We start from the raw sequence: 57671 nt of genomic DNA, 5'->3' as shown, positions 1-57671 counted from the left end.
CGGGCAGCACGGCCCGCACGTGCCCCAGCACGTAGTCGGCGGGCGGGCGCAGCAGCGACCAGCGCTGGGCGGCGGGCGCGCTCATGCCCGTCATGCCGCGGCTCCCAGCACCTCGGCGGGGGTGCCCTGCGCCGCAACCCGGCCGTCGCGCAGCTCCACCACACGGGTGGCGAGGGCGTGCATCGCGTCGGCGTCGTGGAAGACCGCGAGCACCGCGACGCCCGCACCGGACAGCGACGCGATCAGGTCGAGGGCCCGCTCCCGGTTGGCCGGGTCGAGCGCCGACACCGGCTCGTCGAGCAGCAGCAGCCGCGGCGGGCGCACCGTGGCGGCCGCGAGGTTCACCCGCTGGCGCTCGCCGCCGGAGAGCACCCCGCAGTCGACGTCCCACAGCGCCTCGTCGAGGGCGAGCCCGCGCAGCGCTGCCGCGGCGGCCTCGGCCGCGGCGTCCCGGTCGAGGCCCCGGCGCCGGGCGGCAGCGGCCACCAGCTCGAGCGGGCCGGTGCGCGGGGGCGCGGCGAGGAACTGCGACACGTAGCCGAGCTCGCGCGCCCGCAGCCGGGCGAGCGTGCGGTCGGGCAGCGCGGTGAGCTCGACCGGCCCCTCCGGGCGGTGCAGCGTGACCGTGCCCGCGTCGGGCAGGTAGGTGCGGTGCACGCAGCGCAGGAGGCTCGACTTGCCCGCTCCGCTCGGCCCGGCCAGCGCCACGTGCTCGCCCGCGTCGACGTCGAGGTCCACCCCGCTCAGCGAGACGACGGTGCGGCCGTCGACCGTGTGCAGCGTGAACGTCTTCTCGAGGTCGCGTACCTCAAGGACTCTCATGACTACCTCCGGGCCGCGGCCACGAGCCGCTGGGTGTAGGGGTGGTGCGGGTCGCGGAAGAGCTGGTCGGTGAGCCCCCGCTCGACCACCCGGCCGAGCTGCATCACCAGCGACCGGTCGGTCAGGGCCTCGATCACCGCGAAGTCGTGGCTCACCACCACCGCGGCGACGTCGCGCTCGGCGAGCAGGCCGCGCAGCAGGTCGAGCACACCCGCGGCCACCGACGCGTCGAGGCCGGTGGTCGGCTCGTCGAGCAGCAGGACCTCCGGGTCGGTGGCGAGCGCCTTGGCGATCTGCACGCGCTGGCGCATCCCCCCGGAGAAGGTGCGCACCGGGTCGTCCATGCGCGAGAGCGGCACCTCCACGCGGTCGAGCAGCTCCGCGGCGCGGGCCCGGATCGCCCGGTAGCCGCGCCAGCCCGCCGCGGTCAGGCGCTCGGCGATGTTGCCGCCCGCTGTGACGTCCAGCGCGAGCCCCTCCGAGGGGTCCTGGTGCACGATCCCGAGCGTCGCGATGCGCAGCCGCCGCCGCGCCGGGGCGTCGAGGGTCAGCACGTCGGTGCGGCCCCCGTCCACGGCGGAGAGGAACAGGTGCCCCGCCGTGGCCCGCTCGTCGCCGACGATGCAGCGCAGCACCGTCGACTTCCCCGAGCCCGACTCGCCGATCAGCCCGACCGCCTCGCCCGGGGCCACGTCGAACCCGACGTCCCACGCCGCCACGATCGCCCCGGTGGCCGGGCTGACCGCGGTGCCGTGCCCGGGCCCGGTGCCCGCGACGGCCCCGGCGCCCCCGGGCCCGTGGACCTTCCCGATGCCTTCGACGAGGAGGGCCCACTCGGGCTGGTCGTCCGCTCCCGGCTCCCGCCCAGGTTCAGGAAAGCCACATTCAGGGCCTCTCCGGCCTTGAATGTGGCTTTCCTGAACTTCGGGGGCGCGCCTCCCCGCATCCGGGAGGAGACCGAGCGGGGCCGCGGCGCGGTGGGCCTCCGCGTCGACGTCGCCGTCCACCACCCGCGCGCACCACTCCGTGTCGCTGCACGCGAAGCGGCCCGGCCCGGCCTCCACCAGGAACGTGTCGTCGGAGCCGCAGCGGACGCAGACGCCGTCGGCGCCCTCCACCTCGAAGGGGACGTCGTCGAAGGTCAGGGGCTCGACGTCGGTGTGCGGCGGCACCGCGAAGATCCGCTTCTCCCGCCCGGCGCCGAAGAGGCTGAGGTGCTCGCTGCGGTGCAGCCGCGGCACGTCCCACCGGGGGATCGGGGTGGTGGCCATGACGTAGCGGCCGCCGACGAGCACCGGGTAGCCGGTGGACCTGGTGATCACGCCGTTGCGGACGAGGTCCTCGTAGAGGCTCACCCACATCGCCGAGTAGTCGGCCTCGGCGTGCATGCGCGCGCACTCGGCCACCGAGCGCTGCACGCCGCGCAGCGGCTCGGGCACCGGCACCTGCAGCACGAGCACGTGCCCGTCGTGCAGGGGCTGCTCGGGCACGCGGTGGCGGGTCTGGATGACGGTGGCCTCGCGGGAGTCGGCCGACTCGGCGCAGCCGGTGCTGCCCGCGATGAGCCGGCGCAGGTTGGTGGCGTTGACGCCGGCGTCGTCGCCCTGGTCGATCACCTTCACGGTGTCGCCGGCGCCGATCACGGCGAGGGTGACCTGCAGGCCACCCGAGCCCCACCCGCGGGCCACGGGCATCTCGCGGGAGCCGAAGGGCACCTGGTAGCCGGGCACGCAGACGGCGGTGAGCGCGGCGCGGCGGATCTCACGTTTCGCGCCCTCGTCGAGGATCCCGGCCGGGGCGGCCGTGTCGTCGATGCCGGCGAGGATCTCGTCCACGCCGGTGACGGCGGCGAGCGTCATCTGCAGTCCCTCCCAGGGGGCTCGGTCGCCACGCCGGTGGCGCGCACGGCCTGCTTGCGCTCGACCATCGACCGGAACGTGACGTAGTGGGGCAGCTTGAGGTGCTCCAGGAACCCGGCGGAGTCGAGGCCGTCGGTGGTGAGGAGCAGGAGCTGTTCGAGCGGGCCGGTACGGCCGAATCGGCGGCAGGCGATGTCGAGGTTGGCCATCGCGATGGCCTTGCGCTCGTTGTGGCCGAAGCACAGCCCGTAGCCGACGTCGAAGCGGGTGCGGTCCTCGTCGGCGCCGTCGAGGTCCTCGATGGCCTCGGTCTCGGTGGCGCGGAACCGGCCGATCCGCACCGGGTTGCCGGTGTGCGGGTGCCGCACGGACAGGGGCAGGTGGCCGTGGCGGACCTCGCCGAGCGTGACCTCGTGGATGTCGCCGTCGGGGCCGAGGATCGAGCGGTACCAGAGCCCGACGAGCGCCCCGGTCTCCGCGCGCGCCATCGAGGCGAGCACGGCCGAACGGGGTGCGGGCGGTCGCGCCGGGCGGCGCGTGACGTCGAACGGGGCGGTGTCGGCGGGGGTGTGCTCCACGAGCAGGTCCTGGGAGCGCAGGAACGCGGAGAACCGCCCGGGCTGCCGCTGCGCGGCACCGGACGAACGGCCCGTCGGTACCGCTCTATCGGACGAGGGTGCCGTTCGTCCGGTGGGGGAGGGTTCGCGCTCCAGCATCCGGCCCGTGTAGTCCGTGGTGCGGCCCAGCAGCTGGGGGCCGTCGGGGGTGCGGTGGGCGGGCACGATCCGGCGCAGCACCACCATCTCGTCGGGGTCCACCGGCTCGGACACGGCCAGGCGGGGCAGCGTGGAGCGGTGGGCGCGCACGAGGTGCGCGGCCTCGAGGGTGTCGCCCTCGGCCTGCCGGAAGGCGTCGGCGGCGGTGGGCTCGTGGTAGAGCCCGGCCTCGCCCTGCACGCGGTCCACGGCGAGGCGGAACCGGGCGGTGATCTGCTCGGTCGACGCCCACGGTGCCGGGGCGTGGTCGCGGGCGTCGCGCACGAGCCGCTCGGCCGCGAGGATCGCCTCCAGCCCGCCGCGGGCTCCGGAGTAGCCCATGTCAGTCCTCCTCGATCCGGGTGCTGCGGGGCAGCCCCAGCACCGCGCCGCCCGGGGTGACGAGCAGCAGGTCGGGGCCCGCGGGGAACGCCGTGGCGGCACGGGCCGGCACGAGGTCGGCGGGCAGGCCGCGGGGCGTGATCACCCGGGTGCCGGCGACGCCGGGCCCGGACAGCGTCAGCGCCGGTCCACCCTCGAGCGCAGGCACGGCGAGCGCGACGAGCGCCGCCTCCTCCGGTGCCGTGGGGCTGCCTGCGCGGACCGCGGCGAGCTCGCCGGGCTCGAGCGGGCGCAGCGCCGCCACCAGCCGGGCCGCGGCGAGGGGCACCACCGGCGCCGACGTCACCGTGGCCAGCGCGTCCGCCCACACCCCGCCGGGGACGTCGCCGAGCACGCAGACCGGGGTGTCCAGGTCGGCGAGCGCGAGCACCGGCAGCAGCGCGGCGGGCATGTCGCCCGCAGGGGGCAGCGCCGCGGGCGTGCCGGGACGCGACAGCGCGTCGAGCGCGGCGCGGAACGCGCGCTGTGCGGTGTCCCCGTCCAGCACGGGGACCACGGTCGCGGTCACGTCAGCTCCTCGAACTCGACGACCGTCGGCGCGAGCTGCGCCCACTCCTCGGCCTCCGCGGCGGCCTCCCGGGCGGCGACGCGCTCGCAGAGCGCGAGCACCTCGTCGGCGCGGGCCCGCCCGGCCTCCACCTCGGCGTCGCAGATCGCGGCTGCCAGGGCGGCGACCCTGTCGTCGCCCAGCCGCATCGACCACCCGCGCGACCCGCCCAGCTCCACCTCCGCCTGCACGGCGAGCACGTCGCCCAGCAGGAAGCGATCGCCGGCGATCGGCTCGCGCACCTGCGTGGCCACGCAGCCCACCTCGGGTGCCCGCAGCACGCGGGGCACCGCGCCGTCGGCGAGGCACGCGTCGGCGAGCCCCACCAGCTCCTCGGCGCGCGCGAGGGCCAGGAGCCCCGCGCGTTCCTCTCGTGTGACGTTCATCGATCTCCCACCGTCGTCGTCTCGGTCGCCGAGCCCAGCTCGACGACCACCCGGACCGCGTCGGAGCGCATCCAGGACCTGCTGCACATGACCGGGAGCCCGCTCGCGGCGTCCCGGCTGACGCTCTCCACCAGCCACACCGGCCGGCTCGGTTCGATCTCCAGCCCGGCGCACACGGCGGGCGGGGGCACGTCGAGGCTCACCCGGCACCACGCGCGGACCGGGTCGACCCGCGCCACCTGCCGCAGCACCAGGTCCAGCGACTCGGCGGCCTGCACCGCGAGGTCGAGGTCGGCGACGAGCTCCACCGGCACCCACTCCTCCACGCGCGCCGCGAGCAGGTCGTCGACGTAGGACTGCCGGGTGAGCCGGTGGCACGGCGTGCTGGCGGGCAGCCCCAGCGCCGGGGCCTGCTGCGCGGGGAGCGGCAGCACCTCGATGCCGCGCACCACGGTGCGCGGCTGCGCGCCCGCCGCCGCGACCGTCTCGTGCCACGACGGGCGCCGGTCGTGCGAGATCGTGTAGTCGATGCGCCGGTTCACGAACGTGCCCGCGCCCTGCACGCGCCGCACCACGAGCCGGCGCTCCAGTTCCTGCAGCGCGGCGCGCGCGGCCGCGCGCCCCACGCCGAACCGCCTGCCGATCCCGTGCTCGCCCTCGACGCGCGAGCCCGCGGGTGCGCCGGCCAGCTCGGAGGCGAGCTCGTCGGCGATCTCCAGGTACCGGGTGGCCGTCACGCGAGCAACGGTGCCGGGCCGGCTTGTCCGGACAACGGCTCCGCCGGTAACGCGGCGGGAAACGACCGTGAACGCCCGGCGCACTTGTCCCGCGCGCCCGCCGAGGCCCTCCCCGAATGCCAGCATGGTGGCTTTACTGGCCGAATACGCCAGTAAAGCCACCATGCTGGCTTACGGGGCCGGCTCCGGGGCCTAGCGGACCGCGCGGCGCAACCACAGCGCGAGCAGTTCGAGTGCCATCACCGTGGCGAACACCAGCAGCATCACCGTGGTGACCACGTCGAACCGCATCACCCGGGAGGCGTTGAGCAGGTAGAACCCGATCCCGCCCGCACCGACGATGCCCAGGAGCGTGGCCGAGCGGATCGCGACGTCGAGCTGGTAGAGCAGGTGCGCCACGATCGCGGGCGCGGCCTGCGGGAGCGTGACGGCCGTGAACACCTGCAGGCGCGACGCGCCGGTGGCCCGCACGGCCTCCTGCACGCGGACGTCGGTCTCCTCGAGGGAGTCGGCCACGAGCTTGCCCAGGAGGCCGACGGCCCCGATCGCGAGGGCCAGCGCGCCTGCCACCGGGCCGAGCCCGGTGATCACGACGAACACGATCGCGATGATGAGCTCGGGGACCCCGCGGACCAGCACGACGACGGCCCGGAACGCCGCGGCGACCCCGGGCGTCGGGGCGACGTTGCGAGCGGCGAGCGCGCCCACCGGGAGCGCGAGGAGGGCTCCGAGCAGCGTGGCGGCGAGCGCGATCTGCACGGTGACGGCGAGTTCCGCGAGCAGGTCGGGCAGGATCCCGCTGCTGCCGGGCGGCCAGAACAGGCCGAGCGTCTCCGGGAGCCTGCCGAGCCCGCTGGCGAGCAGGCCGGGGGACAGGCCCGCCGCGGGCGCGGACAGGGCGATCACGGCCACGGTGGCGGCCGCGTAACCGGCCGCGCGCGCCCGCCGCGCCGTCCACGGCGGGGTGAGCCGCCCGTCGGCCGGCGGGGTGGGCGCGCGGCCCGTCGTGCTCGGCAGCAGGGCCCGGCGCACCGCGCCGGACACCAGCTCGACCGCAACGCACAGGCCGAGCACCACGAGCGCGAGCGCGATCCCGCGCTGGTAGTCGAGCCTGCGCAGGGCGTTCGCGATCTCGAAGCCGAGCCCGCCGACGCCCACGAACCCGAGGACCACCGAGATGCGCAGGTTGATGTCGAAGCGGTGCAGCGCGGTGGCCACGAACGCGGGCAGCACCGCCGGGAGCACCGCGGTGACGAGCTCCTGCAGCCGGCCGGCGCCCGCGGCGCGGACGGCGGTGCGCGGGCCCTCGTCGATCTGCTCGATCGCGTCGGCGTAGAGCTTGCCGATCATGCCGACGGAGTGCAGGCCCATCGCGAGCACGCCCGCGGCGGCGCCGAGGCCGAAGAGCCGGAAGAACACGATGGCGAGCACGACGTCGGGCACGGCGCGCGCCACGACCACCAGCGCGCGGGCGCCGACGCGAGCGGTGGGCCCCGGGCTCGTGTTGCCCGCGGCGAGCACCGCGACCGGCACGCTGAGCAGCACCGCGAGCACCGTGGCGCAGACGACGACGGCGAGGGTCTGCCCGCACAGCGCGAGCACCTCGGCGACCGGCGGGAAGTCCAGCGGCAGCGTGCGGGACAGGAAGCCTGCCGCGTTCCCGGTGCTGTCGGCGAGGGTGGCGACGTTGATCCGCAGCTCGCCCACCGACCACAGGGCCGCCGCGAGCAGTGCGAGCAGCACCAGAGCGGCGCCCGTGCCCCGGCGTGAGGGGCGGGCGAGAGTAGCGGCGCGGGTCACGGCGTGAGCACCGGCACCGACGGGGGCGTCCGCGCCCCGTACACCCCCATCGCCGTGTCGCGGTCCAACCCGGCCACCGGGCGGTCCAGCACCACCCGGCCCGCGTGCAGGCCGATCACCCGCTCGCCGAGGGCGAGGGCGAGGTCGACCTGGTGGAGGCTGCAGAGCACGGTGAGGCGGTCCTCGCGGGCGAGTGCCGCGATCAGCTGCAGCACCTGCGCGGCCGACTCGGGGTCGAGCGAGGCCACCGGCTCGTCGGCGAGCAGGATCTGCGGCCGCTGCAGCAGCGCCCTGGCCACGGCCACCCGCTGCTGCTGGCCCCCGGAGAGGGTGTCGGCACGTTGGAAGCGCTGGTCGGCGAGGCCGACGCGGTCGAGCTGCTCCAGCGCCGCCGCCCGTACCCGCCGCGGGTAGGTGGGCAGGCCGAGCCGCGGGCCGCGCAGCGTGGCCAGCGCGCCGGTGCAGACGTTCTCCAGCACGGTGAGGCCGCCGACGAGGTGGAACTGCTGGAACACCATCCCGACGCGGCGCCGCAGCGCGCGCAGGGCGGCCCCTCCCGCCCGGCCGATATCGGTGCCCAGCACGCGCACGCTGCCCGCCGACGGGCGGTGCAGCCCGTTGACGTGGCGCAACAGCGTCGATTTGCCGGAGCCCGAGGCGCCCAGGAGCACGACGACCTCGCCCGCGTGCACGGTGAGGGACACGTCGTCGAGGGCCCGCACGCCCGGGCCGAAGCTCTTTCCGAGCCCGGCCAGCTCGACGACGGTGTCGGGTGCGCCCGTCACCGCGATCAGCTCAGGCTCGTGCACGACTCGGCCTGCGTGACCGCGCAGACCCGGCGCACACCGTCGTAGAGCGCGTCGTCCACCGCGACGTAGCCCCAGCCGCCGTCCTCGCCGACCTCGCACTCCGCGGCGGAGGTGCAGAACCCGTTGGCGGACAGGTAGTCGACGTTGGCCTTCTGCGCGAGCGCGTCGGTGATCACCTGGCGCCGCTGCGGGTCGACGTGGCTCCCCACGGCGATCGGGGACCCCGCGATCGTCTCCGAGCGCCACACCACCTGCAGCTGCCCGGGCTGCAGCTGCCCGGAGTCGACGAGCTGCCGGTCGACGATCGTGTCGTGGGCGAAGCCGGCGTCGCACTGCCCGTTCGCCACAGCGAGCGCCGACGCGTCGTGGCCGCCCGCGAACACGGGGGTGACCCCGGCGGTCGGGTCGACACCCGCCTCGATCAGGCCCGCGGTGGGGTAGAGGTAGCCGGAGGTGGAGTTCGGGTCGACGAAGCAGACGGTGCGCCCGGCGAACCCGGCGAGGTCGGTGATGCCCGACCCGGCGGCCGTGATGCCGTAGGACCGGTAGCCCGGCTCGTCGCCGGGGGCGTCGACCACGGCCGCGACCGGCGTGATGCCGGAGTCCTGGCCCTTGGCGAGGACGTAGGAGAACGGGCCGAACACGGCGATGTCGATCTGCCCGGCGCGCATGCCCTCGATCACGGCGGCGTAGTCGGTGGCGTTCTGGAACTCGATCGTCGTGCCGGTCTCGCGTTCGAGCATCGCGATCACGGGCGCGTAGCTCTGCTGCAGCGACGTCGACTCCTCCGTGGGGATGGAGGCGAACACGAGGCCGTCCCCGCCACCGGAGGTGCCGGTGGGGGAGTCGACGGCGCTCTCGCCGCACGCGGCGAGGGCAAGCACGGCCGCGCACGCGACAGCGGCACGGCGAAGGGGCAAGATCATGTGCGGGAAGCTCCTCGGGGAGGATGGCGTGTCGCGGGGCGGACGGCAGCGAGGGTGGGGGCCGCGGGTGCCCGCTCCGGCACGGTCGGGTGACGCGGGGGCGAACGGGACCGGACGGTTGGGGGGACCGGTCCGGACAGCAGGGGGAGTGCGACATCACGCGGGCGCTCGGGGCCAAGCCTTGTCGTCCCGGCGCCGGACGTCCATCATGCAGCGAGCCATAGTGAAATTGCGTTCCATTACGTAAAACGTCGCCGGTGCCGTGCGGACCCCCGTTTCCGGCGCCCGAGAAGGGGGGACCACCGCCCGTGACCGAAACCAGCGCTCCGGACGTGCCACGCGTCCCAGTGGGACCCGGCCTCGCCGCCACCCGCGTCGTCGCGATCCTGCGGGCCGAGAACGCCGACCGCGCCGAGGCCGTCGTGGACGTGCTCGTCGAGGCGGGCGTGCGCAGCCTCGAGCTGACGCTCACCACCAAGGGGGCCCTCGACGTGGTCGAGCGCCTCGCCGCCCGCGTCCCGGCCGATGTCGAGGTCGGGGTCGGCACCGTCCTGACCGGCGCCGACGTCGACCGCTCGGTGGACGCGGGCGCGCGGTTCGTCGTGTCGCCCTCCGTGGAGCCGGAGGTGATCGCCGCGGCGCTGCGCCACCGCATCGCGAGCTACCCCGGCGCGTTCACCCCCACCGAGATCACCGCGGCGTGGCGGGCGGGCGCGAGCGCGGTGAAGCTCTTCCCGGCGGGCCGGCTCGGGCCCGGGTACCTGAAGGACGTGCGCGCCCCGCTGCCCGACATCCCGGTGGTGCCCACCGGCGGCATCGACGTGCCCGCGGTGGGCGACTGGCTCGCCGCGGGCGCGATCGCCGTGGGGATGGGCGGGCCGCTGGTCGGCGACGCGCTCTCCCCGGACGGCGACCTCACCGCGCTCGCGCAGCGGGCCGCGGCGGCGCTCGAGGCGGCGCGCTCGTGAGCGGGGGGCTGGTCACGCTCGGCGAGACGCTCGGGCTGCTCGTGGCCGACGACGTCGGCCCGATGTCGCTGACGCGCGGGATGCGGCTGTCCATGGGCGGCGCGGAGTCCAACGTCGCGATCGGGGTGGCGCGGCTGGGCACGCCCGCCACCTGGATCGGGCGGCTGGGCCGCGACCCGGTCGGCGACCTCGTGGAGCGCAACCTGCTCGCCGAGCGGGTGCGCGCGGTGGTGCACCGCGACGACGCGCCCACCGCGCTCATGCTGCGGGAGCGGCGCACCGGCACGGTGCAGAACGTCACCTACTACCGCCACGGCAGCGCGGGCTCGCACCTGTGCCCCGAGGACGTGCCGCCCGGCGTCGTCGAGGAGGCCGGGGTCCTGCACCTCACCGGGATCACGCCCGCGCTGGGCGAGGGTCCCGCCGCCGCCGTGCGGGCGGCGCTGGCCCGGGCGCGCGATGCGGGCGTGCCGGTGTCGGTGGACCTCAACTACCGCTCCCGCCTGTGGGACGCGGCCACGGCCGCCCCGGTGTTCCGGGAGCTCGTGGCGGGCGCGGACATGGTCTTCGCCGGCGACGACGAGGCGCGCATCGCGCTCGAGGTCGACGAGTCGACCGGGCCGGAGAAGCTGGCCTCCGGGCTGGCCGAGCTGGGCCCGCGCGAGGTCGTGATCAAGCGCGGCCGCCACGGGGCCACGGCGCTCGTGGACGGCCGCTCGATCGACGTGCCCGCGGTGCCCGTGACCGTGGTCGACAGCGTCGGCGCCGGCGACGCCTTCGTGGCCGGCTACCTCGCGTGCCGGCTCGCCGGGCGCGACCCGGACGAGGGCCTGCGCACGGCGGCCGTCACGGGTGCGCTCGCCGTGACCGTGCCGGGCGACTGGGAGGCATCCCCCCGGCCACACGAGCTCAGCCTCCTCGGCGCGGAGGAGGACGTGCGCCGCTGACGCCGCACGGACGTATCAACCCTGACCCCCCGAAAGGCCCACTACCGATGTCCGCCCCTCACGACGAGCCGGTCGCCACCGACCCGTCGACGCTCTTCCCCACCAAGTACCTGCCATCACCGCAGGTGCGCGACCTGCCCGCACCGCCGCTCAACCAGTGGCGGTTCGTCGGCCCCGGCATCATCGCCGCCGGGGTCGGCCTCGCGAGCGGGGAGTTCATCCTCTTCCCCTACATCGCCTCCCAGATCGGCCTCGGCTTCGTGTGGGCGGCGCTGCTGGGGCTCATCACCCAGTACTTCCTGAACATGGAGATCGAGCGCTACACGCTCGCCACGGGCGAGACCGCGATCACCGGGTTCAGCAGGCTGTGGCGGCACTGGGGGCTGGTGTTCGCGATCCTCGCGTACTTCGCGAACCTGTGGCCCGCCTGGGTCACCAGCTCCGGCACGCTGTTCAGCTACCTCTTCGGCGGCAGCCCGTCGATCATCGCGATCGTGCTCCTGGTGCTGGTCGGGGCGATCCTCACCCTCGCGCCGGTGGTCTACAACGCCCTGGAGCGGGCGCAGATGCTGAAGGTCGCCGCCGTGGTGCTCCTGCTCGTCGTCGGGGCGCTCTTCGCCGTGGGCGGGGCGTGGGCCGACGTGCCGCGCATCGCCACCGAGGCGCAGTTCCCCGCCGCCGAGCTCGGGTTCGCCACGCTCATGGGTGCGCTCGCGTTCGCCGGTGCCGGCGGTGGGCAGAACCTCGTGCAGAGCAACTGGATCCGCGACAAGGGCTTCGGCATGGGCTCGTACGTGCCGAAGATCGTGTCCCCGCTGACCGGCGAGCCCGAGGCCCGCGGCCGCGTCGGCTTCGTCTTCGCGCCCACCGCGAGCAACCTCGAGCACTGGCGCGGCTGGTGGCGCTTCGCCAACCGCGAGCAGCTGTGGACGTTCGTGCTGATCTCGTTCCTGTCGATCGTGTTCATGTCGCTGCTGGCCTACGCCACGGTGTTCGGCAACCCCGACGTCACGAACGACATCTCGTTCCTCAAGGTCGAGGGGAACGTGCTGATGGAGCGGGTCGGCACCTGGTTCGGCTACTTCTTCTGGGTCGTCGGCGCGGTGTCGCTCTTCGCCGCGGCGCTGGGCATCGTCGACTACACGAGCCGGCTGGCGGCCGACGTGCTGAAGACGATGTACGTGCCGGACGCCTCGGAGAGCAAGCTCTACGCCGGGCTGGTGTGGGGCCTCGCCCTGATCGGCATCATCGTGATCTCGGCCGGGTTCTCGCAGCCGATCGTCCTCGCGGTGATCTCGGCCTGCGTGGGCGGGGTGATGATGTTCATCTACTCCGGCCTGCTGATCGTGATCAACAAGAAGATGCTGCCGGCGGCCATCCGGATCCGCGGGTTCCGGGTCGGCGCGCTGGTGTGGTCGGTGCTGCTGTTCGGCGTGCTCGCGGTGCTGACGGTCATCCAGCAGGCCGGGAAGCTGTTCGGCGGCTGATCGGCGTGCGCGCGGTCGCCCGGGTCGAGCAGGCCCTCCACGCCGGCCCGGACGCCGAGGTCGACGACCGGTGGCTGCACGTGCGGCCCGGCGACCCGCGCACGGCGCCGTTCCTGGTGCTGTCCGAGGACCGGATCACGAGCCCGGGCTTCGAGTGGCACCCGCACCACGGCATCGAGACCGTCACGGTGGTGCTGGACGGCGCGCTCGAGCACGAGGACGACGCCGGGGGCGCCGGGGTGCTGCGGGCGGGCGACGCGCAGTGGATGACCGCCGGGCGCGGCATCGTGCACCGCGAGGTCGCCGGCCCCGGCGGGCACGCACACGTGCTGCAGCTGTGGGTGGACCTGCCCGCCGGGGCACGCTCGGCGGAGCCGGGCCACCAGCAGCTGCGGTCCGCGGACCGGCCGCGCCTCGCCCGCGCCGGCGTGGAGGTCGACGTGCTGGCGGGCGAGGTCGGCGGTGTCGTCGGCCCCGCCCGGCCGGCCGCGCCCGCGCAGGTCGTGCTCGTCACGCTGGCCGCGGACGCGGAGCTCGGCCTGCCGGTGCCCGCCCACCACCGCGCGTTCGCGCTCGTGGTGGACGGGGAGGCCGTCGTGGCGGGCGTGGTCGTGCCCGCGCGGAACACGGCCTGGTCGGAGCCGGGCGGCACGGAGCTGCCCCTGCGGGGCGGTGCGGCCGGGGCGCGCCTGCTGGTGGCGAGCGCCTGACGGCCGGAGCTCAGCCGGCCGCGCAGGGGTGGTCGAACCCGACGCCCGGCGGCAGCAGCGCGCGCTCCTCCTCGGTGAACGGCTGGTCGGCGATCCCGCACAGCCGATCCGCCCACTGCTGCGCCGAGAGCGGCAGGCTGAACGGCACCCCGCCGCTCTCGGTGGAGATGCGCAACTCGCGGCCGTCCTCGGTCACCTCGCTGAAGCGGTACATCGCCGGTAGCGCGAAGGCGCCGCTCTCCGCGCCGCGCTGCGGATCCCAGAACACGACCTGTTCGACACCCTGGTGGCGGATGGTGACGACGTGGCCGTCCTGGGAGACGCCCAGCAGCACGACCGTTCCGGGTGCGGGGAAGGCGGGCCGGACCGGCTGCATGTCGTCGGCGGACCTGATCTCCAGGTTCGAGCCGAGGGTCAACGCGACGACCCGGTCGCCGGACGGGAAGAACGCCCACGTGATCGGCTGCAGCGTGCCCGTGGCCGCGACGTCGGCGATCCGCCTGCCCTGCTGGAGGTTCCAGACCGCCGACCCGAGGTTCTTCACCACGAGGAGCTCGTCCGGGCGGCCCGGCCGGACCGCGATCTCCGGGCTGCTCCGGAACTCGGACTCGGGCAGCCGCAGGTCGTGCAGCAGCCCGCCCGTCGCGCGGTCCCAGACCCTCACCAGGTGCTGGGCGGCCACCACGATCCGGTCGTCGGTGACCAGGACCCGGGGGTTGCGCGCGGGGTCGCCGGTGCGGATCGGGTGCTCGGAGAGCGGGTCGAGCGTGGGGAGGGCGAGATCCATGACCGTCCACCCCCGCGGGGGCGGCACCACCGTGACCAGCCCCCTGCCGACACGGCTGAATCCGCCGGCGTCGAAGCCGTCGTCGGCGGCGGTCAGCTCACCGAGGGGGCGCAGCTCCTGGTCGAGGACGGCCAGCCGGCCCACCTCGAAGGCCACCGTGTAGCGCTCGTCGTCCACGGGCCACAGGGTCGTGCCCTGGTCCGCGGGGACCGGCCGGGCCCGCAGCCGCAGGAGGGAACTCCCGTGTGCGAGCAGGACCGCGGGGGAGGCGTCGTCCCCGACGACCGCGAGCGGGACGGTGGCGCGCGCGTTGAGAGCCTGGCGCGTGTCCGGCGGGAGCGCCAGCCCGTACGTCCGGCCGTCGGCGAGCCGGGTGAGACGCGCCGCCCGGCTGCTGGTGCCCGCGTTGAAGCCGGTGATCTCGAGGAGGTGCTCCCCGTCGCCGGTGACCATCAGCGGGATCTCGCCCGAGCAGCCGCCGCCGAGGGGGAACCGGCGGATCTCGGCGCCGTCGGCCAGCCCCCGCAGGACCGCGGTCGTCCCGTTCTCCTCGCAGCTCAGGACCCGCGCGTCGGCGGCGGCGGTGGTCACGCTGCCCGGCGGGTACTGGGCGACCTCGGCGCCGTCGGCCAGCGACCGGACGAGCAGCGGGCCCACCTCGGCCGCGTCGGCGCCCGCCTGGAGCACCACCAGGCCCGGGTCGCGCGGCAGCTCCACGCGGACGCCGCCCGGGTCCGCGATGGGCGCCACCTCGTGGGGGATCGCCGCCCCGGTGCGGGTGTCGCGCAGCTCCAGCGAGAACACGCCGGGCTCGGTCGGCTGCATCCACCCCGCCCGCGCCGCGTCCACGTCCATCTCGACGAGGGCGCCGGAGGGCGCGACGATCCCCGCCGGCGTCCGGACCGGGCCGCTGCGGGTCGGGACGTCCCAGCGCAGGAGATCGCCGTTCCCTGCGAGTCCGACCAGCGTGGCGCCGCCGTCGATGAACCCCGCGGTGCGGAAGTCGGCCGGGAGCGGCACCACCCAGCGGGAGGGAGCGCCTACGGCCAGTCCGTCCAGCACCGCCAGTCCCGGACCGCTGCGCACCAGCGCTCGATCCGCCCCGGGAGCCACGACGACCGTGTCCAGGTAGCTGCCCCGGACGTTCGGGAACGCCGTCTCCACCGACCGCATGGCGAGGTACTGGTTGACCAGCGCGGTGCGGGCCGAGCCGTTGGCCGGGTCGAGGTGCCATGCGGTGAGGGCGAGCCGGGTGGCGAGGAGCGGGTCGACGCCTGCCTGCGCGAGCGCTGCCTGGGCCACCAGCTCGGCGTTGGCGAGGCGCAGCTGCTGGTCGACCCGGTTTCCCCGGGCGACGGCGACGACGGCGAGGGAACCCGCGGCCAGCACGAGCACGGCCAGCAGCGCGGTGACCAGCCGCCAGCGGCGGACCTCGCGCCGCTGTCGGGCCCGGCTGCGCCGGATGTACTCGCGACCGGCCTCGGAGATGTCGGCCGACCGCGTGGGGACCCAGTCCAGCGCGCTCGACAGCGGGGTGCCGCGCAGCAGCGCGCCGTCGTCGCGCCCGGCGTCGTCCCAGCGCTCCCGCTGCGCGTCGAGCTGGGCGCGCCAGGCGAGGAAGTCGCGGTCCTCGGTGAGCCAGTCGCGCAGCCGCGGCCAGTGGGCGATCAGCGCCTGGTGGGCGAGCTGCACGTGCTCGGTGCCGGTGGCCGAGTGGGCGATCACCACGAGCCGGCCCGCCGCGAGGCGGTGCACCACCGGGCGCAGGTCGGCGGGGACGTCGGCCCACGGCAGCGACGCGCGGGTGAACCGCCCGTCCCGGTCGGGGGTGGCGAGCGAGGTGAGCAGGCGACGCAGCCGCGCGGCGTCGTCGGGGTCGGTGAACCCGGCCAGCACGGACTCGGCGTGCGTGGCGATCACCCCGGCCACCCCGCCCGCCTCCTCGTAGGCGCGGATCGTGAGGTAGCCGCCCTCGCGGCGCGACCACAGCTCGGTGAGCAGCGACTCCAGCAGCGGGAGGCCGCCCGGCTCGGCCGCGGCGTCGTCGAGGATCCGGTCGACCAGCCCGGGCTCGAACGACAGGCCGGGGGCCCGCTCGGCGGGCGCCACGACGGCGTCGCGCAGCTGGCCGCGCTGCATCGGCGGCACCAGCACCGTGCCCGTGCCGAGCAGGCCGGCGAGCTCCGGCACGACCACCTCGTCGAGGGTGGCCGAGCGCAGCGTCAGCACGGCGCGGACGCGCGGGGCGGCCGGTGCGTCCCCGGTCACCAGCTCGCCCACCCGCTCGAGCAACGCGCGGGCAGCGGCGGGCTGGCCGGCGGCGAGCTCCTCGAACTGGTCGACGACGAGGACGACGTCGCTCCCGTCCGCCCCTTCTCTTGCGCCGTCGGGTGCGAGCGCGGCGGCCAGCGCGGGCTCCACCGGCTGCCCGGGGATCGGGGTGAGCCGGGCGATCCGGGTGCCCGACGCCCGCAGCCGCGGCACGAGACCTGCTCCCACCAGGGAGGACTTCCCGACCCCCGAGGGGCCGACCACGGCCACCAGCGGGTGCGCCGCCACCGCGGCGGCAAGGACGTCCACGTCGGCGTCGCGGCCGAAGAAGAACTCCGCGTGCTCCTCGGTGAACGGCTCCAGCCCGCGGTAGGGGCACGGGAGCAGCTCCGGGTCGGCGCCCAGCACCTGGTCGACGGGCACGAGGTAGGCGGTGGTGGTCGTCCCGCTGCGGTCGGCCGCCACCGTCATGCCGACGACCGCGCCGGTCTCCTCGTGCCACACCGGCGCCCCGCTGAACCCCTCGACGATGGGCTGGTCGCCCACCGCCGACTGCAGCTGGAACCAGCGCGTGCCCTGCGCGCCGCGGATCCGGCCGGTGGTCCAGACCCCGTCGACCATGCCCTCGGGGAACCCGAGCACCCGGAACGGGTGGTCCCACAGCTGGTCGACGCGGCGCAGCGGGGGCACCCGGGCCTCGTGGGGCAGCGGGTCCACGGGCCGCAGCACGGCGATGTCGCCGGTGCCGTCCTCGGCGATCGGCAGCCACCGGTGCACCAGCGCCCGCACCGGCTCGCCCGGCAGCATCGGGAAGTCCAGCCGGACGTGGCCCGGCGGGGGCTCCGGTGCGTACGGGTCGGAGCCCACCGCGCTCGCCACCACGTGGGCGCAGGTGGCCACCAGGTCCGTGCCCACGAGGAAGCCGGCGCCGACCACCTCGCCGCCGCCGGTCAGCACCCGAACCGCCACCCTCGCTGCGAGCGTGTGGTCCTGGCTGGTCGACGGCACCGTCATGAGCCCCCCACCATGATCCCCCCGGCTGATCACCGCACAGCCTAGGCGGCACCCCGCTCAGGCGGGCATGGGCGGTGCGGGGTCGCGCGGGGCGAAGCGGTGGTGCACCAGCAGGGTCAGGCCGAGCCAGAACATCGGCACCACCGGCCAGAAGAACGGCGCCGGGTCCATCGCCCAGCGCGTCACGAGGAAGACCGCGAGGAACCCGACGATCGTCGCGTGCACGGCGAGCCGCCTGCGCCCGCGATCGCTGAGCGGGCCGCGGCGCCGGCCGCGCGCGGGCTCCGGCGGGGGCGGCGTCTCGGCGGGCAGGTCGGCCGTGAGCGGCACGAGCTCGTCACGGGTGACGGCGGCGTAGGCGGCGGCCTGCCGCTCGTCGGCCTCGGCGATCGTGAGGAGCCCGTCGGCCGCGGCCGCGCGCAGGCGGCCGGCCACGGCCTCGCGTTCGGCGTCGGAGGCGCGCACACCGGGGCTGCCGGGCTGGTTCCCGGGGTGGTTCTGCTGTGTCGTCATGCCCTCGATGCTGGCCCGGGGGAGCGGCGACGGCGTCGGCCCCGCGGAGGCATCGCGGGTACGCCCGGGGCGGTAGGAGATCAGCCGGTGCCGGGTGCCGGGGGCGGTGGCGGCACCCGGCCGGTGCTGATCAGCAGTGACACGGTCTCCTCCGGCAGGGCGGTGCCGCGGGGCGATTGGCCGACCACGATGCCTGCGGGCGCCGCGTTGTCGACCGTGCCGACGGTGACCGGGAAGCCCGCGCGTTCCAGCACGGCGCGGGCGTCGGCCTCGGGCCGCCCGATGACGTCGGGGATCCGCGTGGCGGCGCCGCCCTCCACGTAGCGGGGGTCGGTGGGCGGCAGCGGCAGCACCGGGTCGTCGGCGAGCAGCGGCTGCATCGTGCCGAACCAGGTCTGGGCAGGGGTGCGGCCGCCGAAGATCGTGCCGCTGCGGCACGCGAACGGGGCGCCGGGGCCGTCGCAGAGCGGGCGGGGGTGCGCCGAGTTGTCGAACGTGATCACGGCGCCGGACATCTGCGGCACCACCCCGAAGAACGCGGCCGACTGGTGGACCTGTGTGGTGCCGGTCTTGCCCGCCATCGGCCGGTTCCAGCCCACCTGGCTCGCGGCGCCCGCCGCGGTGCCACCGGGCTTGTCGTCCCTGGACAGGCCGGTGAGCAGGGTGTTGGCCAGCCCGGGCTCCACCACCTGCTCGCACGGCGCCTCGGTCACGGGCACCGGGTTGCCCGCGGGGTCGGTGATCGACTCGACGGGGTCGGGCGGGCACCAGGTGCCGGAGCTCGCGAGGGTGGCGCCGACGTTCGCGAGTTCCAGCACGCTCGTGGGGGTGACGCCGAGGGTGAACGAGGCCTGCCGCTGGGCCTTGGTGACCTCGGCGATCGAGCGGTCGGTGGCGCGTCCGGTGGCCGGGTCGACGAAGGGGGTGGTGGCGAGCGAGCGCATGCCCAGCCGCACCGCCATGTCGACCACGGGCGGCACGCCGGTGAACTCCTCGAGCCGGATGAACGCGGTGTTGGGCGACTGCGCGAGCGCGTCGGTGAGCGAGAGCCGCGGGGGGTAGCTGCCCGCGTTCTGCACGGGGATCGGGCGGCCGCTGCCGTCGCGGTAGATCGGCGAGGCGTACCCTCCTGGCGGCACCTCGATCTGGGTGTCGATGCCCAGGCCCTTCTCCATCGCCGTGGCCGCGGTGAAGATTTTGTACACCGAGCCCGCGCCGAGGTTCACCGGCTCGTAGGGCAGGCCGTAGCTGGTCTCGCGCGCGGCGGCGTCGAGCCCGTAGACGCGGCTTGAGCCCATCGCGAGCACCCGGTGCTGCCCGGTGCCGGGCTCGACGATCGCCATGACGTTCGCGGCGTCCGGGGAGTCGGGCGGCACCTGGGCCTTGAGCGACGCGGTCATCGCGGCCATCGTGTCCGGGTCGAGGGTGGTGCGGATCGTGTAGCCGCCCCGGTCGAGTTGGCTGCGCGGGATCCCGGCCTCCTCCAGGTACTCGATCACGTAGCTGCAGAAGAAGCCGTTGTCGCCCGCGCCGAGGCAGCCGTTGGGCCGGGTGTGCAGCGGGGTGTCGACGCCGAGGGGGCTCGCGAGCGACGCCTGCGCCTGCTCCTCGTCGATCATTCCCTGCTCGTGCATGAGCCGGATGACGAGGTCGCGCCGCTCGTGGGCGGCGTCCGGGTGGCGCACCGGGTCGAACCCGCTGGTGCTGCGCACCATGCCCGCGAGGAGCGCGGCCTGCGGGATCGTGAGCTGGTCGGGGGTGACGCCGAAGTACGTGCGGGCCGCGGCGGCGATGCCGTACGCGCCGTTGCCCCAGTACACGGTGTTCAGGTAGCGGATGAGGATCTCCTGCTTGGACAGCTGCTGCTCGAGCTGCAGCGCGATCTGCACCTCGCGCAGCTTGCGCGCCGGGGTCTGCTCCACCGCCTGGAGCCGCTCGGCCTCGGTGTTGGCGAGCACGTAGAGCGTGTAGTTCTTGACGTACTGCTGGGTGAGGGTGGACGCGCCCTGCTCGATGTCGCCGGCCGCGGTGTTGGCCAGCACGGCGCGCATGGTGCCGGGCCAGTCCACCCCGCCGTGTTCGAAGAAGCGGCGGTCCTCCACCGCGATGAGGGCAGCGATCATGGCGGGCGCCACGTCGTCGGTGCCGACGATCTCGCGGTCCTGGGCGAACAGGTGCGCGATCGGGGTGCCGCGGTTGTCGGTGATCGTGGTGGTCTGCGGCAGCGAGCCCGCGATGAGCTCGGCCGACACGCCGCTGAGGCTGTCGCTGGCCTGGGTGGCGGCCACGCCCGCACCGGCCGCCACCGGGTACGAGACGCCGGCCACGACCACCCCTGCGATCAGGCACAGGCCGAGCAAGAGCCCGACCGACCGAAGGATCAGACGCCCCCGCACGTCATCAACGCTAGCGGCGAATGCGCCACCGCGCAGTGAGAACGATGGCGTGAGAAACGATCAGAACAGCGGCTCACCCCAGCACGGGGAGCCGCGCGGCGAGCGGACCCGCCTCGCGGGCCTGTTCCTCGTCGGGCGCGAGCCGCCCGGTGCCGATCAGCACCGTGGTCTCGTCGGGCCAGGGGAGCGGGCCGCCGGCGAGCTCCTCGACGGTGCCGCGGGCGAGGGTGAGCGCCGCGGGCGCGGGCGGCGGCATCGTGAGCTCGGCCCCGAGGTCGAGGTGGTGCACCGCGAGCTCGAGTGCCCACGCGGCGAGGAAGTCACCGCTGCGCATGACGTGGCCCTGGGTCGCGACGGCCCCCTCGGGCAGGTCGGCCACGCGGTGCGCCACGGCGTCGGCGGTGGGGTGCAGGTTCGCCACGATGCCCGTGGGGCACCGGTAGGCGGCGCCCATGGACCGGACGAACCGCACGTGCCCGAGGGGGCTCGCCGCGGGCTGGGGACCCACCGGGAACCGCCAGTAGCTCGCCGCGTCGACGTCGGGGGCGCGGTCGGTGGGGCTGACCGCGCCGAGCAGCATCTCCTGCAGGCCGAGGTGGACGTGGACGAGCACGTCGCCGACGGTCCAGCCCCGGCAGCGGCTGGTGGCGAGCAGCTGGTCGGCGTCGAGGGCGTCCGCGACGGCCCGCAGGGCCGCCAGCCCGTCGAGGAACCCGGCTCGCCCGGCGTCGTGGTCGACGTGCACCGGGGAAGGCTAGGCCGTCCGGCGGTGACTACGGGGCGGGGGCCGGGCCGGTGGAGCTGCGCACCACCAGCTCCGGGCGCAGCAGCAGCGACCCGCCGGGGGCGCCGCCGTTGCCGGCGCGCTCGATGCCGGCCCGCAGGTGGGCGAACGCGGCGTCGGCCATCGCGGGCACCGGCTGGCGCACGGTGGTGAGCGGCGGCGTGGCGAGGTCGGCGAGCACGATGTCGTCGAAGCCGACGACCGACAGGTCCGTGCCCACCTGCAGGCCGGCGTCGCGGGCGCCTGCGATGATGCCGAGGGCGCACATGTCGTTGATCGCGACGATCGCGGTGGGCGGGCGGCCGGTGGCGAGCAGCTCGCGGGCGGCGGAGCGCCCGAGGTCGGGGAAGTCGAGGTCGCCGTAACCGTGCGCCGCCGGGTCGTGGTCGGCGGTGCCGGACCAGACCACGGCGTCGGCGGCGGTGAGGCCGAACTCCTCCAGCGCGGCCTCGAACCCGCGGAGGCGGGCGCGGCGGTTGACGCTGTGCAGCGAGCCCGAGACCAGGGCGAGCCTGCGGTGGCCCAGCTGCAGCAGGTGCCGGGTGGCGAGCTCGGTGCCCACGGCGTTGTCCACGGAGATGTTCACCAGCGAGGGCGGGTCGCCCGCCTGAGCCGTGCGGTCGAAGGCGATGAGGGTGAGGCCGCGCTCCACCAGCGGCAGCACGTGCTCCAGCGACGGCAGCGACGAGCAGAGCACGACGCCGCGGATGCCGTCGGCCCACAGCTCCTCGAGGTAGTCGCGCTCCCGGGCGGGGTCGCGCTCGCTGTTGCACAGCAGCACCCGGTAGCCGGCCTGCAGCGCCGCGGCCTCCAGATGGCGGGCGAAGGTGCCCCAGAACGGGTTGGCCACCGACGGCACCACCAGCCCGAGCGCCTGGGAACGGCCGGTGCGCAGCTGCCGGGCCGGGCCGTTGGGGCGGTAGCCGAGCCGGGCGATCGCCTCCTCGACCCGCTCGCGGGTCTGGGGCAGCATCCGCTCGGAGCGGCCGTTGAGCACGTTCGACACCGTGCTCGGCGACACCCCGGCCTCCGCGGCGACCTGGTGGATCGTCACACTCACGGAGCCTCCTCGGGACCACACCTCGCGGCGATGTCGATCGTTGACAGGTCATGCGGGCACACCTAGTTTGGTGCATCGTTGCAATGGTGCAACGTTGCAGTGGTGAGCGCCACCCGACCGGCCGATCCACACCGCAGTGGAGGGGAGCTCGACGATGACCATCCGACACCGGTCCGTCCTGCGGGCCGTGGCGGCCGCAGCGGCCGGCCTCGTGGCCCTCGCCGCGTGCGGGGGGCCGGCTCCCGGTGGTGGCACCGGCGACGGCACCGTCAGCGGTGAGATCACCCTCCTCACCCCGATCTTCGAGGGCGCCGACGGCGCCGCGGTGCTCGAGGAGCAGATCGCGGCGTTCCAGCAGCAGTACCCTGGCGTCACGGTGAAGCCGGACTACACCGACTACGGCACCCTCAACGAGAAGCTCACCGCCTCGATCGCGGGCGGCCAGCCCTACGACGTGATGCTCATGGGCATCGGGTGGGTCCCGCCGTTCGCGGCCAAAGGCGTGCTCGCCGACCTGGGGAAGGACCCGGCGGAGCTGGCGTCGCGCTACTACGAACGCACCGTGGAGGCGGGTGTCCACGACGGCAAGGTCTACGCGCTGCCGATCATGCTCGACACCCGCATCGGCATCTACCGCAAGGACTTCTTCGCCGAGGCCGGCATCACCGAGCCGCCGAAGAGCTTCGCCGAGATGCGCGAGTACGGGCGCATGCTCACCCAGCGCGCCCCCGACGGCACCCTCACGCGCGCCGGGCTCGACGTGCTCGGCATCGACCCGCGGCAGGCCTACGAGACCCTGCTCTGGGCCGCGGGTGGCGAGCTGTTCACACCCGACGGCAAGCCCGCGTTCAACTCGCCGGAGGGCGTGGCGGCGCTGCAGATGATGACCGACGTCATCCGGGTCGACCGCAGCGAGGACATCGGCTTCACCATGCCCAACTCGCCGACCGGCAACGTGATGGCGCAGGGCAGGGCGGCGATGATGGTCGGCCACCACCACTTCTGGACCGAGATCGAGAAGGCGGCCCCCGAGCTGATCGCGGAGGACAAGCTCGGCTTCTTCGTGATCACCGACCAGCGCCCGGCCGTGTTCCAGGGCGGCACCCTCGCCACGGTGGCGGCGCAGAGCCGCAACCCGGCCGCGGCGACGGCGTTCGCCGAGTTCCTGGCCTCCGAGGGCCCCTCGCTCGCGGCCAACGAGCAGCGCGGCAACATCCCGGCGCTCAAGTCGCTGGAGTCCTCCGAGTTCGTGCAGAAGAACAAGGCGATCCAGTTCGCCATGGCGAACCTCGACCACGCCTACTCCGAGGGCGGGGTGCCGGCCTGGCTGGAGATCCGGGGCAAGTTCAAGGGGGCGGTCGAGAGCGCCCTGCTGGGCGAGAAGAGCCCGCAGCAGGCGCTCGACGACCTGGCGGCCGAGGCCACGGCCGCCACCGGGTGACGGGCGTGACCGCGGCGACGGCCACGAGGACCGCCACCCGCCCGGCCGGGCCCCGGCCGGGTGGGCGGCGGCGCCGCTTCGGCTACGAACGGCGGCGTGCCGCCTACCTGATGCTGGCCCCCGCGCTCGTGCACCTGGTGTGGTGGATCGGCATCCCGACCGTCGCCACGTTCGTGCTGGCGCTCACCCACTACGACATCCTCGCCGGCACGATGACGTGGGCGGGCCTGGACAACTTCGTCGCGGTCCTGTCCACCCCCGGCTGGTGGGCGGCCACCTGGAACACCCTCGTCTACACCTTCTTCACCGTGCCGGTCGCGATGGCGATCGCCGTGGTGATCGCGGTGCTGCTCAACACCAGGCTGCGGGCGCGGGCCTGGTACCGCACCGCCGTGTTCATGCCCCACATCACCGCCACCGTCGCGATCGCGCTGGTGTGGATGTGGATGTACGAGCCGAACCTCGGGCTGCTGAACTGGGTGCTGTCGTGGTTCGGCATCCGGGGCCCCGCCTGGGTGGCCGACCCGGCGTGGGCGATGACCGCGGTGATCGTGATGAGCATCTGGAAGGGCATCGGCCTGAAGATGGTCATCTACCTGGCCGCGCTGCAGAGCATCCCGCACGAGCTGTACGAGGCCGCCGAGATCGACGGGGCGAGCGCCGTGCGCCGGTTCCTCTCCGTGACGCTGCCCATGCTGGGGCCGGCCACCTTCTTCGTCTTCATCGTGTCGCTGATCGACTCGTTCCAGGTGTTCGAGCAGTTCTACGTGCTCACGCCGCAGGGCGGGCCGGCGAACTCCACCACGGTGATGACCTACGAGATCTACCAGTCGGCCTTCGAGCGGTTCGACATGAGCACGGCGAGCGCGCAGAGCGTGGTCCTGTTCGTGTTCCTGCTCGCGTTGACCGTCATCGGCCGGCGGCTGTCCGGGAGGGACGATGTCGCCTGAGTCGGTACCGGCGCCACCGGCGCCGGTGTCGGGGGCGCCCGGGACGGGGCGGATGGGGGGTGCGCCCCGTCCCGGGCGGATCGTTCTGCACGCGGTTCTGATCGTGCTGTCACTGCTGATGGTCACGCCGTTCGTGTGGATGCTGCTCTCGTCGCTCAAGACGCACGAGGAGGTGCTGGCCTACCCGCCCACCTTCCTGCCGACGGTGTGGGACTGGGCCAACTACCCCGAGGCGCTGGAGTGGGCGCCGTTCGGCACGTACTTCCGCAACAGCCTGGTGATCGCGGTCAGCCACACCGTGATCAACGTGGTGATCGCCGCGATGGCCGGGTACGCGCTGGCCCGCGTCGAGTTCCGCGGCCGGTCGCTGGTGCTGCTGTTCGTGCTCGCGGCGATGATGATCCCGACGTTCTCGAAGCTGGTGCCCCAGTACCTGCTGGCGAAGACCATGCCGTTCTTCGGCGGCAACGACTTCCTCGGCCGCGGCGGCAGCGGCTGGCTGGACACGTGGTGGGGCCTCATAGTGCCCGGTGCCGTCACGCCGCTGGCGATCTTCCTGTTCCGACAGTTCTACCTGTCGCTGCCCCGCGAGCTGGAAGAGGCGGCGCGGATGGACGGCCTCGGTGAGTTCGGCATCTTCGCCCGCATCATGACGCCGCTGATGAAGCCGGCGATCGCGACGGTCGCCCTCATCACGTTCGAGAACGGGTGGAACAACTTCGTCTGGCCGTTGATCGTCACCCGCAGCGTCGACCTGCGGGTGATCCAGGTCGGGCTGGCCACGTTCCGGCAGGCCGACCAGGTCCAGTGGGAGTACCTGATGGCGGGCACCGTGCTCGCCACCCTTCCGATGATCGTGTTGTTCCTGTTCACCCAGCGGTACTTCGTGCAAGGCTTCGCCACCGCAGGAATCAAGTAGGTAGGGAGATCGTGTGAGCTTCGATCTGACGGGCCGCCGCGCCCTGGTCACCGGTGCCGGCCACGGCATCGGTGCGGGCATCGCCGAGGCGCTGGCCGCCGCGGGTGCCGACGTCGTCGTGCACTACGGGCACTCGGCCGGGCCTGCGGCCGAGGTCGTCGAGCGGATCGGCGCGCTCGGGCGCAAGGCCACCGCGGTCGGCGCGGACGTCACCGTCAGCGCCGAGGTCGACCGGCTCGTCGACGAGGCCGTCGGTTTCCTGGGCGGCCTGGAGATCGTGGTCACGAACGCGGGGCACCTCGTCGGGCGATCGCCGGTGGCGGAGATGAGCGACGAGCACTTCTCGAAGGTGGTCGAGGTGAACCTCGGGTCCACCTTCCGCACCGTCCGCGCGGCGATCCCGCACCTGCGCACGGCCGGCACGAAGGGCCGCGTCGTCACGATGGCCTCGCTCGCCGCCCACAACGGCGGCGGCGCGGGCGCTGCGGTCTACGCCGCCTCGAAGGCCGGGGTCGTCGGCCTGACCAAGGGCCTCGCCAAGGAGCTCGGCCCCGCCGGGATCACCGTCAACGCCCTCGCCCCCGGCTTCATCGGCGGCACCGCGTTCCACGACACCTTCACCCCGCCCGAGGCGCAGAAGGCGATGGTCGGGGGCATCGGCGTGGGCCGCGGCGGCACCGTCGAGGACGTCGCGGGCGCCGTGGTGTGGCTCTGCTCCGACGCCGCGTCGTTCATCAACGGCACCACCGTCGACATCGACGGGGGCGTCGGGTACCGGTGAGCCGGGGGGCGCCCGCGGTGCTGCCGGCCGAGCGGGGCGGGTGGTGGCACCACTACGTCTGCCCGGCGCACGGGGTCGAGCTGGAGCACGTCGGGCTGCTCACCGGCGAGTTCCCCGACGGCGGTGCGCCTTGCCCGCACGGGTGCCGGATCGACACCGCCGACGTGCGCGGCGCCTGGACCGTGCTCGCCCACCAGGCCTGCGCGCGGACGATCCTCGACGCGGCGTCGGGCCCGGCGGGCAGGCGGGCGGGTGCGGTGGCGCTGCTGCGCGAGTACGCGGGCCGCTACGCCGCGCTCGGCACCGCCGGGCACAACGGCGCCGCCGGCTGGATGCTGCGGGGCCGCCTGTTCCACCAGGCCCTCACCGAGGCGATCTGGGCGGTGACGATCGGGCGGGCGGCCCGGCTGCTCGGGGACCCGGTGCCCGAGCTCACCGCGGGGCTCGCCGACGCGGCCCGCACGGCCCGCGACTCGCTCGTGGCCGAGGGCCGGTTCCGCTCCAACTACACCGCCTGGCTGAACGCCGCGGGCGCCGCGTGCACGGGCAAACCCGAGTGGCTCGACGGGCCGCACGGGATCTTCGCGCACGTCCTCGCCGCCACCCACGCCGACGGCTGGGAGTGGGAGGCGAGCACCTACTACCACTCGTTCGTGCTGCGGGCCTACCGGCACGCGATCGCGGCCGTGCCCGGCGTGAAGGTGCCGGCCACCGTGCGGGCGCGCCTCGACGCGATGATCGACGTCCTGCGCGTGCTCGTCACGCCGGGCGGGCTGCTGCCCTCGTTGCACGACGGGCCCTACCGGCGCGCCGACTGGGACCGCGAGCTCGCCGAGCTGGACCTCACCCCCGCGGCGCGCCGCCCCGTCACCGTCCACCCGGACGCCGGGTACGCGCTCCTGAAGGGCGGCGGCGTCCACGCGGTGCTCGACTACGGGCCGCACGGCGGGTCCCACGGCCACCTCGACACGCTCTCGCTCTACCTCTACGGCGACGACGCCCCCTGGCAGCCCGACCCCGGGCAGGTCCCCTACGGGCACGCGTACTGGCGCCGCTACTACGCATCGACCGCGGCCCACCCCACGTTCTCGGTGGACGGGCTCGACCAGACCGAGTGCGCGGGGGAGCTGGTCAGCGCCGGTGCCGCCGAGGTCACCGTGGCGTGCGGCACCGCTTATGAGGGCGTGAGCGCCGTCCGGCGGGTGGCGCTCGCCCCGGACGGCACGCTGCGCGACGAGCTGTCCGTCTCCACCGACCGGCCGCGGCGCATCGCCGCGCACCTGCGCCCGGACGTGCCGCTCGCGGTCCGCACCGACCCCGACGGCACCGTCCACACCCGCTGGGAGGGCCGCCTGCACGGCACCCACACGGCCTCCGGCGCTGCGGCCCGCGTCGTCGCCCGGCCCGGTCCCGGCCCCGCCGATGACCCGCAGCGCACCCGCACCCACGTCGACTGGGTGGCCGAGGACGCCACCGCGGTCACGTTCCGATCGATCTACCGCGTAGGGAAGTAAGTGGAACCCCTGCTGATCGCCGGTCGCCTCGACGACCTGCGCGCCTCGCTCACGACCACGCACACCGCCCAGTGGCGCCGCCTCGCCGAGCAGTGCGAGTGGTACCGCGGGCAGACCCCGCCGCCCGAGCACCCCACGGCGAGCATCACCTACTTCGGCCCCGCCGCGGCCAACCTCGCGCTGGCCTTCCGGCTCACCGGGCAGCGCGGCTACCTGGACGAGGCGTGGCGCTGGATCGCCACGGCCATCTCCTACCCGCACTGGGGCAAGGCCAAGATGCCCGACCACGACCTCGACGCGGGCTGGCTGCTGCACGGGCTCTCGCTGGCCTACTCCTGGCTGCGCGACGACCTGCCCGCCGACCGCGCCGCCGCCCTGCGCGCCAAGCTGGAGCTGCAGGGGGAGCGGCTGTACGAGTTCGCGGTGCAGACCGAGGGCACGTGGTGGTCGTCCAGCTTCTGGCAGAACCACAACTGGATCTGCTACGCGGGCCTGGCCACCGCCGGCTACGCGCTGGACCGCCCCGAGTGGACCGCGCGGGCGCGCGACAACTTCGCCCAGGTCCTCGACCTGATGCCGACCGACGGGTCCGACTCGGAGGGCGTCGTCTACTGGCGCTACGGCGTGCCGTGGCTCGCGATCTACGTCGACCTGCTCGAACGCACCGAGGGCGTCGACTGGTGGCGGCGCGGGGAGTTCCTGGAGAACACGTTCACCTGGCGGCTGCACCAGTGCGCGCCCGGGTTCGAGGAGAACGTCGACCACGGCGACTGCCACGACCGCCGCAGCGGCCACAGCGTGGCGCTGTACTACCGGCTCGCCTCCGCCTACCGCGACGGGCGCGCCCGGTGGCTCGCCGACCGGGTGGCCCAGCGGTTCTTCTGGCGCGAGGCCTACGCGTCCGGTGTGAAGCCCGGCGTGATGGCCGAGGCGTTCTACGAGCTGCTCTGGTACGACCCCTCCGTCGAGCCGCTCGACCCGGCGGGCGAGCCGACGGCCGCGTACTTCCCGGACCTCGGCCAGGTCACCGCCCGCACATCCTGGGCAGACGACGCCGCTTTCGTCAGCTTCAAGGCCGCGCCGGGCGGCGGCCACACCGCGTGGGACACCTCCGAGCGGTTCCGCCGCGAGCGCGGCTGGGAGACCCTCTCGGCCGGGCACCACCACCCCGACGCCGGCGGGTTCGTGCTCGCCGCGCACGGCGCGTTCCTCGCCGTCGATTGCGGCTACTCCAACGCCAAGCGCGCCGCCGAGCACAACCTCGTGCTCGTCGACGGGCAGGGCTGGGCGGGGGAGGGGCGCTACCACGTCTACAAGGACCTGCCGTACGAGTCGCAGCCCCGGCTGCGAGACGCCGCGATCGTCGACGGGTGGGTGCACGCGGTGGCCGAGTCGGCCGCCATGTTCGACCCCACCCTCGGCGTGCGCCGCGTCGACCGCACGTTGGTCGTCACCCCGCGCGGGCGGCTCGTGCTGCGCGACGAGCTGGCGGCCGACGAGCCGCGCGAGTGGACGTTCCTCCTGCACAGCGACTGGCCCGCCGAGCCGGTCGAGGGTCGGTGGGCGGTCCGCTCGGGCTCGGGCATGGCGTGGCTGACCCCGCTCACGCCCGGCGTGCGCGTCGAGCAGACCGACACCGCGATCGAGGCCAACCCCACCGGCAGCACCCCCAGCCTGAAGATCACCAAGACGCTGCGCACCCTGCGGATCAGCACCCCGCGCGTCGCGGAGGCGGTGCTCCTCACGGCGCTCGAACCCACGGGCGCGCTCGACCCCGAGCCCGCCTTCGCCCGGGCGATCCCCGACGGTGTCGACTTCGGCGACGAGCAGGTCGTGCTCCCCGGGACGGGCGCCGTGCTGACCGCCGGGGACCGGGTGACGCGCTTGTGACCCCCACCCCGCAGCTGGACGAACGGCACCTTCGTACGCAAGACGCGTACGGGAGTGCCGTTCGTACCGCGGGATGGGAGCGCGCGGCCACGGGGTGGGCCGGGAGCGCCCTGCGGGGGCTCGAGTTCGTCGCCTACCCCGCGCTCGCGGGAGCGGCGTTCTGCCTGCTCGCGCTCGGCGTCGTCACCTGGCTGCCCGCACTCGCCGCGCTCGCGTCCGCCCTGCAGCGGTGGCGCCGCGACGGCGACAACCGCTGCTTCACCGGCGTGCTCGCCGCCTTCCCCGGGTACTGGCGCGCGCTCTGGCGCCACGCGCTCGTCGCCACCGCGGTGCTCCCTGCCGTGCTCGTCGCGATCCTGTTCCTCGCCGGCCGCCCCGAGCCGGTCGCGATCCCGCTGCTCGCCGTGCAGGTCGGCGGGCTGGCCGCCTTCGCCGTCTACCACCTCGCGCTCGCCGTGGTGGCCGGCGCCGACCCGCACGGGCGGCCGGCGTGGCGGGCCCGCGCCCTCGTGTTCGCGTTCGGCTCACCCCGGCGCGGCCTCGTGCTTCTCGCCGCGCTGCTGCTCGCCCCGGTCCTCGGCCTGCCCCTCGTCCTCGGGCCGCTGCTGTTCGGACCGAGCCTGCCGGTGCTGTGCGGCCTGGCGCTCCTCTCGCGGGGTGCGGCGGCGGCGCGGCGCTGACGCGGCCCCGGGCGCTCGCACACCGGGTGTCGCGCTCGCACATCGGTTGCAGTTGGTGTGCGGGTGGCCGGGGTGGTGTGTGAGCGCCCCGGGGGAGGGGCTGCCGGCGTCGGCAGGTGCTGGCACACCGGCTGTGGTGCCGGCACATCCGTTGCAGTCGGTGTGCGAGTCCGAGTGGTGGTGTGCGAGCACGTTGTCGATGTGTGGGCGCCCTGGGGTGGCGGTCGTCGGCCTGCCGGGGCCTCGCACACCGGTTGTGGTGCCGGCACATCGGTTGCAGTCGGTGTGTGGGCACTCGGGGTGGTGTGCGAGCGCGGTCAGTCCGTGCGGGCGCTGCGGAGGCGGTCGTAGGCGCCCACCAGGTGCTTGTCGATCACTGCGGTGGCGGCGCGGACGTCGCCCGCGGCCACGGTGTCGCGGACGGCGCGGTGCTCGGGGTGGGCGATCTCGTGGAAGTCGCGGCGGGCGCGGTGGCGGTCGTGCAGGAACATCGCGATCTGCCCGCGGATCTGCAGCCAGGAGCGCTCGAGGCGGGAGTGCCCCGCGGCCCGGACGAGGACGTCGTGGAAGGCGAGGTCGAGTTCGACGGCCTCCGCGGGGGCGTAGCCGGCGTCGAGCTTCCGCATCCGGTCGAGGACGGCGTCGAGTTCCGCGAGGTGGGCCGGGGTGAGACGGCCGCAGGCGCGCTCGACGGCGAGGCGCTCCAGCGCCCGCCGCAGCGTGTAGACCTCCTCGGCGTCCTCGGTGGTGAGGGCGATCACCTGGGCGCCCCGGTGGCGGCGCAGCACCACCAGGCCTTCGCGGGCGAGCTCGACGAGCGCCTCGCGCACCGGCCCGCGGCTCATGCCGAGCGCGGTGGCGAGCTCGGCCTCCCGCAGGTGCGCGCCCTGGGGGAGCAGCCCGGTGGTGATCATCTCGCGGATCGCGGGCACCACGGTGGCCGACAGCGCGGGGCTGGGCTGGGTCGCGATGGTGAGCTGGTCGAGCGGCCCGGGCACGGCGCCTCCCTCGCGACGGACGGTCGATTGTCAACAATTGACTTCCAGCAATTGCGAAGCAAGGCTACCGGCGGATCGCAACCACCGGACGACGGAGGAACGCCGTGCCAGTCGAGAAGCTCGCCCCGGGTGTGTGGGGTGTCCTCGCCACGCCGCTGACCGAGGACGGTTCGGCGGTCGACACCGCGTCGCTGACGCGCCAGGTGGAGCACTACGGGCGGATCGGGGCCACGGGCCTCACGGCGCTCGGCGTGTTCGGCGAGGCGGCGCGGCTGACGCCGGAGGAGCGGAGCACGGTCGTGTCCACGGTCGCGGCGGCGGCCGGGGACCTGCCGATGGTGATCGGGCTGTCCTCGCTGGACGCCGAGGGCGCCTGCGCGGAGGCCGAGAACGTGCTCGGGGTGCTCGACCGCTCGCCCGCCGGGTTGATGGTGCAGGTGGGCTCGCCCGACCCGGACGCGGTCGTCGCCCAGGCGAACACGGTGGCCGAGCGCACCGGGCAGGGGATCGTGGTGCAGGACTACCCGGTGGTGAGCGGGGTGTCGATCGCCACCGACGACCTGGTCGCCGCGGTGCGGCGGATCCCGTCGGCGGTGGCGGTGAAGTCGGAGTCCTCGCCGAGCCCGCCCGCCGTCGCCACGCTCGCGGCCGGGCTGGACGTGCCCGTGTTCGGCGGGCTGGGCGGCACCGGTCTGCTCGACGAGCTCGCCGTCGGCTCGGCGGGTGCGATGACGGGCTTCTCGGTGCCCGAGGGGCTCATCGCGTGCGTGACCGCGTTCCGGGACGGCGGGTACGCCGCGGCGCGCGAGGTGTGGCGCGACTACCTGCCGCTGGTGAACTTCGAGTTCCAGGCCGGCATCGCGTTGTCGCTGCGCAAGCACAGCTTCGTGCACCGCGGGCTGCTCGCCACGCCCGCGGTTCGCCCGCCGTCCAAGCTCGCCCCGGAGTCGATGCTCGGTCTGCTGCGCGAGCACCTGCGGCACACGCCGCACGCGCTGCAGGTCCCCTCGTGAGCGGTCTCGACCAGGGCTTCGCCCAGTACGGCGACGTCGCGTTCTCCCGGTTCCTGCGCCGCAGCTTCCTGCACGCGAGCGGGCGGTCCCCGGAGTCGTTCGAGCGGCCGGTGATCGGGATCGCCACGTCACCGAGCGACTTCAACCCCTGCCACCGGGCGCAGCCGGAGCTGGTGGGCGCCGTCGAGCGGGGGATCCTCGCCGCGGGCGGGCTGCCGATGGCCTTCCCGACGATCTCGCTGGGCGAGAGCTTCCTGACGCCCACCTCGATGGTGTTCCGCAACCTCATGGCGATGGACGTCGAGGAGATGGTGCGGGCGCAGCCGATGGACGCGGTCGTGCTCGTCGGCGGCTGCGACAAGACCGTGCCCGCGCAGCTCATGGGCGCGTTCTCCGCGGGCCGCCCGGCGATCCAGCTCGTCACCGGCCCGATGTCGACCGGCCGTCACCACGGCGAACGCCTCGGGGCGTGCACCGACTGCCGCAGGTTCTGGGCGCGGTACCGGGCGGGTGAGGTCGACGACGCCGAGATCGCCGACGTCGAGCGCAACCTCGCCACCACCGCGGGCACCTGCGCGGTGATGGGCACCGCGAGCACGATGGCCTGCATCGTGGAGGCGCTCGGGATGGCGCTGCCCGGCAGTGCCACCGCCCCCGCTGTGCACGCCGACCGGCTGCGGATCGGGGAGGCCACGGGCGCGGCCGCCGTCGAGGTCGCCCGGTCGGGCCGCACCCCGGACCAGGTGGTGACGAAGGCGTCCCTGCGCAACGCGCTGCGCGTGCTCCTCGCGATCGGCGGCTCGACGAACGCGCTGGTGCACCTCACCGCGGCGGCCGGGCGGTTGGGCCTGCGGATCGACCCGGACGAGCTCAACGCGCTCAGCGACACCACCCCGGTCCTCGTGGAGCTCAAGCCCACCGGCGCGCACTACATGGAGGACCTGCACGCGAGCGGCGGGCTCGCCGCGGTGCTGCACGAGCTGCGGGACCTGCTCGACCTGTCCGCGCCCACCGTGACCGGGCAGACCCTCGGCGAGGTCCTCGGCGACGGGCCCCGCTGGGTCGACCGCGCGGTGGTCCGGCCGCGCGTCGATCCCGCCCGGCCGGTCGGCGGGCTGGTCTGGCTGCGCGGGTCCCTCGCCCCGCAGGGCGCGGTGATCAAGCGGTCGGCCGCCGACCCGGCGCTGTTCGAGACCACCGGACGGGCGGTCGTGTTCACCTCGCTCGAGGATCTGGCCGCCCGGATCGACGACCCCGACCTCGACGTCGAGCCGGGCGACGTCCTCGTGCTGCAGAACGCGGGGCCGCGCGGTGCCGGCATGCCCGAGGCCGGCTACCTGCCGATCCCGGGCAAGCTCGCCCGAGCGGGCGTCACCGACATGGTGCGCATCTCCGACGCCCGGATGAGCGGCACCGCCTACGGCACGATCGTCCTGCACGTCACGCCCGAGGCCGCGGCCGGCGGCCCGCTGGCGCTGGTGCGCACCGGCGACCGGGTCCGGCTGTCCGTGCGTGAGGCCCGCCTCGACCTGCTCGTCGACGAGGCCGAGTTGGCCCGCCGCCGCGCCGCGCTGCCGGCTCCGCCGCCCGGTCCGCGCACCGGGTGGGGGCGGCTGTTCCACCAGCACGTGCTCGGCGCCGACCAGGGCTGCGACCTGGACTTCTGCGTACCGACGCCGGAGAGCTGACCTATTCGGCCGCGCCAGGGCGCGCCGTCGCCCGCTCGTCGGTGGCGTCGAGCACCATGCTGCGCGGCCACTGCTCCCACGGCGCGCCCAGATCCGGGTGGTGCGGGTCGCCGGTGCGGACGAACGCGTGGATCGCGGCGGTCATCAGGTCCGACAGCTCCAGGCGGCCCGGCTCGTTGCGGCGGCTGAACCCGAACGTGAAGAACCCCTCGTCGAAGGTGCGGAACACGAACGGCAGGTCGATCGCGTGCGCGGCGCCGTACACGGCGTCGAACGGGGCGGGCTGCTGGTTCCAGCCGAACTGGTAGTAGTACAGCTGGTCGTTGCCCGCGGCCTGCATCGTGTTCATCGAGTCGTGCGTGATCCCGGTGAAGATGCTGCGGGTGAGCCCGGCGGCCGCCTCGTTCCAGCCGCCGGGGCCGTCGACGGGCAGGTAGCGGTCGGCCATGAGGTCGCGCTCCGTGAGGCCGGTCGGCCGGTCGGGGTCGAACTCGTACTGCAGGGTGAAGCGGTCGCGCTCGGACGGGCGGTGGGCGCCGATGGCCGCGCCGAAGAGCTTCCCCTCCTCGAGGGTGTTGCCGGCGAGCACCGGGACATCGCGGTAGCTGCCGGTGGCGATCGCGGCGTGGTGGTCGGCGGGGAGCACCACGCCGTCGGAGAGCACCCGGGGCGGGTCGCCCACCTCCGCGCCCCGGCGCACCTGCGCGCGGATGACCTCCTCCGCCGGCAGCGCCCGCAGGCGGGCCGCGGCGTCATCGCCCGGCGGGGACCCCAGCGCTTCCTCGGCGAACGCGGTGGCGTACTCCCGCGCGGCGACAGGTGACTCGAACTTCAGCCCCCCGGACATCGGGATGATCTTGTGGATCAGCCCGGCCGTGCGCGGAGAGACCAGCAGCGCCCACACGTTGACCGCGCCTGCCGACTCGCCCATCACCGTGACGTTGCCCGGGTCGCCGCCGAACGCGGCCGCGTTGTCGTGGACGAAGCGCAGGGCCTCGATCTGGTCCAGGGTGCCGAAGTTGCCCGAGTCGCCGTCCGGGTCGCCGGTCTTCAGCGCCGGGTGGTCGAACCAGCCCATGACACCGAGCCGGTAGTTCACGGTGACGACCACCGCGTTCGCCCGCTGGGCCAGGGCGCGGCCGTCGTACATCGGGTCGGCCGAGTAGCCGACCACGTTGCTCCCGCCGTGGACGAACACGATCACCGGCAGGTCCGCCTCCGGCGTGGAAGGGCGGTGGACGTTGAGCGTGAGGCAGTCCTCGGAGCCGACGGGCTGCTTCAGGCCGTCACGGACGTCGAGGCCGAAGTGCGGGCCGCTGGGTGCCGGGCTGAACATGCGCCCCTCCTGGACGCAGCCGTTGCCGGGCGCGCGGGCCTCGCGCACGCCCTCCCACGGGCGGTGGGTCACCGGGGCGCGCCAGCGCAGCTCCCCGACCGGTGGCTCGGCGTAGGGGATCGCGAGCCAGGACAGCGACCCCTCCTCGGCGAGACCCCGCACCGCCCCGAGCGTGGTGCGCCGGACGCTCGGGTCCTCCTCCTCGCCCGGCTCGGCGCACGCCACCACGCCCGCCGAGGCGATCGTGACGACGAGACCGAATGCGACGGCGGCGCTGCGCACGCGCACGGTCATCCCCCCTCTGCCCGCGTGCACCGACCGTGCCCTGCCGCCCAGCGCTCGGGGAAGACGGGACACGTGATCACCGTGAAAGGCTTTGCCTTCAACGCGCCCTGGCGGCGAGAACCGACGTGAGCGGTCGGAGAACGCGCCAGACCGGCGATCATGACCGTGTGACGGCCGGCCGTCGCTCGCGGGGAGCCCGCCAGGAGGCCGTTCAGCGAAGGCATGATCACGGGTTCGGCGCAAGAACGGGCGAAATCGACCCGGGAACGCGCCAACTCGGTGATCATGGCCATGCGGACTACCGCTGCTGTGCGAGCTCCGCCGCGGGGGACCGGCGCCGCGCGACCAGGGCCCGCACGAGGGGCAGCAGTGCCACCACCACGAAGGCGGCGAGCAGGGTGCCCGAGATCGGCCGGGTGACGAACCCGGTGGCGTCGCCGTCGAAGATGATGAGCGAGCGGCGCAGGGAGTCCTCCAGCAGCGAGCCGAGGACGAACGCCAGCACGAGCGGGCCCGGCTCGAACCCGAGCTTCTTCATCAGGTAGCCCAGCGCGCCGAAGACGATCACGAGCACGATGTCGAACACGTCGTTGCCGACCGTGTAGACGCCGATGAGGGTGATCAGCACCGTGATCGGCGCGAGGATCGTGGCCCGCACGCGCACGATGCGGACGAACAGCCCGACCAGCGGGATGCTCATGATCAGCAGCAGGACGTTGCCGACGTACATCGAGTTGATCACGCCCCAGAACAGGTCCGGGTGCTGCGTGACCAGCTGGGGTCCCGGGCTCACGCCCTGGATGAGCAACGCCCCGAAGATCACGGCCATCGTCGCGTTGGCGGGGATGCCGAGAGTGAGGAGCGGGATGAACGACGAGGTGGCCGCGGCGTTGTTGGCGGTCTCCGGTGCCGCGACGCCCTCCACCGCGCCGCGCCCGAACCGCTCCGGCTCCTTCGCGCGGCGCTTCTCGACCGCGTAGCCGGCGAGCGAGGCGATCGTGGCCCCGCCGCCGGGCAGGACCCCGAGCAGGAACCCGATCACCGAGCCGCGCCCGATCGCCCCCGACGAGGCGCGCAGGTCGGCGCGGGAGGGCCAGACGTCGGTGACGCGCGCGGGCGCCTGCACGGCGCGGTGGCGCTGCTCCAGGTTGTGCAGGACCTCCCCGAGCCCGAACAGGCCCATCGCGATCGGCACGAAGTCGATGCCGTCGGCGAGCGAGAGGTTGTCGAACGTGAAGCGCGCGGCGCCGGTGAAGCTGTCGCGGCCCACGGTGGCGAGCAGCAGCCCGGCGCAGGCCGCGACGAGCGCCTTGAGCCGGTGCCCGCTGCTGACCGTGGAGACCAGCAGGATGCCCAGCAGCGCGAGCGCCGTGTACTCCGGCGGCCCGAAGTCGAGCGCGAACCCCGCCACCAGCGGCGCGAGCAGCGACAGCGCCACCACCGACACCGTGCCGCCGACGAACGAGCCGATCGCGGCGATGCCCAGCGCGGTGCCCGCCCGGCCATGGCGGGCGAGCGCGTGCCCGTCGAACACGGTGACCACCGACGACGCCTCGCCCGGCAGCCGCAGCAGCACCGAGGTGATCGTGCCGCCGTACTGGGCGCCGTAGAAGATCCCGGCGAGCATGATGATCGCGGTCACCGGCTCGAGGCCGAACGTGATCGGCAGCAGGATCGCGATCGTGGCCGCGGGGCCGAGCCCGGGCAACACCCCGACCAGCATGCCGACGACCACGCCGACGAGGCAGAACAGGAGGTTGGTGGGCTCCAGCACGACGCTGAAGCCCTCCACCACCGCGGACGGGTCCACCGGGACTCCCTAGAACATGTGCGGGATCGGGACGGCGAGCAGGCCGACGAACACGACGTAGAACGCGACCACCGTGGCGAGGCTCGTGACGATCGAGGTCCGCCAGGACTCGCCGCCGAGGAACCGGACCCACACGAACACCAGCAGCGTCGAGGGGATCTCGAAGCCGATGGTCGCGACGACCGCGACGAACGCGACCATCGTGCCCAGGCCGGCGAGCACGAGCACGCTCGCGCGGGTGAACCGCTCCGCGTCGTGGGTGCGCCCGGTCAGCGCCAGCAGCCCGAGCCCGAGTGCCACGAGCACGACGCTCACCAGGAACGGCCAGGTGCCGGGGCCGGGGGCGGCGGCGCTGCCCACCCCGAGGGCCAGCGAGCCGAGCAACGCCGCGACGCCGAGCCCCACCACCGCGAGCCCGACCACGGCGTCGGTCGGCCGTCCGGCGCGGGGCGGCCTGCCCTCGTGCTCGGCCTCGACCTCGTGCCGCACGGCGTCCGACAGGCGGTCCCCGCCGGCCGTCCCGGGCGCGGTCGTGCCGGGCTCCACGGTCACTGCCCGGCGCCGAGCGTGATGCCGTACTGCTCGGTGACGCGGCGGTAGTCCTCGAGGCTTCCGGCCCACTGCGTGCGCAGCTCCTCCCCGTCGACCTCGTTGGGGGTGAGCTGGTTGTCGGCGTTGAACTGCTTGTAGGCGTCGGTGCCGAACGCGGCGCCGAACGCGGCGCGCAGCCGGTCGAGCACCTCGGGCGGGGTGCCCTCCGGCCCGAACACCGCCCGCGACTGCTGCACCGGCACGTCGTAGCCGGCCTCGACGGCGGTCGGGGTGTCGGGCAGGTAGGAGGGCCGCTCGCGGGCGAACGTCACGAGCGGTGTGAGCGTGCCCGCCTCGATCTGCTCGACGGCCTCGCCCAGCTGGATCGAGCCGACGTCGACCTGGCCGCCGAGCACCGCGGTGAGGGTGGGGGAGCCGCCGTCGAACGGCACGGCGCTCGCCGGGATCCCCGACTGGCCGAACAGGAGGGCCTGCGACAGCTCGCTCCCGGTGCCCACGCCGGTGGTGCCGTAGGTGACCGGCCGGCCCGCGGCGGCGAGGTCGGCCACGGTGCGGAAGCCCGACGACGCGGCCGTGACGAGGACGTAGTCGTCCTGGGAGATGCCGGTGACGATCTCGTAGTCGGCGATGTCGACGGCCTCGTCGGGGGAGACGGCCAGCGGGGTGATGTAGGCGAGGCTGCCGTTGAAGATCATGAGCGTGTGCCCGTCGGGCGCGGCGGAGGCGAGCTCGCGCGCCGCGAGCGCCCCGTTGGCGCCCGGCTTGTTCTCGACGGTGATCGGCACGCCGAGGTCGTCGGACGCGGAGTCGGCCAGTGCCCGCGCGATCAGGTCGGTGCTGCCGCCGGGGTCCTGGCCCACGAGGATCGTGATGGGGTCACCCCCGGGGAACTCCGCCGCTTCCCCGGAGCCCCCGGAGCTGCCGAGGTTGCCCCCGCACGCGGTGAGCGCGAGCGCGGCGGCGACCCCGAGCGCGGCCACCGCCCCGTGGCGACTGCCGACGTTCCTGGCCATATGGCTCTCCCCTTCGAGATGCCGGAATCCCTTGCCGGGGCAGCCTAGGAACGGCGATCATGCCTGTCCAAATCCGATACAGCATGAATTGATACCGTCGGGGTATGGCGTACACGCTCGAGCAGCTGCGCGGCTTCGTGGCCGTCGCCGAGGAGCTGCACTTCGGCCGGGCGGCCGTCCGCCTGAAGATGACCCAGCCCCCGCTCTCGCGCCAGATCCAGAAGCTGGAGCGCGCTGTCGGCGCCCAGCTGCTCGTGCGCGACAACCGCCGGGTCGACCTCACGGCCGCGGGCCGGGTGTTCCTCACCGAGGCCCGGCGGCTGCTCACCCTCGCCGACGCCGCGCCCGACCTGGCGCGGCGCGTCTCCTCGGGCACGAGCGGGGTGGTGCGGATCGGGTTCACCGCGGCGTCCACCTACGGCATCCTCGGCCGGCTGCTCAACGAGCTGGGCCGCCGGCTGCCATACGTCGACGTCGACCTCGCCGAGATGGTCACGCGCGAGCAGGTGGCCGCGCTGGCCCACCGGGAGATCGACCTCGGCCTCGCCCGCCCGCCGTTCGACCGGGACACGTTCGAGTCCCGGCTGCTGCACCGCGAGCCGCTGTACGTGGCAGCGCCGGCGGGCCACCGGCTGCTCGCCCTCGGCCGCGACGTCACCGCCGACGACGTGGCGGGCGAACCGGTCGTCATGCACTCGCCCACGAAGGCGCGCTACTTCTACGACCTCGTCGCCGGGGTCGTCCCGATCCCGCAGGAGGACATCGTCCACACCGTGAGCCAGGTGCTCACGATGCTGTGGCTCGCGGCGGCGGGCCGCGGCATCGCGTTCGTGCCCGCGTCGGCCGTGCGGCTGCCGATCGAGGGCGTCGGATTCGCCCGGCTGGTGACCCCGGTGGCCGAACCGGTGGAGCTGCACCTGCTGTGGGCGAAGGAGTCGGCCAACCCGGCGCTGGCGCGGGTGCTGGACGTCCTCGACGGGTTCACCGTCGCGTGACGATGCTTGCGCGGTATCGCACCATGCGGAACCGCTCTTGGACAGGCATCGTCGCGGTTCCTACGGTGACCGCGTGACGCTGCTGCCCCCGGACGAGCTCGGCGACCGGCTCCGGTCCGGCCTGCTCTCCTTCCCGGTGACCCACTTCGACGCCGACCTGCAGTTCGACGAACCGCGGTACCGGGAGCACCTCGCCTGGCAGGCCGGCTTCGACGTCGCGGGCCTGTTCGCCGCCGGCGGCACGGGGGAGGGGTTCTCCCTCACCCCGGCCGAGGTCGACCGGGTCGTGCGCACCGCGGTCGACGAGGTGGGTGAGCGGGTGCCGGTGATCGCTCCGGCCACCGGCGCCACCGCACTCGCCGTGGCGCAGGCGAAGGCGGCGCAGGAAGCACACGCGTCGGGCGTGCTGCTGTTCCCGCCCTACCTCACCGAGGCCGGCCAGCGCGGCCTGGCCGAGCACGTGAGCGCGGTCTGCCGGGCCACCGACCTCGGCGTGATCTTCTACAACCGGGCCAACGCCGTGCTCACCGACGCCACGATGGCCGAGCTCGCCGAGCGCAACCCGAACCTGGTGGGGTTCAAGGACGGCGTCGGCGACATCGAGCGCCTCACCCGCATCTACGCCCGCCTCGGCGAGCGGCTGGCCTACATCGGCGGCCTGCCCACCGCGGAGACGTTCGCGCTGCCGCTGCTGCAGCTGGGCGTGAGCACCTACTCGTCGGCCCTGTTCAACTTCCTGCCCGAGTTCGCCCTGCGCTTCTACGCGGCCGTGCGCCGGCAGGACCGCGAGACGGTCTACCGGCTCCTGTCGGAGTTCGTGATCCCCTACCTCGACATCCGCGACCGCGGGAAGGGGTACGCGGTGTCGATCATCAAGGCCGGGCTGACGGCCGTGGGCCGCGACGGCGGTCGCGTGCGCCCGCCGCTCACCGACCTCACCGACGACGAGCGCGCCGAGCTGGCGACGCTGGTGCAGAAGGTCTCCTGATGGCGACCGTGACCCGGGTGGAGGTCGTGCCCGTCGCGGGCCACGACAGCATGCTGCTCAACCTGAGCGGCGCCCACGGGCCGTTCTTCACGCGCGAGATCGCGATCGTCACCGACAGCGCGGGACGCACCGGCGTCGGTGAGGCGCCGGGCGGCGAGGGGATCCGGCGGACCATCGCCGACGCGGCCGACCTGCTCGTCGGGCGTCCGGTGGCGCGGGCCGGCACGCTGCTGCGGTCGGTGGCCGACGCCTTCGCCGACCGCGACGCGGGCGGGCGCGGTCAGCAGACCTTCGACCAGCGCACCACGATCCACGCCGTCACGGCGCTGGAGTCGGCGTTGCTCGACCTGCTCGGCCAGGAGCTCGGTGTGCCGGTGGCCGAGCTGCTCGGCGACGGGCAGCAGCGGGCCTGCGTACCGGTGCTCGGCTACCTGTTCTACGTGGGCGACCGGCGCGCCACCGACCTGCCCTACGTCGCGGAGGACAACCCGGCCGACGACTGGGAGCGGCTGCGCCGCGAACCCGCGCTCACCCCGAAGGACGTGGTGGCGCTCGCCGAGGCCGCGCAGGCCCGCTACGGGTTCGCCGACTTCAAGCTGAAAGGCGGCGTGTTCGCGGGCGCGGAGGAGGTGGCCGCCGTACGGGCGCTGGCCGAGCGCTTCCCGGACGCGCGCATCACCCTCGACCCCAACGGCGCGTTTCCGCTCGCCGAGGCCGTGGAGCTGTGCCGCGCCCTGCACGGCGTGCTCGCCTACGCCGAGGACCCCGTCGGCGCCGAGGGCGGCTTCTCCGGCCGCGAGACGATGGCCGAGTTCCGCCGCGCCACCGGCCTGCCCACGGCCACCAACATGATCGCCACCGACTGGCGCCAGCTCGCCCACGCCGTGCGCGCGGGCTCCGTCGACATCCCGCTCGCCGACCCGCACTTCTGGACCATGCGCGGCTCGGTGCGGGTGGCCCAGCTCTGCGCGGGGTTCGGCCTGACGTGGGGCTCGCACTCCAACAACCACTTCGACGTGTCGCTGGCCATGTTCACCCACGTCGGCGCGGCCGCGCCCGGCTCGATCACCGCGCTCGACACGCACTGGATCTGGCAGGACGGGCAGGCCCTCACCCGGGATCCGCTGCAGATCTCGGGCGGCGCGATCGCCGTGCCCGACGTCCCCGGCCTCGGCGTGGAGCTCGACCCGGACGCGCTCGCCGCCGCGCACGAGCTCTACCGCGAGCACGGGCTCGGCGCGCGCGACGACGCCGTGGCCATGCAGTACCTCGTGCCCGGGTGGCGGTTCGACGCCAAGCGCCCGTGCCTGGTCCGATGATCGGAGGAGCTGCCGTGCTCGACCGGATCACGTCGGTGAGGCTCTCGTCGGTGACGTTGCCGCTGCCCACCGGGATCAGCGATGCCAAGGTGCTCACCGGCCGCCAGCGGCCGATGACCGAGGTCGCCTTCCTCTTCGCCGAGATCACCACCGAGGCCGGGTGGGAGGGGCTCGGGTTCAGCTACTCCAAGCGCGCCGGTGGGCCGGCCCAGTTCGCGCACGCCCGCGAGGTGGCGCCCGACCTGATCGGCGAGGATCCCAGCGACATCGGAAGGCTGTGGACCAAGCTGGTCTGGGCGGGTGCGTCGGTCGGGCGCAGCGGCGCGGCCACCCAGGCCCTCGCCGCGATCGACGTGGCGTTGTGGGACCTCAAGGCCAAGCGCGCCGGGCTGCCCCTGGCCAAGCTGCTCGGCGCCCACCGCAACTCCGTGCGCTGTTACAACACCTCCGGCGGGTTCCTGCACGAGCCGATCGAGCAGGTGCTCGACAACGCCACGCGCACGCTCGAGTCGGGCGTCGGCGGCATCAAGATCAAGATCGGTCAGCCCGACCGCGCCGCGGACCTGCGCCGCGTCCGCGCCGTGCGCGAGCACATCGGCGACGCCCCGCTGATGGTGGACGCCAACCAGCAGTGGGACCGTCCCACCGCCATGCGCGTGGGGCGCGCGCTCGAGGAGTTCGACCTCGTCTGGATCGAGGAGCCCCTCGACGCCTACGACGCCGAGGGGCACGCCGCGCTCGCGCGGTCCCTCGACACCGCGATCGCCTCCGGCGAGATGCTCACGAGCGTGGCCGAGCACGCCGAGCTGATCCGCCACGGCGCCGTCGACGTCCTGCAGCCCGACGCGCCCCGCATCGGCGGCATCACGCAGTTCCTGAAGCTCGCCGCGCTGGCCGAGCACCGGAACCTCCAGCTCGCACCCCACTTCGCGATGGAGATCCACGTCCATCTCGCGGCGGCGTACCCGATCGAGCCGTGGGTGGAGCACTTCGACTGGCTGTACCCGCTGTTCCCGGAGCGCCTGGAGATCCGGGACGGTCGCATGCACCTGTCCGACCGGCCCGGCCTCGGCGTCACCCTGAGCGAGCAGGCGCGTGCCTGGACCGTGGCCGAGGAGAAGATCACCAGCCCCCGCTGAGGCGCCGAACGTGCGTTTCGGGCACCGAGACGCGGGACTCGGCCGTCGGGGTGGGGGGTTCGGCCGTCGGGGTGGGGGACTCGCCGGAGTGGGCGCGAGTCTCCCGTCCCGGGGCGTGAGTCGCGCGCCGAACCGGTCGAGTTGCGCGTTCCGGTGTGCCACACCGGCGCTGATCGTCCTACGCTCCGCCTCATGGCGCGGTACTTCGACGTCCACCCGGTCGATCCCCAGCGGCGTGCGATCGGTCAGGTCGCCGACATCGTCCGCAGCGGCGGTCTGATCGCCTACCCGACCGACTCCTGTTTCGCCCTCGGCTGCCAGCTCGGGGACGCGGCCGGGCTCGACCGGATCCGCAAGATCCGGCAACTCGACGACAAACACCACTTCACGCTCGTGTGCGCCGACTTCGCCCAGCTCGGGCAGTTCGTGCACATCAGCAACCGGGTGTTCCGGGCCGTGAAGTCCGCGACGCCGGGCAGCTACACGTTCATCCTCCCGGCCACCAAGGAGGTGCCGCGGCGGCTCCTGCACCCGAAGAAGAAGACGGTGGGCGTCCGCATCCCCGAGCACGCCGTGGTGCAGGCGCTGCTGGCCGAGCTGGGGGAGCCGCTGCTGTCCTCCACGCTCCTGCTGCCGGACGAACCCGAGCCCCTCACCCAGGGCTGGGAGATCAAGGAGCGCCTCGACTCCGTGGTGGACGCGGTGCTGGACTCCGGCGAGTGCGGCACCGAGCCCACCACGGTGGTCGACTTCTCCGGCGACGAGCCAGAGATCATCCGCCGGGGTGCGGGTGACCCGAGCCGCTTCGAGTAGGAGGTTCAGGAAAGCCACATTCAGGGCCGGAGAGGCCTGCAATGTGGCTTTCCTGAACCTCCCGGGGGCCTCAGCCGCCCGCCATCGCCCCCACCACGAGGAACGGCTCCTTCCCCGCCGCCACCTCCGCGGGCAGCTCGGCGTCCGGTTCGTCGTGGGACAGGTCCTGTTCGCAGGCGAAGAACCGCACGTACGCGCGGCGCCGCAGGGTGGCGTGGTCGCGGATCGTGCCGCGCAGCACCGGGTGGCGGGCCTCCAGCGCGTCGAGCACGGCGCGCTGCGTGATCGGCGCCGCGACGTCGAGCCGCACTTCCCCGTCGACCTGGGCGAGCTTGCGCAGGTGCGCCGGCAGCTTCACCCGGACGCCCGACCCGTGGTCGGCCCCGGTCATGGCCCCGCTCATGACAGGGTCTGCACCTGCACCGACAGCACGGCCGGCAGGTGCTCCACGATCGGGGCCCAGGTGTCGCCCGCGTCGGCGGAGGCGTACACCTGGCCGCCGGTGGTGCCGACGTAGACGCCGCACGTGTCGAGCGAGTCGACGGCCATGGCGTCGCGCAGCACGTTGACGTAGCAGTGCTCCTGCGGCAGGCCCTTGGTGAGCGGCTCCCACTCGCCGCCCCCGGTGCGGGTGCGGTACACCCGCAGCCTGCCCTCCGGCGGGACGTGCACGGAGTCGCTGGTGATGGGCACGACGTAGACGGTGTCGGGCTCGTGGGCGTGCACCTCGATCGGGAACCCGAAGTCGCTGGGCAGGCCCTCGCCGATGTCGTACCAGTTCGCGCCGCCGTCGTCGCTGCGCATCACGTCCCAGTGCTTCTGCATGTAGAGGGTGTCCGGGCGGGACGGGTGCCTCGCGAGGTGGTGGACGCAGTGGCCCACCTCGGCGTCCTCGTCGGGGATGCCCTCCGAGCGCAGTCCGCGGTTCGCGGGCGTCCACGACGCGCCGCCGTCGTCGGTGCGGAAGACGCCCGCGGCGGAGATCGCCACGTGCATCCGGGCCGGGTCGCGCGGATCGACGAGGATGGTGTGCAGGCACATCCCGCCCGCGCCGGGCTGCCAGCTCGACCCCGATCCGTGCTCGCGCAGGCCGCGCAGTTCCTGCCAGGTGCCGCCGCCGTCGGTGCTGCGGAACAGCGCCGCGTCCTCGACGCCCGCGAGCACGGTGTCCGGGTCGGTGGCCGACGGCTCGAGGTGCCACACCCGGGCGAACTCCCACGGGTGGGGCGTGCCGTCGTACCACTGGTGGGTGCCGGGCACCCCCGCGTAGGTGAACTCGTTGCCCACGGGTGCCCAGGTGGCGCCGCCGTCGTCGGAGCGCTGCACGATCTGGCCGAACCAGCCGCCGGACTGGGAGGCGTAGAGCCGGTCGGGATCGGCCGGGGAACCGGCGACGTGGTAGATCTCCCAGCCCGCGAAGTGCGGGCCGCTCACCTCCCACCGCTCGCGCGTGCCGTCGGCGGTGAGCACGAATGCTCCCTTGCGCGTGCCCACCAGGACCCGTACACCGGTCATGGCTCCTCCTCGCATCTCGGTCGCTCGGCCGGGCGGCACAGCCCGGCGCAGACTTGTGACCTCTCGCGGCAGCCGAACTCATCGGAGGGAAGGCGTCTGTACCACTCGACCGCGGTGATGCCTCCGTTCGCCACCCGCCTGTAGTCGAAACCCACCCGAATGGGCTACGGTGCGTGCCGTCCGATGCAGGTCACGGCCTGTCCGGGCCGCCCGTCGCAGGCAGGCGCGCCCTGAGCGCACTCTCGGCGCAACCGGTCGGCGGGAGGCCGCCGCGAGGTAGCGTGCGGTCGCCAGGGCAGCCGGCCACGATGGCCCGGCGTGACAAGGGTCACGCCGCTCGGACGCGGGGCCGGCACGACTCATCGACCCTTTGGAGAGGAACCGGCTGGTGGACAGGGGTTACGAGGGAGACTCGGGCTACCTCGCGCACCTCGGATCCGCCGCGGGCATCGATCGCTGGGATCTCGGCCCGGTGGATCGTGGCGCCGCCGATCCCGGTGCCCTCGACCGGGGTGGGGACGATCCGGCGGCCGGGGTCGCCCGGCGGCTGCAGGCCCGCCTCGACCAGCACATCCGGCTGTTGGAACGACTGCACGCCGAGCAGCTCTACCCGGAGCCGCCCGGCCTGCCCGAGCTGCGCGACACCGCCGAGCGGATGCGTCGCGACACCGAGAGCCTGTTGCTGCTGGCCGGGCAGGAGCCCGGCGTGCGCACCGGGGGGCCGCGGCAGCTCGGCGACGTCGTCTCCCACGCCGCGGATCTGGCGGAGGAGCCGCGCCTCGTCGACGTCCGGCCCGCGCCGGAGGCGCTGGTGGCGCCGGCCGCCGCGGTGGAGGTCGCGCACGTGCTCGCCGAGCTCGTCGACCACGTCACCGCCGTGTACCCGGGCGCCCGCGTCGAGCTCGTGAGCCATCTGGACCCGCACTCGGTCCACGGCCGCGGCGCCACCGTCGACGCCGTGGTGGAGGGTGCCCTGCGCCACGACCCGGACGGGCTCGGCGGGGCCCGGGCGGCGGCCGCGGCCGAGAAGATCGCCCGCAGCTCCCGCCACGGGATCGCGCTGCGCCGCCCGGTGGGCGGCCCGCCCGCCATGGGCACCGGTGTGGTCGCGAGCGTCTACTGCCCGGCCGCCACGCTCACGGTGCCGGAGCCGCCCCCGCCGCCACCTCCTCCGCCGCCACCCCCTCCGCCCCCGCTGCCCGCACCCGAGCCGCGCGTGGCGAGCAGTCCGCCGCTGCCCTCGTTGCCGTCGTTCGAGCACGGCTTCGAGGCCGTGCTCGACACCGGCGTCGGCAACGGCAACGGGCATGGGCACGGGTCGAACGGCACCAACGGCACCAACGGCTCGAGCAACGGCAGCTCCACGCCGCCACTGTCGTTCGACGACGCACCCGCCTACTCGCCGTCGTCGTCCTCGCAGGTGGACGAGCTGTTCGGGCCGCTGCTCGACCTGCCGCTGGAGCCGATCGACGACCGGTACGCCACCCCGATCTTCGAGGCGATCGCGTCCGCGTGGTTCCGCGACGACGAGCAGGGCGGTTCCGGTGGTTCGGGAGCCCTCGACTGGGCCACCCCGCAGGACGACGAGTGGCGCGAGGCCGCGGCGCGGGCCGCGCGGTCGGAGCCGGAGGAGCTGCCCACCACGTCCAGCGGCCTGCCGAGGCGCCTCCCGGGCAACCAGCTGGTGCCGCCGCCGCGCACCACCGAGCCCAACGGCCAGAACGGCGCAGGAGCAGGCACGTCGGGTCCGGCGGAACGCGCGCCCGACCGCGTGCGCGACCGGCTCAGCACCTACCAGCGCGGCCTGCGCGAGGGGCGCCACCGCGCCACCGGGTCGGAGAACGGCATGGAGCCCGAGGACTGGTGATCCGGCCGGCCCGGCGTGGCAGGGTGGCGGGGTGATCTACGACGTCGCGGCGGTCCGTGCGCAGTTCCCGGCCCTGGAGGCGGGCTACGCCCATTTCGACGGGCCGGGTGGTTCCCAGGTGCCCGCACCGGTGGCGGACGCGGTGCGCCACGCGCTCGTGTCGCCGCTGGCCAACCGCGGCCGGGTCACCGCGGCCGAGCGCGCTGCCGACGACATCGTGGTGGCGGCCCGCAGCGCCATGGCCGATCTGCTCGGGGCCGACCCCGCGGGCGTGGTCTTCGGCCGCAGCATGACCCAGATCACCTTCGACGTGGCCCGCACCCTCGCGTCCGGCTGGGGTCCCGGGGACGAGGTGGTCGTCAGCTCGCTGGACCACGACGCCAACGTCCGCCCGTGGGTGCTGGCGGCCGAGGCGGTCGGCGCGCGGGTGCGGTGGGCCGAGTTCGACCCGCGCACCGCGGAGCTGCCGGCCGAGGCGGTGGCCGAGGTGCTCACCTCGCGCACCCGGCTCGTCGCCGTGACGGCGGCGTCGAACCTGCTGGGCACCTGCCCGCCGGTGCGCGCGATCACCGACCTGGCCCACGAGGCGGGCGCGCTCACCTACGTCGACGGGGTGCACGCCACCGCGCACGTTCCCGTGCACGTCGAGACGCTGGGTGCGGACTTCTTCGCCTGCTCGCCCTACAAGTTCCTCGGCCCGCACTGCGGCGTGCTCGCCGCGGCTCCCGCCCTGCTGGAGGGGCTGCGCCCGCAGAAGCTGCTGCCCTCCACGGACGTGGTGCCCGAGCGCTTCGAGCTGGGCACGCTGCCCTACGAGCTGCTCGCCGGCACCGCCGCGGCCGTCGACTTCCTCGCCGGACTGGGGTCGGGCGGCACGCGGCGCGACCGGCTGGTGTCGGCGATGAGCCGGATCGGTGCCCACGAGGACCGGCTGCGCGACCGGATCGAGGCCGGCCTCGCGGCCCTGCCCGGCGTCACCGTGCTGTCGCGGGCGGCGCACCGCACGCCCACGCTGCTCGTGACGTTCGCCGAGCACGATCCGGCCGCCGCGTACGCGTTCCTCGCCGAGCGCGGCGTGCACGCCCCCGCGGGCTCGTTCTACGCGCTGGAGCCCGCACGCCGGCTCGGCCTCGGCAACGCGGGCGCGCTGCGGATCGGCCTGGCGCCCTACGTCGACGACTCAGACGTCGACCGGCTGCTCACCGGGCTCGCGGATTTCCTCGGGGTTCAGGCCACGTAGGCCGGGTCGAGGCGCTCGCGCAGCCGGCGCAGGCCGTCGGAGGTGTAGCGCTTGACCGCGCCCACCGACAGCTGCATGACCTCGGCGGCCTCCGCCACGGACAGCTGCCACTGCATCCGGATGATCACGGCCTCCCGCTCGCGGGGCGAGAGGGTGGCGAGCGCGTCGCGCAGGGCCGCGGCGTCGGCGACCTGCGCGGAGATGTCGACCGGCGAGCTCGGTGCGTCCTCGCCGCGCTCCGGGTCGTCGATGCTGACGTTGGCCCGCGCCGGGATCACCTCGCGCAGCTCGCGGTTGATCTCGTTGCAGACGGCGGTGAGCACGTAGGCCTGCATGTTGGTGATCTCGGGCGGGTTGCCCTGCTGGCGGCGCAGGATCTTCTCGAACGCCCGCTGGACGACGTCCTCGGCGCGGCCCGGGTCGCCCACCTTGCGGGTGGCGTAGCGGACCATCGCGGGCGAGCGCTCGCGGTAGGCCGCGGCGAGCCGCTCGGTGAACGCCGCGGCGTCGACGCGCGACACGCGCCCGATCCGCGAGCGCCCGGGCGGCACCAGGCCCAGCACGGTGCCTTCGCCCCGGTCGGCCGCCGATTGCAGCAGCCGTGAAAGTAGTGGGAACTCCTCGACAGGATCGACGTCCACGCTGCCCCCCATGGGGGGCATCCTACGGGCAGGTGACGCTCGTGTGGTGGTGCGTGGTGCGCCGATCGGCCGATCGCGGGCCCGTCACCGCCCGCGGCGCCCGGCCGCCCGGGTGTGCTCGAAGATCAGGTTGGTCTCGGTGCCCGCGATCGCCGGGTCGCGGTTGAGGTGGTCGGCCACGAACGCGCGCAGCGCGTCGGTGCTCGCGGTGGCGACGTGCAGCAGGAAGTCGTTGGCGCCCGCGACGAAGTAGACGTCCAGCACCTCCGGGCGCTCCGACAGCGCCGCGACGTGCTCGGTGAGGCTGCCGCGGGCGTGCGGCTGGAGCCGGATGGCGATCATCGCCTCGAGGTCGTGGCCGAGGGCGCGCGGGTCGATGTCGGCGTGGAACCCGCGGATCACCCCGGCGGCACGCAGGGTGCGCACCCGCCCGAGGCAGGTGGACTGCGCGATGCCGACCCGGTCGGCCAGCTCCTTGTTGGAGATGCGGGCGTCGTCGGCGAGGACCTGCAGGATCGCCCGGTCAGTGTCGTCGAGGCGAACGTCCTTCGGCTGCAGAGCCCGTTCGGGGCGCGAACCCGCAGATGGGAGAGCCATGATCGGACGATATCGAATCTCCTGCGGAGCTGTTGCTCAGGATCAGCAGCTTCTTCATCCTCTGTCCATGAGGATCGGGGTTGTCCGCGAGGTCAAGAACCACGAGTACCGGGTGGCGCTCACCCCGGCGGGCGCGCGGGAGCTCGTCCGCGCCGGGCACCACGTGCTCGTCGAGCGCGGCGCCGGGGTCGGTAGCGCGATCAGCGACGCCGACTACGAGGCCGTGGGCGCGCGCATCGTCGGCGGCGCGAACGGCAACGGGGCCGACGACGTGTGGGCGGCCGCGGACCTGCTGCTCAAGGTCAAGGAGCCGATCGAGGAGGAGTACCACCGGTTGCGCCGCGACCAGGTGCTCTTCACCTACCTGCACCTCGCGGCGTCGGCCGAGTGCACGCGGGCCCTGCTCGACTCCGGCACCACCGCCATCGCCTACGAGACCGTGCGCCTGCCTGACGGCACGCTGCCGCTGCTCGCGCCGATGAGCGAGGTGGCGGGGCGGCTCGCACCGCAGGCGGGCGCGAACGCCCTGCTGCGCGCCGCGGGCGGCCGGGGCGTGCTGCTCGGCGGGGTGCCCGGTGTCCGGCCGGCGAACGTCGTGGTGATCGGCGCGGGGGTGGCCGGCCGCAACGCGGTGGCGATCGCCGTCGGGCTCGGCGCCGAGGTCACGGTGCTCGACGTCGACCTCGCCGCGCTGCGCCGCGTCGACGAGCGCTACGCCGGGCGCGTGCGCACCCTGGCCTCCAACGCCCACGAGCTGGAGGAGGCGTGCCTGGCGGCCGACCTCGTGATCGGCGCCGTGCTCGTGCCGGGCGGGCGGGCCCCGCAGCTGGTGAGCAACGACCTGGTGCGCCGGATGAAGCCCGGGTCGGTGCTCGTGGACATCGCGATCGACCAGGGTGGCTGCTTCGAGGACTCCCGGCCCACCACTCACGCCGAGCCGACCTACACCGTGCACGACTCGGTGTTCTACTGCGTGGCCAACATGCCCGGGGCCGTGCCGCACACGTCCACCTACGCGCTGACGAACGCCACCCTGCCCTACGTGCTGCGGCTGGCGAACACGGGCTGGGCCGACGCGGTGTCCGCCGACCCCGGCCTCGCCGCGGGCCTGTCCACGCACCGCGGCGCGCTCACCAACCTGCAGGTCGCCCACGACCTGGGGCTGCCCTACGCCGACCCGCGCGACCTCGTGGCGGCCTGACCGGGCCGAGGCCGTCCGGCGGTGCGGCGGGTCCCGCGAGGGGGTACGCCGACCGGCCGTGTGGCGTACGCCGCGCGCCCGCGGGCGAGCCTGCGCATAGGGTTCCGTCGTGAACGACTGGTGGTTCCTCGCGCTCGCGGCGCTGCCCGTACTCGGGTTGCTCCTCGCGGGCGTCGTGGTGCGGGGCCGCCGCCGGGCCGCCGACCCGGACCCGCTCACCGCCGAGCCGGAGGACCGGCCGCTCGCGGCGGTGGTGGTGAACCCCACCAAGGTCGAGCCCGGCACCCGGGCGCGCATCGAGTCGGTGTGCACCGGCCTCGGGTGGGCCGACCCGTTGTGGCTGGAGACCACGGTGGAGGACCCGGGCACCGGGCAGGCGGCGCTGGCGGTGGAGAAAGGGGCCGACGTGGTGCTCGCCTGCGGCGGCGACGGCACCGTGCGGTCGGTGGCGGAGGCGCTCGCGGGCACCGGGGTGGCGATGGGGCTGGTCCCCGCGGGCACCGGCAACCTGCTCGCGCGCACCGTCGGCACCCCGGACGGCGTGGTGGCCGCCACCCGGGTGGCTCTCACCGGCGACGACCGGCCCATCGACGTGGGCCGCATCCGGATCGACGGCGCCGAGGAGGAACGGGTGTTCCTCGTGATGGCGGGCACCGGCTTCGACGCGGCGATCATGGAGAGCACCCCGGAGACGCTCAAGGGCCGCGTCGGGCCGCTCGCGTACGTGATCTCGGGCCTGCGGGCCATGCGCGGGCGGCGCATGCGCGTCACCCTGACCCTCGACGACGGACCCCCGCTGCGGCGGCGCACCCGCACCGTGCTGTGCGGCAACAGCGGCACCCTGCTGGGCGGGCTGGTCCTCATGCCGCGCGCCACCGTGGACGACGGCGTGCTCGACGTGGTCAGTCTCGCCCCGAGCACCGTGGCCGGCTGGGTGGCCGTGGCCCTGCGCGTGATCACGCGCCAGCGCCGGGGGGACCGGCGCGTGGAGCACTGGCAGGCACGCTCCATCGTGATCCGCTCGGAGTCGCCGCAGCCCTGCCAGGTGGACGGCGACCCGGTGGGCGACGCGCGGGAGCTCGCGATCCGCGTCGACCCGCACGCGCTGATCCTGCGGGTGCCCGACGTCGCGCCGCCCGGCACACCGGATCCGGGATAGGGGGCGGAGTGCGCACGGTCTACGTGATCGGCATCGGTGCGGGCGATCCCGAGCACCTCACGCTGCAGGCGGTGGCCGCGATGAACCGGGCCGACGTGTTCTTCACGATCGACAAGGGGGAGGCCAAGGGCGACCTGGCCGCGCTGCGCGCCACCCTGCTCGCCCGCCACGTCACCCGGCCGCACCGCGTGGTCACCGCGCGGGACCCGCAGCGCGACCGCTCCGCGCCGAGCGGGCGCTACCCGGGTGCGGTGGCCGAGTGGCAGGAGCGGCGCGCCGCGCTGTACGAGCGGATGCTCGCCGACGAGCTCGCCGACGACGGCGCGGGCGCCTTCCTGGTGTGGGGCGACCCGGCGCTCTACGACGGCACGCTGCGGATCCTGGAGCAGATCCGCGAGCGGGGCGCGGTGGCGTTCGAGGTGGTCTCGATCCCGGGCATCAGCGCCGTGCAGGCGCTCGCCGCGGCCCACCGGATCCCGCTCAACCGGGTCGGGCGCCCGGTCACCGTCACCACCGGGCGGCGGCTGGCCGACGACGGCCCGCCCGCGGGTGCCGACGACATCGTGGTGATGCTGGACGCGGTGGACGCTTTCGCGGCGGTGCCCGCCGACGGGTGGGACATCTACTGGGGCGCCTACCTGGGCACCCCGGACGAGTCGCTCGTGCACGGGCCGTTGGAGCAGGTGAAGGGGGAGATCGTGCGGCGGCGCGGCGAGCTGCGCGCCCGCAAGGGCTGGATCATGGACACCTACCTGCTGCGCAGGCGCGAGCGGTGACCCCGCGCCACGTGCTGGTGCTCGGCGGCACCGCCGAGGCGCGCCGCCTCGCCGCCGCCCTGCACCGCCACCCCGCGTTCGCCGTGACCTCGTCGCTCGCCGGCCGCGTGGCCCGGCCCCGGCTGCCGAGCGGGGAGGTCCGGATCGGCGGCTTCGGCGGGGTCGAGGGCCTCACCACGTGGCTGTCGGGGCACCGCACGGACGCGGTCGTCGACGCCACGCACCCCTTCGCCGCCCGGATGACGGCGAACGCGGTGGCGGCCACCGCAGCCACGGGCGTGCCGCTGCTCGTGCTGCGCCGCCCCGGCTGGACCGAGGGGCCCGGCGACCGCTGGCACCGCGTGCCCGACGCCGCCCGCGCCGCGGAGCTGGTGCCACGGCTGGGCACGCGCCCGTTCCTGAGCACCGGCAGCGGCGACCTCGCCGCGTTCGCCGGGCTCGACCTGTGGTGCCTCCTGCGCGCGGTCGACCCGCCGCCCCCGCCGCTGCCCGCCCGCCACCACCTCGTGCTCGCGCGCGGCCCGTTCACGGCCGACGCCGAACGCGCGCTGCTGCGCGAGCACCGCATCGACGTGGTGGTCGCCCGCGACAGCGGCGGCGAGCTCACCGCGGCGAAGCTGGTGGCCGCCCGCGAGCTGGGCCTGCCGGTGGTGCTGCTCGCCCGCCCACCCGCACCGGACGCCCCCGCCGTGACGAGCGTGGAGGAGGCCGTGGCCTGGCTCTCCGCGGCGCTGGTGGAGGCGCGGTGATCACCGCGAGACCCGCGTCACCGCCCTGCGGAGGGCGGCACGGCGCATCTCGGCGGGCTCGGTGGCGCTGACCGGTCAGCGTATTCAGCGCCGCCGGGCCGCGAACAGGATGCGGGTGCCGCCGTCGCGGGCTCCTGGCTCGGCGCAGGCGGCCACCTCGTGGTCGAGGAAGCGGCGCCAGCGGTCGCGGTCGGCGGCCAGCCGGCCGAGGGAGTCGGGATCGCCCGCCGACGCCCAGTTGCTCGCGCTGCCGTCGACGAGCCGGCCGCCGGCCTCGTCGACGAGCGCGACCACGTCCGACCAGCGGTAGCTGCGCGCGCCCGAGTCGGACGGCGCACCGACGCCCGGCGGGTGGTGGCGCCACGCCCCGAGCAACGACAGCACCGACGCGACGACGACGCCGTCGGGGGTGACGACGCGCAGCAGGCCGCGCAGCGCGGACGCCGCGCACCCGCAGCCCGACGACAGCGGGCCGCCGTAGGCGAGCACCACGTCGAACTCGCCGTCGGCGTAGCGGCTCACGTCGGCGCCGTCGAGGACCTCGCGGCGCAGCACGCTGCGCTCGGCGGGGGTGCCGCGCAGGCGGCGTTCGTGGGCGGCGAGCCGGGCGGGCGACGGGTCGGTGACCACCACGCGGCAGCCCCGGGCGGCGAGTTCCGTGGTGAAGCGGTCGGCGCCCACCCCGATCTCGAGCACGTGCGCCCCCCGGGGCACGCTCCGGCGCAGGAACCTGCGGTGGACCTCGCGGCTCACCCGGCCGCTCGGCTCGGCGCCTGCGCGGCCCCAGCCCTGCTCACCCAGCCGGTCGACGTGCCGGTCGAGGTGCCTGCGCACCGCCCCCACCGCCGCACTGTGATCCACGCGACCGACGATGCGTGGACGCCGCTGAGTGCGCTCTCAGTTCACACGGGGGCGAATTCCGCGCGCACCCCGAGCAGCCGGACCGCGCGGCGCGACGGGAACCGTTCGAGCACGTCGAGGGCGGCCGCGGCGAAGCGCTCGGCGTCGGTGGTGGGCGCGTCGAGCGTGGCGCTGCGCGTGGAGGTGGAGAACGGGGCGAAGCGGACCTTGACCGCCACGCGCACGGCCGGGCGCCCCGCACCGGCGATCTCGGCGGCCACCCGGCGGGCGAGCGCCGCCACCTCGATGCGGACGTCCTCCCACTCGGTGAGGTTCTCCTGGAACGTGGTCTCGTGGCTGCGCGAGCGCGGCACCCACGGCGTGCCCTCCACGACGACGCGCCCGATGCCGCGGCCCAGCTGCACGTACCAGGGGCCCAGCGCGGGGCCCAGCTCGGCGGCGAGCGCCGCCGGGTCGGCGGCGGCGAGCTCGCCCACCGTGGTGATGCCGCGCTCGGCGAGCTTGCGGGCGGTCTTGGCGCCGATGCCCCACAGCGCCCGGGTGTCGCGGTGGTGCATCACCTCGGCCCAGTTGGCGGCGGTGAGGCGGTAGACGCCCTCGCCCGCGCCGGGCTTGGCGAACCCGGTGGCGAGCTTCGCGCGCAGCATGTTGTCGCCGATGCCGACGCAGCAGCGCAGCCGGGTGCGTTCGAGGACGTCGGAGCGGATCGCGGCGGCCAGCGCCTCCGGGTCGCCGGTCTCGGCGCCGACGAACGCCTCGTCCCAGCCCATCACCTCGACGACCACGCCGGGCCGGTCGCGCAGCGTGGCCATGACCTCCTCGGAGACCTCCTCGTAGTGGGCGTTGTCGGCGGGCAGGAAGACCGCGTCCGGGCAGCGCTTGGCGGCCGTGCGCAGCGGCATGCCCGACCGCACCCCGAACGCGCGCGCCTCGTAGGACGCCGTGGCGACGACGGCCCGCTGCGTCGGGTCGCCCTTCCCGCCCACGACGACCGGCCGCCCGGCCAGCTCCGGGCGGCGCAGGACCTCGACGGCGGCCAGGAACTGGTCCAGGTCGACGTGCAGCACCCAGTAGGCCACCCCGTCAGTGTGCCGTGCCGGACCGGGACCGCCCGATGACCTATCGTGATCGACGACCCCGGTGCCTGGGGGTTTCGGGGATCCGGGAGGTCGTGTGAAGAGCCGTCGCGCAGTGGGGTGGGCGGTCGCGGCCGTCGTCGCCGTCGCCGCCACCGTGGGCGCGGCGTCCACCGCGCCCAGCGCGCCCGCTCCGGACGCGCCGGCGGCACCGCGGCCCGCGCCGGTGCCCGCGGGGCACTCCACGTTCACCGTGCTGCTCGACGGCCCGGCCGCCCACGATTCCGCGGTGGCCGCGATCGGGGCCGCGGGCGGGCAGGTGCTGCGGGAGAACCCGGCCGTGAGTGCGCTGGTGGTGGCGGCACCGCCGGAGGGCTTCGTGGAGCGGGTGGCGGCGATCGAGGGGGTCTTCGGCGCCACGAGGGCGCACGTCGTGGGCACGGCCCAGGCCGCGAGGGGCGGCGGACCGGCTCGGCCGGCACAGGCCGCGCCCGGGCCCAGCGGGCTGGATCCGCTCGACACGCGGCTGTGGGGCCTGTCCATGATCCGGGCGGACGCGGCGCGGGCCGTGCAGGCGGGGGACCGGCGCGTGCTCGTCGGCATCCTCGACACCGGGGTGGACGGCAGCCACCCCGACATCGCCCCCAACCTCGACGTGGGCCTGTCGCGCAACTTCGTCACCGACATCCCGACCGACCCCACCGGCGCGCCGCTCGACGGGCCGTGCGAGTTCGAGGGCTGCGTCGACCCGCCCGACCACGACGGCGGCGGCCACGGCACGCACGTGGCCGGCACGGTGGCGGCGGCCGCCGACCGGGCGGGCCTGTCCGGGGTGGCCCCGAACGTCACGCTGGTGAACATCCGCGGCGGCCAGGACGCGGGGATGTTCTTCCTCCAGCCCGTCGTCGACGCGCTCACCTACGGCGCCGACATCGGCCTCGACGTGATCAACATGTCGTTCTACGTGGATCCGTGGCGCTACAACTGCCTCGACAACCCGGCCGACCCGCCCGCGGCGCGCATCGAGCAGCGCACCACCGTGGAGGCGATGAACCGGGCCCTGGAGTACGCGCACTCCAAGGGCGTCACGCTGGTCGGCTCCCTGGGCAACGAGAACGAGGACCTCGGCAGGCCGCGCCGGGACATGAGCAGCCCCAACTACCCGGCGGGCTCGGAGTACGCACGCCCGATCGACAACGCGACGTGCACCGACCTGCCGGTGGAGGGCCCCCACGTCATCGGCGTGGCCGCGGTGGGGCCGCGCGGCGAGAAGGCCGACTACTCCAACTACGGCGTGGAGCAGACCTCCCTGGCCGCCCCGGGCGGCAACGGCGGCCTCGGCGGGCCCGACGACATGATCCTCTCGACGTACCCGAAGGCGATCCTGCAGGAGGACGGCGACGTCGACGCCGCGGGCGAGGTCACCCCGTCCGGTGCCGCGGGCGGGGTGCAGAAGGTGTGCGGCCCCGCCGGCTGCGGCTACTACACGCCGCTGCAGGGCACGTCGATGGCCGCGCCGCACGTGGCGGGCGTGGCCGCCCTGGTGGTGAGCCGCCACGGCGTGCCCGACCCGCAGCACCCCGGCGGGCTCACCATGGACCCCGACGCGGTGGAGCAGGCGCTGATCGGGTCGGCGCACGCCACCGCCTGCCCGGCCACGCCCCGGCCCACCGTGCCCTGCGAGGGCACCCCGGAGTTCAACGGCTACTACGGCAACGGGGTGGTCGACGCCCTGGCCGCGCTGGAGCAGCCGTCCCGCTAGGGAGTGTCTGACGGATCTTGGCTGGGTTGTCGGTCAGGATGGGGTCGTGGCCGAGCGTCGGGTTCTGTCGGATGAGGCGTGGACGTGGCTGGAACCACGGCTGCCGGATCGCACGCCGCGTCG

The 57671-nt window shown here is 74.6% G+C and carries 51 protein-coding genes (1 of these 51 running past the window's edge); 25 read left to right on the top strand and 26 right to left on the bottom strand.

Translation table 11 applies throughout. The features are described from left to right. The 10 genes from ACFPL3_RS21730 to ACFPL3_RS21685 form a co-directional block, all read right to left on the bottom strand. Nucleotides 1-94 carry the start of an alpha-D-ribose 1-methylphosphonate 5-triphosphate diphosphatase gene (locus tag ACFPL3_RS21730; RefSeq protein ID WP_343939973.1) on the bottom strand. The gene continues 1100 nt to the left of window position 1, outside the view, so 94 of the gene's 1194 nt are visible here — the first part of the coding sequence; its start codon is at nucleotides 92-94; its stop codon lies off the left edge, out of view. Then, entirely contained in the window at nucleotides 91-822 is a 732-nt protein-coding gene (locus tag ACFPL3_RS21725) for an ATP-binding cassette domain-containing protein (protein WP_379589595.1), read from the bottom strand. The genes ACFPL3_RS21730 and ACFPL3_RS21725 overlap by 4 nt, the downstream gene beginning before the upstream one ends. A gap of 2 nt (nucleotides 823-824) precedes the next feature. Next, complete coding sequence (locus ACFPL3_RS21720; RefSeq protein ID WP_343946096.1) at nucleotides 825-2681, bottom strand: alpha-D-ribose 1-methylphosphonate 5-phosphate C-P-lyase PhnJ; 1857 nt, start codon at nucleotides 2679-2681, stop codon at nucleotides 825-827. Then, entirely contained in the window at nucleotides 2678-3778 is a 1101-nt protein-coding gene (locus ACFPL3_RS21715) for a carbon-phosphorus lyase complex subunit PhnI (protein ID WP_343946095.1), read from the bottom strand. Before ACFPL3_RS21715 ends, ACFPL3_RS21720 begins: the two co-directional genes overlap by 4 nt. Nucleotide 3779: 1 nt before the next feature. Then, nucleotides 3780-4346, bottom strand: a complete 567-nt coding sequence (gene phnH / locus ACFPL3_RS21710; protein WP_379589594.1) for a phosphonate C-P lyase system protein PhnH — start codon at nucleotides 4344-4346, stop codon at nucleotides 3780-3782. Then, nucleotides 4343-4771 carry a phosphonate C-P lyase system protein PhnG gene (locus tag ACFPL3_RS21705; protein WP_343946092.1) on the bottom strand — a complete coding sequence of 143 codons (429 nt, stop codon included), beginning with the start codon at nucleotides 4769-4771 and terminating at the stop codon, nucleotides 4343-4345. Before ACFPL3_RS21705 ends, phnH begins: the two co-directional genes overlap by 4 nt. Next, nucleotides 4768-5508, bottom strand: a complete 741-nt coding sequence (locus ACFPL3_RS21700; protein WP_343946091.1) for a GntR family transcriptional regulator — start codon at nucleotides 5506-5508, stop codon at nucleotides 4768-4770. Before ACFPL3_RS21700 ends, ACFPL3_RS21705 begins: the two co-directional genes overlap by 4 nt. A 192-nt stretch (nucleotides 5509-5700) precedes the next feature. Further along, on the bottom strand, nucleotides 5701-7308 hold the full coding sequence (gene phnE, locus ACFPL3_RS21695) for a phosphonate ABC transporter, permease protein PhnE (protein WP_379589593.1): 1608 nt from the start codon (nucleotides 7306-7308) through the stop codon (nucleotides 5701-5703). Next, nucleotides 7305-8117, bottom strand: a complete 813-nt coding sequence (phnC, locus tag ACFPL3_RS21690) for a phosphonate ABC transporter ATP-binding protein (protein ID WP_343943720.1) — start codon at nucleotides 8115-8117, stop codon at nucleotides 7305-7307. Before phnC ends, phnE begins: the two co-directional genes overlap by 4 nt. Beyond that, a complete protein-coding gene (locus ACFPL3_RS21685; protein WP_343943721.1) occupies nucleotides 8099-9043 on the bottom strand; it encodes a phosphate/phosphite/phosphonate ABC transporter substrate-binding protein in 945 nt (314 codons plus the stop codon). The genes phnC and ACFPL3_RS21685 overlap by 19 nt, the downstream gene beginning before the upstream one ends. A 332-nt stretch (nucleotides 9044-9375) precedes the next feature. Between ACFPL3_RS21685 and ACFPL3_RS21680 the strand changes: the two genes are divergently transcribed. Genes ACFPL3_RS21680 through ACFPL3_RS21665 form a run of 4 tightly spaced genes read left to right on the top strand, consistent with a single transcriptional unit; the run spans nucleotide 9376 to nucleotide 13155 of the window. Beyond that, entirely contained in the window at nucleotides 9376-10011 is a 636-nt protein-coding gene (locus tag ACFPL3_RS21680) for a bifunctional 4-hydroxy-2-oxoglutarate aldolase/2-dehydro-3-deoxy-phosphogluconate aldolase (protein ID WP_343943722.1), read from the top strand. Beyond that, nucleotides 10008-10958, top strand: a complete 951-nt coding sequence (locus tag ACFPL3_RS21675; protein ID WP_343943723.1) for a sugar kinase — start codon at nucleotides 10008-10010, stop codon at nucleotides 10956-10958. Before ACFPL3_RS21680 ends, ACFPL3_RS21675 begins: the two co-directional genes overlap by 4 nt. Nucleotides 10959-11005: 47 nt before the next feature. Next, nucleotides 11006-12445 carry an Nramp family divalent metal transporter gene (locus ACFPL3_RS21670; RefSeq protein WP_343943724.1) on the top strand — a complete coding sequence of 480 codons (1440 nt, stop codon included), beginning with the start codon at nucleotides 11006-11008 and terminating at the stop codon, nucleotides 12443-12445. A 5-nt stretch (nucleotides 12446-12450) separates the two neighbouring features. Further along, entirely contained in the window at nucleotides 12451-13155 is a 705-nt protein-coding gene (locus ACFPL3_RS21665) for a pirin family protein (protein ID WP_343943725.1), read from the top strand. Between the two features lie 10 nt (nucleotides 13156-13165). On the opposite strand, the gene ACFPL3_RS21660 is transcribed toward ACFPL3_RS21665, so the two are convergent. The 5 genes from ACFPL3_RS21660 to ACFPL3_RS21640 form a co-directional block, all read right to left on the bottom strand. Continuing rightward, a complete protein-coding gene (locus tag ACFPL3_RS21660) occupies nucleotides 13166-17227 on the bottom strand; it encodes a serine protease (RefSeq protein ID WP_343943726.1) in 4062 nt (1353 codons plus the stop codon). A gap of 57 nt (nucleotides 17228-17284) precedes the next feature. Then, complete coding sequence (locus ACFPL3_RS21655) at nucleotides 17285-17740, bottom strand: DUF1707 SHOCT-like domain-containing protein (protein WP_379589592.1); 456 nt, start codon at nucleotides 17738-17740, stop codon at nucleotides 17285-17287. Between the two features lie 80 nt (nucleotides 17741-17820). Continuing rightward, complete coding sequence (locus tag ACFPL3_RS21650; RefSeq protein WP_343943728.1) at nucleotides 17821-20136, bottom strand: transglycosylase domain-containing protein; 2316 nt, start codon at nucleotides 20134-20136, stop codon at nucleotides 17821-17823. 73 nt (nucleotides 20137-20209) lie between these two features. After that, nucleotides 20210-20881, bottom strand: coding sequence for a maleylpyruvate isomerase N-terminal domain-containing protein (locus ACFPL3_RS21645; RefSeq protein WP_343943729.1), 672 nt, complete (start codon nucleotides 20879-20881; stop codon nucleotides 20210-20212). A gap of 28 nt (nucleotides 20882-20909) precedes the next feature. Beyond that, on the bottom strand, nucleotides 20910-21980 hold the full coding sequence (locus ACFPL3_RS21640; protein WP_343943730.1) for a LacI family DNA-binding transcriptional regulator: 1071 nt from the start codon (nucleotides 21978-21980) through the stop codon (nucleotides 20910-20912). Between the two features lie 154 nt (nucleotides 21981-22134). Between ACFPL3_RS21640 and ACFPL3_RS21635 the strand changes: the two genes are divergently transcribed. The 7 genes from ACFPL3_RS21635 to ACFPL3_RS21605 all read left to right on the top strand — a co-directional run bounded on the left by ACFPL3_RS21635 (nucleotide 22135) and on the right by ACFPL3_RS21605 (nucleotide 30155). Next, nucleotides 22135-23421 carry an ABC transporter substrate-binding protein gene (locus tag ACFPL3_RS21635; RefSeq protein ID WP_343943731.1) on the top strand — a complete coding sequence of 429 codons (1287 nt, stop codon included), beginning with the start codon at nucleotides 22135-22137 and terminating at the stop codon, nucleotides 23419-23421. Nucleotides 23422-23426: 5 nt separating this feature from the next. Continuing rightward, on the top strand, nucleotides 23427-24371 hold the full coding sequence (locus tag ACFPL3_RS21630) for a carbohydrate ABC transporter permease (RefSeq protein WP_343943732.1): 945 nt from the start codon (nucleotides 23427-23429) through the stop codon (nucleotides 24369-24371). 103 nt (nucleotides 24372-24474) lie between these two features. Further along, nucleotides 24475-25290 (top strand): carbohydrate ABC transporter permease, encoded by an 816-nt coding sequence (locus ACFPL3_RS21625; RefSeq protein WP_343943733.1) that lies wholly within the window; start codon nucleotides 24475-24477, stop codon nucleotides 25288-25290. 13 nt (nucleotides 25291-25303) lie between these two features. Continuing rightward, nucleotides 25304-26071 carry an SDR family NAD(P)-dependent oxidoreductase gene (locus ACFPL3_RS21620; protein ID WP_343943734.1) on the top strand — a complete coding sequence of 256 codons (768 nt, stop codon included), beginning with the start codon at nucleotides 25304-25306 and terminating at the stop codon, nucleotides 26069-26071. Next, nucleotides 26068-27585: a heparinase II/III domain-containing protein gene (locus ACFPL3_RS21615; RefSeq protein ID WP_343943735.1), complete on the top strand. Its 1518-nt coding sequence runs from the start codon at nucleotides 26068-26070 to the stop codon at nucleotides 27583-27585. The genes ACFPL3_RS21620 and ACFPL3_RS21615 overlap by 4 nt, the downstream gene beginning before the upstream one ends. After that, entirely contained in the window at nucleotides 27586-29475 is a 1890-nt protein-coding gene (locus tag ACFPL3_RS21610) for a heparinase II/III family protein (protein ID WP_343943736.1), read from the top strand. After that, a complete protein-coding gene (locus ACFPL3_RS21605; protein ID WP_343943737.1) occupies nucleotides 29472-30155 on the top strand; it encodes a hypothetical protein in 684 nt (227 codons plus the stop codon). The genes ACFPL3_RS21610 and ACFPL3_RS21605 overlap by 4 nt, the downstream gene beginning before the upstream one ends. A 317-nt stretch (nucleotides 30156-30472) precedes the next feature. On the opposite strand, the gene ACFPL3_RS21600 is transcribed toward ACFPL3_RS21605, so the two are convergent. Continuing rightward, the gene (locus ACFPL3_RS21600; protein WP_343943738.1) at nucleotides 30473-31153 is read right to left on the bottom strand and encodes a GntR family transcriptional regulator; all 681 of its coding nucleotides are present in this window, start codon (nucleotides 31151-31153) and stop codon (nucleotides 30473-30475) included. A gap of 104 nt (nucleotides 31154-31257) precedes the next feature. Between ACFPL3_RS21600 and ACFPL3_RS21595 the strand changes: the two genes are divergently transcribed. Then, entirely contained in the window at nucleotides 31258-32166 is a 909-nt protein-coding gene (locus tag ACFPL3_RS21595) for a dihydrodipicolinate synthase family protein (RefSeq protein ID WP_343943739.1), read from the top strand. Then, nucleotides 32163-33854 (top strand): dihydroxy-acid dehydratase, encoded by a 1692-nt coding sequence (locus tag ACFPL3_RS21590; protein WP_343943740.1) that lies wholly within the window; start codon nucleotides 32163-32165, stop codon nucleotides 33852-33854. The genes ACFPL3_RS21595 and ACFPL3_RS21590 overlap by 4 nt, the downstream gene beginning before the upstream one ends. Nucleotide 33855: 1 nt before the next feature. On the opposite strand, the gene ACFPL3_RS21585 is transcribed toward ACFPL3_RS21590, so the two are convergent. The 4 genes from ACFPL3_RS21585 to ACFPL3_RS21570 form a co-directional block, all read right to left on the bottom strand. Further along, complete coding sequence (locus ACFPL3_RS21585) at nucleotides 33856-35484, bottom strand: carboxylesterase/lipase family protein (protein WP_343943741.1); 1629 nt, start codon at nucleotides 35482-35484, stop codon at nucleotides 33856-33858. A 289-nt stretch (nucleotides 35485-35773) separates the two neighbouring features. Beyond that, nucleotides 35774-37285, bottom strand: a complete 1512-nt coding sequence (locus ACFPL3_RS21580) for a tripartite tricarboxylate transporter permease (RefSeq protein ID WP_343943742.1) — start codon at nucleotides 37283-37285, stop codon at nucleotides 35774-35776. A 9-nt stretch (nucleotides 37286-37294) separates the two neighbouring features. Next, entirely contained in the window at nucleotides 37295-37831 is a 537-nt protein-coding gene (locus ACFPL3_RS21575) for a tripartite tricarboxylate transporter TctB family protein (RefSeq protein WP_343943743.1), read from the bottom strand. A gap of 2 nt (nucleotides 37832-37833) precedes the next feature. Continuing rightward, nucleotides 37834-38850 (bottom strand): tripartite tricarboxylate transporter substrate binding protein, encoded by a 1017-nt coding sequence (locus ACFPL3_RS21570; RefSeq protein ID WP_343943744.1) that lies wholly within the window; start codon nucleotides 38848-38850, stop codon nucleotides 37834-37836. Nucleotides 38851-38954: 104 nt separating this feature from the next. Here ACFPL3_RS21570 and ACFPL3_RS21565 point away from each other — a divergent pair, with 104 nt between their 5' ends. The 5 genes from ACFPL3_RS21565 to ACFPL3_RS21545 all read left to right on the top strand — a co-directional run bounded on the left by ACFPL3_RS21565 (nucleotide 38955) and on the right by ACFPL3_RS21545 (nucleotide 44104). Continuing rightward, on the top strand, nucleotides 38955-39845 hold the full coding sequence (locus ACFPL3_RS21565) for a LysR substrate-binding domain-containing protein (RefSeq protein ID WP_343943745.1): 891 nt from the start codon (nucleotides 38955-38957) through the stop codon (nucleotides 39843-39845). Nucleotides 39846-39918: 73 nt separating this feature from the next. Then, nucleotides 39919-40833 carry a 5-dehydro-4-deoxyglucarate dehydratase gene (gene kdgD, locus ACFPL3_RS21560; RefSeq protein ID WP_343943746.1) on the top strand — a complete coding sequence of 305 codons (915 nt, stop codon included), beginning with the start codon at nucleotides 39919-39921 and terminating at the stop codon, nucleotides 40831-40833. Continuing rightward, nucleotides 40833-42152: an enolase C-terminal domain-like protein gene (locus ACFPL3_RS21555; RefSeq protein ID WP_343943747.1), complete on the top strand. Its 1320-nt coding sequence runs from the start codon at nucleotides 40833-40835 to the stop codon at nucleotides 42150-42152. Before kdgD ends, ACFPL3_RS21555 begins: the two co-directional genes overlap by 1 nt. 14 nt (nucleotides 42153-42166) lie before the next feature. Then, a complete protein-coding gene (locus ACFPL3_RS21550; RefSeq protein WP_343943748.1) occupies nucleotides 42167-43291 on the top strand; it encodes an L-talarate/galactarate dehydratase in 1125 nt (374 codons plus the stop codon). A 192-nt stretch (nucleotides 43292-43483) separates the two neighbouring features. After that, nucleotides 43484-44104 carry an L-threonylcarbamoyladenylate synthase gene (locus ACFPL3_RS21545; RefSeq protein ID WP_343943749.1) on the top strand — a complete coding sequence of 207 codons (621 nt, stop codon included), beginning with the start codon at nucleotides 43484-43486 and terminating at the stop codon, nucleotides 44102-44104. A 70-nt stretch (nucleotides 44105-44174) separates the two neighbouring features. On the opposite strand, the gene ACFPL3_RS21540 is transcribed toward ACFPL3_RS21545, so the two are convergent. Both ACFPL3_RS21540 and ACFPL3_RS21535 read right to left on the bottom strand, forming a co-directional pair. Further along, the gene (locus ACFPL3_RS21540; protein ID WP_343943750.1) at nucleotides 44175-44507 is read right to left on the bottom strand and encodes a MoaD/ThiS family protein; all 333 of its coding nucleotides are present in this window, start codon (nucleotides 44505-44507) and stop codon (nucleotides 44175-44177) included. Further along, nucleotides 44504-45619, bottom strand: coding sequence for a WD40/YVTN/BNR-like repeat-containing protein (locus ACFPL3_RS21535; protein WP_343943751.1), 1116 nt, complete (start codon nucleotides 45617-45619; stop codon nucleotides 44504-44506). The genes ACFPL3_RS21540 and ACFPL3_RS21535 overlap by 4 nt, the downstream gene beginning before the upstream one ends. A gap of 388 nt (nucleotides 45620-46007) precedes the next feature. Here ACFPL3_RS21535 and ACFPL3_RS21530 point away from each other — a divergent pair, with 388 nt between their 5' ends. After that, on the top strand, nucleotides 46008-47486 hold the full coding sequence (locus ACFPL3_RS21530; RefSeq protein ID WP_343943752.1) for a hypothetical protein: 1479 nt from the start codon (nucleotides 46008-46010) through the stop codon (nucleotides 47484-47486). Between the two features lie 31 nt (nucleotides 47487-47517). Next, complete coding sequence (locus tag ACFPL3_RS21525) at nucleotides 47518-48726, top strand: cysteine desulfurase-like protein (RefSeq protein ID WP_343943753.1); 1209 nt, start codon at nucleotides 47518-47520, stop codon at nucleotides 48724-48726. Here ACFPL3_RS21525 and ACFPL3_RS21520 read toward each other — a convergent pair. Together ACFPL3_RS21520 and ACFPL3_RS21515 are read right to left on the bottom strand one after the other, a co-directional pair. Then, nucleotides 48714-49379, bottom strand: a complete 666-nt coding sequence (locus ACFPL3_RS21520) for an RNA polymerase sigma factor (protein ID WP_343943754.1) — start codon at nucleotides 49377-49379, stop codon at nucleotides 48714-48716. The genes ACFPL3_RS21525 and ACFPL3_RS21520 overlap by 13 nt on opposite strands. A gap of 72 nt (nucleotides 49380-49451) precedes the next feature. Next, a complete protein-coding gene (locus ACFPL3_RS21515; protein WP_343943755.1) occupies nucleotides 49452-49964 on the bottom strand; it encodes an Lrp/AsnC family transcriptional regulator in 513 nt (170 codons plus the stop codon). Nucleotides 49965-50031: 67 nt separating this feature from the next. Here ACFPL3_RS21515 and ald point away from each other — a divergent pair, with 67 nt between their 5' ends. The 4 genes from ald to ACFPL3_RS21495 all read left to right on the top strand — a co-directional run bounded on the left by ald (nucleotide 50032) and on the right by ACFPL3_RS21495 (nucleotide 53849). Then, complete coding sequence (gene ald, locus ACFPL3_RS21510; RefSeq protein ID WP_343943756.1) at nucleotides 50032-51165, top strand: alanine dehydrogenase; 1134 nt, start codon at nucleotides 50032-50034, stop codon at nucleotides 51163-51165. A 109-nt stretch (nucleotides 51166-51274) separates the two neighbouring features. Beyond that, nucleotides 51275-52324, top strand: a complete 1050-nt coding sequence (locus ACFPL3_RS21505) for a diacylglycerol/lipid kinase family protein (RefSeq protein ID WP_343943757.1) — start codon at nucleotides 51275-51277, stop codon at nucleotides 52322-52324. A gap of 8 nt (nucleotides 52325-52332) precedes the next feature. Next, complete coding sequence (gene cobF / locus ACFPL3_RS21500) at nucleotides 52333-53100, top strand: precorrin-6A synthase (deacetylating) (protein ID WP_343943758.1); 768 nt, start codon at nucleotides 52333-52335, stop codon at nucleotides 53098-53100. Further along, complete coding sequence (locus ACFPL3_RS21495; protein ID WP_379589591.1) at nucleotides 53097-53849, top strand: cobalt-precorrin-6A reductase; 753 nt, start codon at nucleotides 53097-53099, stop codon at nucleotides 53847-53849. Before cobF ends, ACFPL3_RS21495 begins: the two co-directional genes overlap by 4 nt. 84 nt (nucleotides 53850-53933) lie before the next feature. Here ACFPL3_RS21495 and ACFPL3_RS21490 read toward each other — a convergent pair whose 3' ends face one another. After that, complete coding sequence (locus tag ACFPL3_RS21490) at nucleotides 53934-54710, bottom strand: class I SAM-dependent methyltransferase (RefSeq protein WP_379589590.1); 777 nt, start codon at nucleotides 54708-54710, stop codon at nucleotides 53934-53936. Nucleotides 54711-54751: 41 nt separating this feature from the next. Further along, a complete protein-coding gene (locus ACFPL3_RS21485; RefSeq protein WP_343945303.1) occupies nucleotides 54752-55789 on the bottom strand; it encodes a DNA polymerase IV in 1038 nt (345 codons plus the stop codon). Nucleotides 55790-55883: 94 nt separating this feature from the next. Here ACFPL3_RS21485 and ACFPL3_RS21480 point away from each other — a divergent pair, with 94 nt between their 5' ends. After that, nucleotides 55884-57548 carry a S8 family serine peptidase gene (locus ACFPL3_RS21480; protein ID WP_379589589.1) on the top strand — a complete coding sequence of 555 codons (1665 nt, stop codon included), beginning with the start codon at nucleotides 55884-55886 and terminating at the stop codon, nucleotides 57546-57548. Nucleotides 57549-57671: the final 123 nt, after the last annotated feature.

It is taken from the genome of Pseudonocardia zijingensis (genome assembly GCF_042657305.1).
Taxonomy (GTDB): Bacteria; Actinomycetota; Actinomycetes; order Mycobacteriales; family Pseudonocardiaceae; genus Pseudonocardia; species Pseudonocardia zijingensis.
The sequence above is the reverse complement of the archived record's forward strand: the minus strand, read 5'-3'. Positions and strand labels throughout refer to the sequence as shown.

Coding starts and splice junctions, on each gene's coding strand:
- ACFPL3_RS21725 (WP_379589595.1), bottom strand. CDS start 822: ATGAGAGTCCTTGAGGTACGCGACCTCGAGAAGACGTTCACGCTGCAC.
- ACFPL3_RS21720 (WP_343946096.1), bottom strand. CDS start 2,681: ATGACGCTCGCCGCCGTCACCGGCGTGGACGAGATCCTCGCCGGCATC.
- ACFPL3_RS21715 (WP_343946095.1), bottom strand. CDS start 3,778: ATGGGCTACTCCGGAGCCCGCGGCGGGCTGGAGGCGATCCTCGCGGCC.
- ACFPL3_RS21705 (WP_343946092.1), bottom strand. CDS start 4,771: ATGAACGTCACACGAGAGGAACGCGCGGGGCTCCTGGCCCTCGCGCGC.
- ACFPL3_RS21685 (WP_343943721.1), bottom strand. CDS start 9,043: ATGATCTTGCCCCTTCGCCGTGCCGCTGTCGCGTGCGCGGCCGTGCTT.
- ACFPL3_RS21670 (WP_343943724.1), top strand. CDS start 11,006: ATGTCCGCCCCTCACGACGAGCCGGTCGCCACCGACCCGTCGACGCTC.
- ACFPL3_RS21660 (WP_343943726.1), bottom strand. CDS start 17,227: ATGACGGTGCCGTCGACCAGCCAGGACCACACGCTCGCAGCGAGGGTG.
- ACFPL3_RS21655 (WP_379589592.1), bottom strand. CDS start 17,740: ATGACGACACAGCAGAACCACCCCGGGAACCAGCCCGGCAGCCCCGGT.
- ACFPL3_RS21635 (WP_343943731.1), top strand. CDS start 22,135: ATGACCATCCGACACCGGTCCGTCCTGCGGGCCGTGGCGGCCGCAGCG.
- ACFPL3_RS21585 (WP_343943741.1), bottom strand. CDS start 35,484: ATGACCGTGCGCGTGCGCAGCGCCGCCGTCGCATTCGGTCTCGTCGTC.
- ACFPL3_RS21570 (WP_343943744.1), bottom strand. CDS start 38,850: ATGGCCAGGAACGTCGGCAGTCGCCACGGGGCGGTGGCCGCGCTCGGG.
- ACFPL3_RS21565 (WP_343943745.1), top strand. CDS start 38,955: ATGGCGTACACGCTCGAGCAGCTGCGCGGCTTCGTGGCCGTCGCCGAG.
- ACFPL3_RS21555 (WP_343943747.1), top strand. CDS start 40,833: ATGGCGACCGTGACCCGGGTGGAGGTCGTGCCCGTCGCGGGCCACGAC.
- ACFPL3_RS21545 (WP_343943749.1), top strand. CDS start 43,484: ATGGCGCGGTACTTCGACGTCCACCCGGTCGATCCCCAGCGGCGTGCG.
- ACFPL3_RS21540 (WP_343943750.1), bottom strand. CDS start 44,507: ATGAGCGGGGCCATGACCGGGGCCGACCACGGGTCGGGCGTCCGGGTG.
- ACFPL3_RS21535 (WP_343943751.1), bottom strand. CDS start 45,619: ATGACCGGTGTACGGGTCCTGGTGGGCACGCGCAAGGGAGCATTCGTG.
- ACFPL3_RS21520 (WP_343943754.1), bottom strand. CDS start 49,379: ATGGGGGGCAGCGTGGACGTCGATCCTGTCGAGGAGTTCCCACTACTT.
- ACFPL3_RS21515 (WP_343943755.1), bottom strand. CDS start 49,964: ATGGCTCTCCCATCTGCGGGTTCGCGCCCCGAACGGGCTCTGCAGCCG.
- ald (WP_343943756.1), top strand. CDS start 50,032: ATGAGGATCGGGGTTGTCCGCGAGGTCAAGAACCACGAGTACCGGGTG.